General features: G+C 68.5%; 50 protein-coding genes and 1 tRNA gene (1 of these 51 running past the window's edge). 21 read left to right on the plus strand and 30 right to left on the minus strand.

Going from position 1 to position 56,957, the window contains the following annotated elements:
• Nucleotides 1–210: 210 nt before the first annotated feature.
• The 10 genes from C5708_RS17415 to C5708_RS17460 form a co-directional block, all read right to left on the minus strand.
• Nucleotides 211–639, minus strand: coding sequence for a heme-binding protein (locus C5708_RS17415; protein ID WP_242923063.1), 429 nt, complete (start codon nt 637–639; stop codon nt 211–213).
• 64 nt (nt 640–703) lie between these two features.
• Nucleotides 704–2,665 (minus strand): serine hydrolase domain-containing protein, encoded by a 1,962-nt coding sequence (locus C5708_RS17420; protein ID WP_242923065.1) that lies wholly within the window; start codon nt 2,663–2,665, stop codon nt 704–706.
• A complete protein-coding gene (locus tag C5708_RS17425; protein WP_242923067.1) occupies nt 2,658–3,731 on the minus strand; it encodes a beta-eliminating lyase-related protein in 1,074 nt (357 codons plus the stop codon). Before C5708_RS17425 ends, C5708_RS17420 begins: the two co-directional genes overlap by 8 nt.
• A gap of 50 nt (nt 3,732–3,781) precedes the next feature.
• On the minus strand, nt 3,782–4,852 hold the full coding sequence (locus C5708_RS17430; protein ID WP_242923069.1) for a membrane dipeptidase: 1,071 nt from the start codon (nt 4,850–4,852) through the stop codon (nt 3,782–3,784).
• Nucleotides 4,849–6,252, minus strand: coding sequence for a serine hydrolase domain-containing protein (locus C5708_RS17435; protein ID WP_242923070.1), 1,404 nt, complete (start codon nt 6,250–6,252; stop codon nt 4,849–4,851). Before C5708_RS17435 ends, C5708_RS17430 begins: the two co-directional genes overlap by 4 nt.
• Before the next feature lie 306 nt (nt 6,253–6,558).
• Entirely contained in the window at nt 6,559–7,155 is a 597-nt protein-coding gene (locus C5708_RS17440) for a TetR/AcrR family transcriptional regulator (protein ID WP_242923071.1), read from the minus strand.
• 308 nt (nt 7,156–7,463) lie between these two features.
• A complete protein-coding gene (locus C5708_RS17445) occupies nt 7,464–10,112 on the minus strand; it encodes a TonB-dependent receptor (protein WP_242923072.1) in 2,649 nt (882 codons plus the stop codon).
• Between the two features lie 1,278 nt (nt 10,113–11,390).
• On the minus strand, nt 11,391–11,918 hold the full coding sequence (locus C5708_RS17450) for a hypothetical protein (protein WP_242923073.1): 528 nt from the start codon (nt 11,916–11,918) through the stop codon (nt 11,391–11,393).
• A gap of 301 nt (nt 11,919–12,219) precedes the next feature.
• Nucleotides 12,220–12,363, minus strand: a complete 144-nt coding sequence (locus C5708_RS17455) for a hypothetical protein (protein ID WP_242923074.1) — start codon at nt 12,361–12,363, stop codon at nt 12,220–12,222.
• A 109-nt stretch (nt 12,364–12,472) separates the two neighbouring features.
• Nucleotides 12,473–12,889, minus strand: a complete 417-nt coding sequence (locus tag C5708_RS17460) for a DUF805 domain-containing protein (RefSeq protein ID WP_242923075.1) — start codon at nt 12,887–12,889, stop codon at nt 12,473–12,475.
• Between the two features lie 265 nt (nt 12,890–13,154).
• Here C5708_RS17460 and C5708_RS17465 point away from each other — a divergent pair, with 265 nt between their 5' ends.
• Nucleotides 13,155–13,841: a 50S ribosomal protein L11 methyltransferase gene (locus tag C5708_RS17465; RefSeq protein ID WP_242923077.1), complete on the plus strand. Its 687-nt coding sequence runs from the start codon at nt 13,155–13,157 to the stop codon at nt 13,839–13,841.
• Here the strand turns inward: C5708_RS17465 and C5708_RS17470 are convergent.
• Nucleotides 13,816–15,150 carry a DsbA family protein gene (locus C5708_RS17470; protein WP_242923079.1) on the minus strand — a complete coding sequence of 445 codons (1,335 nt, stop codon included), beginning with the start codon at nt 15,148–15,150 and terminating at the stop codon, nt 13,816–13,818. The genes C5708_RS17465 and C5708_RS17470 overlap by 26 nt on opposite strands.
• A 94-nt stretch (nt 15,151–15,244) precedes the next feature.
• Between C5708_RS17470 and C5708_RS17475 the strand changes: the two genes are divergently transcribed.
• Nucleotides 15,245–16,339 carry an MBL fold metallo-hydrolase gene (locus tag C5708_RS17475; RefSeq protein WP_242923081.1) on the plus strand — a complete coding sequence of 365 codons (1,095 nt, stop codon included), beginning with the start codon at nt 15,245–15,247 and terminating at the stop codon, nt 16,337–16,339.
• 80 nt (nt 16,340–16,419) lie between these two features.
• Nucleotides 16,420–17,043, plus strand: coding sequence for a TetR/AcrR family transcriptional regulator (locus C5708_RS17480; RefSeq protein ID WP_242923083.1), 624 nt, complete (start codon nt 16,420–16,422; stop codon nt 17,041–17,043).
• 38 nt (nt 17,044–17,081) lie between these two features.
• On the opposite strand, the gene C5708_RS17485 is transcribed toward C5708_RS17480, so the two are convergent.
• The 3 genes from C5708_RS17485 to C5708_RS17495 form a co-directional block, all read right to left on the minus strand.
• The gene (locus C5708_RS17485; RefSeq protein ID WP_242923085.1) at nt 17,082–19,367 is read right to left on the minus strand and encodes a TonB-dependent receptor; all 2,286 of its coding nucleotides are present in this window, start codon (nt 19,365–19,367) and stop codon (nt 17,082–17,084) included.
• A gap of 124 nt (nt 19,368–19,491) precedes the next feature.
• Nucleotides 19,492–20,850 carry an MFS transporter gene (locus tag C5708_RS17490; protein WP_242923087.1) on the minus strand — a complete coding sequence of 453 codons (1,359 nt, stop codon included), beginning with the start codon at nt 20,848–20,850 and terminating at the stop codon, nt 19,492–19,494.
• Nucleotides 20,851–20,864: 14 nt separating this feature from the next.
• Nucleotides 20,865–21,698: a metallophosphoesterase gene (locus C5708_RS17495; RefSeq protein WP_242923089.1), complete on the minus strand. Its 834-nt coding sequence runs from the start codon at nt 21,696–21,698 to the stop codon at nt 20,865–20,867.
• 156 nt (nt 21,699–21,854) lie between these two features.
• On the opposite strand from C5708_RS17495, the gene C5708_RS17500 reads away from it, so the two are divergent.
• Nucleotides 21,855–22,814 (plus strand): LysR substrate-binding domain-containing protein, encoded by a 960-nt coding sequence (locus C5708_RS17500; RefSeq protein WP_242923091.1) that lies wholly within the window; start codon nt 21,855–21,857, stop codon nt 22,812–22,814.
• Nucleotides 22,815–22,848: 34 nt separating this feature from the next.
• Here the strand turns inward: C5708_RS17500 and C5708_RS17505 are convergent, their stop codons facing one another.
• Together C5708_RS17505 and C5708_RS17510 are read right to left on the minus strand one after the other, a co-directional pair.
• Nucleotides 22,849–23,271 (minus strand): hypothetical protein, encoded by a 423-nt coding sequence (locus C5708_RS17505; protein ID WP_242923093.1) that lies wholly within the window; start codon nt 23,269–23,271, stop codon nt 22,849–22,851.
• A gap of 193 nt (nt 23,272–23,464) precedes the next feature.
• Nucleotides 23,465–26,176, minus strand: coding sequence for a TonB-dependent receptor (locus C5708_RS17510; protein WP_242923095.1), 2,712 nt, complete (start codon nt 26,174–26,176; stop codon nt 23,465–23,467).
• A gap of 234 nt (nt 26,177–26,410) precedes the next feature.
• Here C5708_RS17510 and C5708_RS17515 point away from each other — a divergent pair, with 234 nt between their 5' ends.
• Nucleotides 26,411–27,079 carry a TetR/AcrR family transcriptional regulator gene (locus C5708_RS17515; RefSeq protein ID WP_242923097.1) on the plus strand — a complete coding sequence of 223 codons (669 nt, stop codon included), beginning with the start codon at nt 26,411–26,413 and terminating at the stop codon, nt 27,077–27,079.
• A gap of 348 nt (nt 27,080–27,427) precedes the next feature.
• Here the strand turns inward: C5708_RS17515 and C5708_RS17520 are convergent.
• Nucleotides 27,428–27,503, minus strand: a tRNA-Asn gene (locus tag C5708_RS17520).
• Between the two features lie 109 nt (nt 27,504–27,612).
• The gene (locus C5708_RS17525; protein WP_242923099.1) at nt 27,613–28,254 is read right to left on the minus strand and encodes a dihydrofolate reductase family protein; all 642 of its coding nucleotides are present in this window, start codon (nt 28,252–28,254) and stop codon (nt 27,613–27,615) included.
• A gap of 72 nt (nt 28,255–28,326) precedes the next feature.
• Between C5708_RS17525 and C5708_RS17530 the strand changes: the two genes are divergently transcribed.
• The gene (locus C5708_RS17530; protein WP_242923101.1) at nt 28,327–29,190 is read left to right on the plus strand and encodes an AraC family transcriptional regulator; all 864 of its coding nucleotides are present in this window, start codon (nt 28,327–28,329) and stop codon (nt 29,188–29,190) included.
• Between the two features lie 81 nt (nt 29,191–29,271).
• Nucleotides 29,272–30,522 (plus strand): alpha/beta hydrolase, encoded by a 1,251-nt coding sequence (locus C5708_RS17535; RefSeq protein ID WP_242923103.1) that lies wholly within the window; start codon nt 29,272–29,274, stop codon nt 30,520–30,522.
• 25 nt (nt 30,523–30,547) lie between these two features.
• On the opposite strand, the gene C5708_RS17540 is transcribed toward C5708_RS17535, so the two are convergent.
• The 3 genes from C5708_RS17540 to C5708_RS17550 form a co-directional block, all read right to left on the minus strand.
• Nucleotides 30,548–30,688 carry a hypothetical protein gene (locus tag C5708_RS17540; RefSeq protein ID WP_242923105.1) on the minus strand — a complete coding sequence of 47 codons (141 nt, stop codon included), beginning with the start codon at nt 30,686–30,688 and terminating at the stop codon, nt 30,548–30,550.
• A gap of 108 nt (nt 30,689–30,796) precedes the next feature.
• On the minus strand, nt 30,797–31,417 hold the full coding sequence (locus C5708_RS17545) for a ParB-like protein (RefSeq protein ID WP_242923107.1): 621 nt from the start codon (nt 31,415–31,417) through the stop codon (nt 30,797–30,799).
• 47 nt (nt 31,418–31,464) lie between these two features.
• Nucleotides 31,465–31,902, minus strand: coding sequence for a VOC family protein (locus C5708_RS17550; protein WP_242923108.1), 438 nt, complete (start codon nt 31,900–31,902; stop codon nt 31,465–31,467).
• Nucleotides 31,903–32,095: 193 nt separating this feature from the next.
• On the opposite strand from C5708_RS17550, the gene C5708_RS17555 reads away from it, so the two are divergent.
• Nucleotides 32,096–33,160, plus strand: a complete 1,065-nt coding sequence (locus tag C5708_RS17555) for an efflux RND transporter periplasmic adaptor subunit (protein WP_242923109.1) — start codon at nt 32,096–32,098, stop codon at nt 33,158–33,160.
• A gap of 26 nt (nt 33,161–33,186) precedes the next feature.
• Entirely contained in the window at nt 33,187–36,408 is a 3,222-nt protein-coding gene (locus tag C5708_RS17560; RefSeq protein ID WP_242923110.1) for an efflux RND transporter permease subunit, read from the plus strand.
• A gap of 4 nt (nt 36,409–36,412) precedes the next feature.
• Here C5708_RS17560 and C5708_RS17565 read toward each other — a convergent pair whose 3' ends face one another.
• Nucleotides 36,413–38,347, minus strand: coding sequence for an ABC transporter ATP-binding protein/permease (locus tag C5708_RS17565; protein WP_242923403.1), 1,935 nt, complete (start codon nt 38,345–38,347; stop codon nt 36,413–36,415).
• On the minus strand, nt 38,263–39,111 hold the full coding sequence (locus C5708_RS17570; protein WP_242923415.1) for an Ig-like domain-containing protein: 849 nt from the start codon (nt 39,109–39,111) through the stop codon (nt 38,263–38,265). The genes C5708_RS17565 and C5708_RS17570 overlap by 85 nt, the downstream gene beginning before the upstream one ends.
• Nucleotides 39,112–39,211: 100 nt before the next feature.
• Between C5708_RS17570 and C5708_RS17575 the strand changes: the two genes are divergently transcribed.
• Both C5708_RS17575 and C5708_RS17580 read left to right on the plus strand, forming a co-directional pair.
• Nucleotides 39,212–39,820, plus strand: a complete 609-nt coding sequence (locus tag C5708_RS17575; RefSeq protein WP_242923111.1) for a TIGR00730 family Rossman fold protein — start codon at nt 39,212–39,214, stop codon at nt 39,818–39,820.
• Between the two features lie 67 nt (nt 39,821–39,887).
• Nucleotides 39,888–40,187: a hypothetical protein gene (locus tag C5708_RS17580; RefSeq protein WP_242923112.1), complete on the plus strand. Its 300-nt coding sequence runs from the start codon at nt 39,888–39,890 to the stop codon at nt 40,185–40,187.
• Nucleotides 40,188–40,245: 58 nt separating this feature from the next.
• On the opposite strand, the gene C5708_RS17585 is transcribed toward C5708_RS17580, so the two are convergent.
• On the minus strand, nt 40,246–41,910 hold the full coding sequence (locus C5708_RS17585; protein ID WP_242923113.1) for an NAD+ synthase: 1,665 nt from the start codon (nt 41,908–41,910) through the stop codon (nt 40,246–40,248).
• A 408-nt stretch (nt 41,911–42,318) separates the two neighbouring features.
• Complete coding sequence (locus tag C5708_RS17590) at nt 42,319–42,684, minus strand: nuclear transport factor 2 family protein (RefSeq protein WP_242923114.1); 366 nt, start codon at nt 42,682–42,684, stop codon at nt 42,319–42,321.
• 123 nt (nt 42,685–42,807) lie between these two features.
• On the opposite strand from C5708_RS17590, the gene C5708_RS17595 reads away from it, so the two are divergent.
• Nucleotides 42,808–43,602: a helix-turn-helix transcriptional regulator gene (locus tag C5708_RS17595; RefSeq protein WP_242923115.1), complete on the plus strand. Its 795-nt coding sequence runs from the start codon at nt 42,808–42,810 to the stop codon at nt 43,600–43,602.
• Between the two features lie 50 nt (nt 43,603–43,652).
• Complete coding sequence (locus C5708_RS17600; protein ID WP_242923116.1) at nt 43,653–44,423, plus strand: thioesterase family protein; 771 nt, start codon at nt 43,653–43,655, stop codon at nt 44,421–44,423.
• Here C5708_RS17600 and C5708_RS17605 read toward each other — a convergent pair.
• On the minus strand, nt 44,407–45,318 hold the full coding sequence (locus tag C5708_RS17605) for a LysR family transcriptional regulator (protein WP_242923117.1): 912 nt from the start codon (nt 45,316–45,318) through the stop codon (nt 44,407–44,409). The genes C5708_RS17600 and C5708_RS17605 overlap by 17 nt on opposite strands.
• A 73-nt stretch (nt 45,319–45,391) precedes the next feature.
• Nucleotides 45,392–46,420: a putative sulfate exporter family transporter gene (locus C5708_RS17610; RefSeq protein WP_242923118.1), complete on the minus strand. Its 1,029-nt coding sequence runs from the start codon at nt 46,418–46,420 to the stop codon at nt 45,392–45,394.
• A gap of 187 nt (nt 46,421–46,607) precedes the next feature.
• Here C5708_RS17610 and C5708_RS17615 point away from each other — a divergent pair, with 187 nt between their 5' ends.
• The 5 genes from C5708_RS17615 to trxB all read left to right on the plus strand — a co-directional run bounded on the left by C5708_RS17615 (nt 46,608) and on the right by trxB (nt 51,299).
• The gene (locus C5708_RS17615; protein WP_242923119.1) at nt 46,608–47,693 is read left to right on the plus strand and encodes a Zn-dependent alcohol dehydrogenase; all 1,086 of its coding nucleotides are present in this window, start codon (nt 46,608–46,610) and stop codon (nt 47,691–47,693) included.
• A 194-nt stretch (nt 47,694–47,887) separates the two neighbouring features.
• Nucleotides 47,888–48,361 (plus strand): Lrp/AsnC family transcriptional regulator, encoded by a 474-nt coding sequence (locus tag C5708_RS17620; RefSeq protein WP_242923121.1) that lies wholly within the window; start codon nt 47,888–47,890, stop codon nt 48,359–48,361.
• Between the two features lie 135 nt (nt 48,362–48,496).
• Complete coding sequence (locus tag C5708_RS17625) at nt 48,497–48,730, plus strand: DUF6356 family protein (RefSeq protein WP_242923123.1); 234 nt, start codon at nt 48,497–48,499, stop codon at nt 48,728–48,730.
• Nucleotides 48,731–48,895: 165 nt separating this feature from the next.
• Nucleotides 48,896–50,188: an outer membrane protein transport protein gene (locus tag C5708_RS17630; RefSeq protein ID WP_242923125.1), complete on the plus strand. Its 1,293-nt coding sequence runs from the start codon at nt 48,896–48,898 to the stop codon at nt 50,186–50,188.
• Between the two features lie 100 nt (nt 50,189–50,288).
• Nucleotides 50,289–51,299, plus strand: a complete 1,011-nt coding sequence (gene trxB / locus C5708_RS17635; RefSeq protein ID WP_242923127.1) for a thioredoxin-disulfide reductase — start codon at nt 50,289–50,291, stop codon at nt 51,297–51,299.
• A gap of 6 nt (nt 51,300–51,305) precedes the next feature.
• Here the strand turns inward: trxB and C5708_RS17640 are convergent, their stop codons facing one another.
• The 3 genes from C5708_RS17640 to C5708_RS17650 all read right to left on the minus strand — a co-directional run bounded on the left by C5708_RS17640 (nt 51,306) and on the right by C5708_RS17650 (nt 53,585).
• Nucleotides 51,306–52,481 (minus strand): cell wall hydrolase, encoded by a 1,176-nt coding sequence (locus tag C5708_RS17640; RefSeq protein WP_242923128.1) that lies wholly within the window; start codon nt 52,479–52,481, stop codon nt 51,306–51,308.
• An 81-nt stretch (nt 52,482–52,562) separates the two neighbouring features.
• On the minus strand, nt 52,563–53,042 hold the full coding sequence (locus tag C5708_RS17645; protein ID WP_242923130.1) for a Dps family protein: 480 nt from the start codon (nt 53,040–53,042) through the stop codon (nt 52,563–52,565).
• Nucleotides 53,043–53,168: 126 nt separating this feature from the next.
• A complete protein-coding gene (locus C5708_RS17650; protein ID WP_242923132.1) occupies nt 53,169–53,585 on the minus strand; it encodes an MAPEG family protein in 417 nt (138 codons plus the stop codon).
• 348 nt (nt 53,586–53,933) lie between these two features.
• Here C5708_RS17650 and nadA point away from each other — a divergent pair, with 348 nt between their 5' ends.
• The 3 genes in view from nadA to nadC are tightly spaced (at most 48 nt apart) and all read left to right on the plus strand, a layout consistent with a single transcriptional unit that may run on beyond the window.
• Nucleotides 53,934–55,019 carry a quinolinate synthase NadA gene (gene nadA, locus C5708_RS17655; RefSeq protein WP_242923134.1) on the plus strand — a complete coding sequence of 362 codons (1,086 nt, stop codon included), beginning with the start codon at nt 53,934–53,936 and terminating at the stop codon, nt 55,017–55,019.
• 48 nt (nt 55,020–55,067) lie between these two features.
• Entirely contained in the window at nt 55,068–56,585 is a 1,518-nt protein-coding gene (locus tag C5708_RS17660) for an L-aspartate oxidase (protein ID WP_242923136.1), read from the plus strand.
• A gap of 27 nt (nt 56,586–56,612) precedes the next feature.
• A protein-coding gene (nadC, locus tag C5708_RS17665; protein ID WP_242923137.1) for a carboxylating nicotinate-nucleotide diphosphorylase crosses the window boundary here: on the plus strand, nt 56,613–56,957 show its start. It continues 501 nt past the right edge of the window; only the first 345 of its 846 coding nucleotides appear in the window; it begins with the start codon at nt 56,613–56,615; its stop codon lies off the right edge, out of view.

Below are 56,957 nucleotides of genomic sequence, written 5' to 3' on the forward strand. Positions count from 1 at the left end.
TTTTGCAAGCCGTTTGACAGCATTGCCCCAATTGGAGCAGCGGGGCTTGGCTGGCCAACCGAGCTTGACCCACCCTTGAACATTTCCTCCACTCGGGGTTAGGCCCCTTGAGAAACGGCGAGCGAGTCTTACGGAAGAACAGATCATCTGGATCTTTCGGGAGAACTAGGCCGGGACGAGGGCAACGCGAGTTGGTCGCCAGTCTAAGCGTCAGGGCTGGGCGGTAAGTCCGGCGGCGGCGATGCCGGCCAGAGCGCAAGCTTCGTCATTGTCGGAGCTGTCGCCAGTAACGCCAACCGCGCCGATGGGGCGGCTGGACGCGCCGATCACAATCACTCCGCCGGCGGCGGGAATGATTCCGCCCGGCGCGATCGCCTCCAGCGCGGAGATGAAGCTCGGCCGCTCGGCCGCCATTTGCCCGATCTGGCGAGACGAGACGCCAATCGCCAGCGCGCCCGACGCCTTGGCCATTGCAATCTGCGGCCGCAGGGTCGAGGCGGCGTCCTGGCGCTGGAAGGCGATCAAGTGGCCGCCGGCATCCAGAACCGCGATGCTTAGCGGCTTGAGCCCCAACTCGCGCGCCTTGGCGAGGCCGCCCGAGATGATTGCATTGGCTTGATCAATGCCGATTTGGCCCATGTCTCGTTTCCGATAACTAAGTGACGGGCGCGAAGCGCTGAACCTTCCCCACGCGCCCCAGCCTTCAGTAATTTAGGCTGAGGGTCAGGACGTTCCAGTTGAGGATCAGCGCTCCGCTAGTCAGCGCGGCGACGGCGATCACAGCCGACCAAAGGCGCGCTCGGGCGCTCACGCGCGATAAGGTCCAAAGGCGCACGGCGCGATAGAGCATCATCGCAAGCAGCAAGAGGTCGGCAAGCGCGACGGCCTGAAGCAGGCGCACCACCCAATCCATCGCCGAAGACATCAGCTCCAGATGGAACAGGCCGCCGACCAGGGCCGCTGGCCATGCCGCCAAGACGATCACGTTGACGGCGCAGCCTACGACGACCAAGGCGCCCATCTTGGGCTCGCCCTGAGCGAACTCGGCTGAAGGCCTGCGCAGGCGACAGACGGCCGCAGAGATCAGATGGATTAAGCAAACAAGGACGCTGAAGCCGAACAGGGCCAAGTTTACATTGCGGTTTTCCCACCATCCGGCGCGGTCGAATTCGCTGACGCCGATATCGGCTCCGATCAGTTTGGAGATCCGTCCAGACCCATTCGTCCGAAACTCCAACATCTCGTCGCCCTGCGGGTCACGATAGACGAGCGGGCGGACGTTCACCCAATGCTTCGGCCGCCCTGCGGACGTATCAAGGCCGCTTACGGTGATCGAGCCGTCAGGATAGGATTTCACCGTCTTCTCCCGGACGATGGACAGCAACCTGAGGATGGTCGCATCTGCTCGCCGATTTGAGCGGTAAGCGCCAGCGACATGTTCATGCGCGAACCCAGGTTGCATAGCCGCTGGAATACTGGATGGGTCTTCCCGCGGGTAGTAGCGATCCATAAGCCCCTGCAGCACGCGCGGCTCGAACGTCCGGTCCTTGCCGCTGCTTTCAACGATGAAAAAGCCAAATCCCTCCCGAGGCGCCACCGCAAAATAGGCGAGAAACTGTAGCGTCGCGCCCCCATGGATCAGCACGCGCCGGCCGTTCAGGCGGACCTCGTCGAAACCTAGCGCCATACCCCCGACGCCGCCGGCGCCTGGAATCTGTATGGTCTGCATCCGCGCCATGGTCGCCGGCGTCAGTATGGCGCGCCCATCCACCTGCCCCCCCTGCAGGTTTGCCTTGAGAAAACGGCTCATATCCTGAGCCGTAGTCGAAAGCGCCCCGGCCGGTGCGATCGCCACATATTCGAACGGCGACGGCGCGGCGCTCCCCGCAGCATAGGCCCTGGCGATTGTCGTATCAGGCCTTGGCGGCGGCGGTTGAATAAACGTCGATCGGGTCATCCCCAGCGGCGTGAAGATGTTCTCGGCGACGTACTGGTCGAAGGGCTTGCCGGAAATGCGCTGGACGACATAGCCGGCAAGCGTCATTCCGTAGTTGGAATAGGCCACGACGGCGCCGGGGGGATACGCCCGATGCGGAAGATGACTGGCCAATAGGCGGCCCAAGGGCTGAACCCGCCTGGAGTCAAACGTGTAGGTGTCCTTGGATTCATCTTCGAACCCGGCCGTGTGCGTAAGCAAGTTGCGCATGGTGATTGCTCGCCCGAACTTGGGCTGCACACGAAAATCGAGATAGTCGTTGACGTCCCTGTCGAGATCCAGCCGCCCCTGCTCCACCAGTTGCATCGCCGCCGTCGTCACGAAGAGCTTCGACACCGACCCGACCCGAAAGAGCGTAGAGGCGGGATCCGTCGGAACCTTTTTCTGAAGGTCTGCGTAACCATAGCCCTTAGCCAGGACCAGTTGGCCGTCCTTGACTACGGCGACTTCGACGCCCGTGATGTGGTCCTGAGCCATCGCGGGGCGAATGACGCCGTCGAGGAAAGCTTCCACGTCGTCGTGGTCCAGCATTTTGGATGGCGAGACGCCGGCCGCGCGCGCACTGCTTGCCGTCTGCGAACCAGCGTACGGCGCGGCCGCAAGCAAAACGACTGCGCCAAAAATCGAAAAGGCTCGTGCAGCGAGCATTCCATTGATCTTTTTACGCACGAGCCTTGTCCAATATTTGCGCCAGGCTGTCGATAATTTCGGCGTTGGTGAAGTCTTCCGCGCCATCGCCAATCATGAACTCAAGAGCGGCAAAACCAGGAATCTGGGTCGCGGTCGGCTCGTTGAACAACCAGCTTGCCGTTGATTGGGCGAACGCCAGATGAGCGGCCTGAAGTCGCTGCGGATCGACCGCCACGAACAGATGGAAGGCGTTGCTACGCGGCGGGTCGGGCGTGACTTTGAAACCAACGGCCTTGAGATCGGCCGCCAGTTCAATGGCGCGCGCCACATAGTCCGCCATTTTGGGCAGATGGGTGTCCAGGCCATGCAGCGCGGCGACCGTGGACTGGACATTGCGATAGGGCGCGCCGCCATATCGCAGTCGCCAAACCTTGGCCTTGGCCATGAAGTCCGCGTCGCCGGCCAGCATGGCGCCCGACGGGGCCCCGAGCCCCTTGTACAGCGATATATAGATGGAATCGGCGAGCCCTGCGATTTCAGCGTAGGAACGTCCGAACCAAGGTCCGCTCTCCCACAGCCGGGCGCCGTCTATATGAAGCGGGATACCGCGCGCCCGACACCAGTCCGAAATCTCAACGAGTTCCGACCAGGTTGGGAGCTGAAACCCAGCCCGCCTCAGCGGCAACTCAACCGTGACAGCCCCGATGGGCTCGGCGATGGCGGCGAGGTTCGCGACCGTCATCCCCGCGGACGAGGTGATCGGAATGGCGCTGAGGCCGCTAAGCCGCTCGATCGCGTCGTTTTCGGCCAGTTGAAGATGACTCTTCGCGTCGACCGCCACCGTCGACGGGCGCGGCGACGTCGCCCAGATCCTGAGCGCGACCTGCTGGGCGATGACCCCTCGGCTGAAGAACAGCGCCGCCGGCTTGCCGAGCAGTTCGGCGATCCGCCGCCCCAACTCGTCCGCCGCCCCACCCACGCCATAAACGTCCCACGGCAGTGCTGCGTATGGGCTGTCCGCAAGCCGGCGAAGCCAAGCGCTTGGCGGCGGCGTGCGATGCAAAACCAAATCGCGCGTGCAAAGCGCTCGCACCTCGTTCGCCAACTGAGCGTCCGTTAGGTTCTGCGGCGTCTCTACGCCCCTGTCTGGCGCCCTCACCGCCACGTCTCCGCCAGAACCCGGGCGAAGTTGCCGCCGAGGATCAGGCCGATGTCGCCGAAGCCGTATCCGCGACGACGCAAGCCGGCGACGATGTCGAACGTACGCTGCGGATGATCGAGACCCTCGATATCCAACCGCTCGCGGAAGCGGTATTTTGGTCCCATGCCGTCGATGATCCGCCCCCGTGTCAGCGGGTCCAACCTGTCCCAGCCGTCCAGGTCCGTATCGCTGCCGATGCCGACGTGCTCGACGCCGACCAGCTTGATCACGTGTTCGCAGTGGTCGAGCCAATGTTCGATCGTCGTCGGCTCCTGTTCGGATACGAAGTTGCGGAGGATCGTCATCCCGATCACCCCGCCCTTGCGCGCCAGGGCCAGGATCGCCTCGTCGGTCTTGCCGCGCGGGTGGCCGGGGACCAGCGCGCGGCAATTGGCGTGCGTAATCAGGACGGGGCCCTTCGACGCTTCGATAGCGTCCATAGTCGTCCGATCGCCGCAGTGAGACAGGTCGACGGTCATGCCGACCTCATTCATTCGCTCGACCATGGCCACGCCAAGGTCGGACAAGCCGCAATCCACCCGCTCGGTGCACCCCGATCCCAACGGGGTAAGAGTGTTGTAAGTCAGCTGGCAGACGCGCTGCCCCAGCGCGTAGAATATCTCCACGTCGTCTACGGACTGCAGATGGTATGCGGATTGGGTGCCAAGAATGATCCCGATCCGTTCGGAGGCGACGATTCGATCGAAGTCGTCCGGCTCATCGATGCGAGCAAGATAGTCGCCATTGGAGGCGATAACGCCGTTCCAAGCGGCCAGGTAGCCTAACACATCTTCATAGGGCCTGACCTTGTTGCGCCCATAGGAGACGTGGAACACCTTTATCCCCGAGGCCCTTATCTTCCGATAATCGTCAACCGAGAACGACGCTGCATTCTTGAGCCACGATGTCGTGCGCCCGTTGTTGAGGCCCAGCGGGCACAACATATCGATGGTGAGAGACGCATTCACGCCCCGAGTTACGTCGGACGGATAGCGCTCCGCGCCTTCGACTTGGACGGAACTCATGCTTCCCTCGCGAAGTTGCGAACTCGGACGAGCATCAATCGGGGAATTCCCCGCTCGTCCTCGTCGTGGAATACGACGCCGTCCGGGGACGACAATCCGGGGGTCAACATGCGAAATCCCCTCGGCGACACCGGCTCCAGTTCGGTCGTCTGGTCGCCCTTGGCGGCGTCCCCAGGGCTCGCTGTGTCAAACGAGCGCAAGAACAGCCGCCCGTCCCGCTGGAACACCTCGATCGTCGTGGAAAGGCTTCGGTAGCGCCCGGCGAGCTTGGCGGCGTCCACCCGATCCATGTCGATGGCCGGCGGCGGCTTCGCCATCTCAACCCCGCCCAGGTCGCGAAAAAATTCGCTGAATACGCTGTGGAATAGCTCCTTAGGGCGTGTCAGCGCATTGGCGAACAGGATCATCGCCATGCGTCTGTGGGGCAACACCCGGAGGAACGAGGCCTGGCCAGTCGTGCCACCGTCGTGACCATAAACCGGCTGACCACTCCACGAGGACAGCACCCAGCCCAGTCCGCGAGCTTGCAACGCCCATTGAGGCGAAGGCAGCAGCCCCTCGATGCTCTGCATCGCAGCGACCGACTCAGGACTGAGCAAGATCTGCCCGGATGCGTTGCGACCACCATCAAGATGCATGCGCGCGAACAACATCAGATCCGCAAGCGCCGCTACGACCGTCGAGCCTGCCGGCGCCAGTGACACAGGCAGGTAGGTCTTTGAAACCACGCCGACCTTTCTTGTCTGCGGATCGACAACATGTCCGACTGCAACCCGTTCCTTGACGACCTCGTCCAGCCGCGTCAGAAGCCGCCGGGCTCCCAGGGGAACAACCAGTCGCTCCCGTAGGGCCGCGGCCCAACTCAGGCCCGTCATACGCTCGATTAGCCGTCCAAGAACGCTGTAGCCGAAGTTGCAGTACGACACTGCTCGGCCGGGAGCATGAATCTGAGTAAGCGACTGCCCAGCCGCGACATATCGTTGGAGCGCGCTATCGTCGTCCCCCGTATCGAGGAAGAGGTCACCCTCAACGCCGCTCATATGGCTAAGTAATTGACGGGGCGTGACCGTTGCCGTCGCCTCTGCATCAGCAACACAAAACTCAGGCAGGTAAGACACGACCGGCCGGTCAATGTCGATTAGCCCCTGATCCACCAACTGCATAACCAACGTCGCCGTGAGCATCTTGGTAATCGAGCCGATCTGGAAAACTGAATCGGCAGTGACCGGCACGCGGGTGTCTACGCTCAGCACCCCCGTTGCGGCTTCGTAAAGACGATCGTCGATCCAGATCGCGGCGGCAGCGCCGGGCACCTCGGTCAACACCGCATTGTCCGCCAGGCATTCCGACAAACGCCGTTGAATGCGAGCAGGCGTCATGCCGCCCTCGTCGGATTGCACATGCCGAACCCCTCCCTATCCGACCGCGCCACCGCCGCCCATTAGGGACGCGGCTGATGGCTTTTAAATACAGTTATGTATGGACAGAGAGCGCATATTCCCTCGCCCTGTCAACGCCTAAGGCGCATGCCGCGACGTATCGATGGTTGCGGGCGACAGATGGAGGCAGGCTGCGGTCGGCGTGCGCTCAAGCCGTCATCCGCGCCCAGTCAGTCAGTGTTTGAAATTCACGAGGAGGGTGTCGGCCCGCCGGGGCGAAACCGAACGCCGAGTCGCAGAAACATGACCTTGTCGAGGCTGGGAAGCTCAGGCTTCGCTATCGCGGCCGATCAGGACTCGTGAGTAAAGCTGATAGCCCTGCAACCTAGCCGCCTTCGACTCTTTAATCGCCAAAGCGTAGTAGCCTACTTGATGATAGTAGGTCACTCGGGCTCGGATCATCGCCTCGTCCATCTCATAGCCGAGGTTCAAGAAAATATTGGCCACCGCGCGAATACGCTGCTCGTCGATGCGCCGCACCGTCTGCGCCACTTTCGAATCCAACCGCGCCCAATCGCGTACAGCAGAATCGTACGCCGGCGAATATCGCCGCTCATCGAGCCAAGTCTTCACCAGCGCGCGGTACTGCGCAACGCCATCGGGCTGATCGTTCTCAATAGCCTTAATTAGCGGCTCGGTGTTGTTCTCCACCCAGTCGGCGAGAAGGCCATCCAGGAGATCCTTCCTGTCCTTGAAATGCCAGTAAAAACCACCCCGTGTAATGGCCAAATCGGCGGCCAAACGTTCCACTTTAACCGAGGCCACGCCGCCGCGAATAAGCGCCTTCCGAGCCGCACGGAGCCAATCCTCACGAGTGAAGCGCGGACGGGCGTCTTCACGTTGACGTCGGCGCCAAGCGGTCACTCTATCATTAGCCATTAGGCAAACTTAGGCCGGTGCGAAGATTCTGTCACCCCACTCCCACAGCGTTGCGCTCTTGCAAGAGCGCAACGCAAACGGGTTTGTAAGGTAGACCCATACTCTCCCATCAACCGTCTACAGAAGCAGCGATTTCGCACATGACTTCCCTGATCGCCACAGCTCTGAGACGATTACATTCCTTAATTTCACTATGCGCGCCGCAGCCGCATCGCAAACCGTTGGAACCGTACACTTTCGCCACTTGGCGAAATCACAAATATAGACCGAACACTCAATAAATCGCCCAATATTCAGTACTTGGCCGAGAACTTAAGATAGAAATACCGGCCCATCAGATCATACGCTGTCGCATCGTATTGCGTACCGAATATGAACGGCGGTTGAGTATCGGCAATATTTTCAATGCCGACCGTGATTTGATACCGCTCACGGCGATAACTCAGCGAAATATCATTGTAATATACATCGGGAGTCCTTGCAGCAGACATGGGTTCAGCCTCAGGCATGAAGCCGAACGCCTTGCCGCCTTCGATGTACCGAATCTTGTAATCTAGTCTCCAGTCACCGCGGCTGTAGGTGAGATTCCCGGTAGCCCGCAGGACGTTATAGCTCCCGAAACTCCCATCCTGCGCGAAATAGCCCCGCAGTTGAGTGAAGGGGCCTCCGGTCAGGGCCTGCTGCTTGTAGTTCAGCAGATATGCCCCGTCCAAACTCGCCGTGAACTGTCCGACGCCCAGGCCGAGCCGGCTCGCCTCGAAAGCGTACTGAACGGAGAAATCGACTCCGTCCGTCCTGACACCCCCGAAGTTCTCCTTCGGCAGCAGGATTTCGCTGATCTGCCCCGCCGCGTTTCTCGAAATGCCCGCACACGCCGAGTTCGAGGCTGAATAGTTCGAATAGCACTCGGACAGGATGATCCCTGTGCCCGGCTGAGAGATCGCGTTCTTCAACTTGATGGAAAAGTAGTCGATCGCGACGGCCAATCCTTGAGCAAAGCGCGGCGTGAAGACGACGCCGATATTGGCCTCGTCAGCCGTCTCCGGGACGAGGTTCGCGCTGCCGGTGCGCAAACCGAGCGTCTTTGAATTCACCTGGCGAAAATCGGAGCCCAGCCCCTGCGCCAGGCAAGCCGCATCGACGCTGGGATTGGAACGCCGCCCTTTCGTCGGGTCACAGGGGTCGGCATAGGTCGAGAAAGTGTTCAGCGCGCCACCATAAAGGTCAATGATCGAAGGGGCGCGAAAGGCCGTCCCAACACCTCCCCGGACGCGTACGTCGTCGTTCACGGCCCAGTTCAAGCCGATCTTCCAAGTTGTCGATCCCCCGAACAAGTCATAGTCAGAATACCGGACCGCGCCATCGACAGTCAGCGACTTGGCCAGCGCAACATCCTTTAACAATGGCGCATTGAGTTCAGCATACACCTCCTTGGAGGTGTATGCGCCCGACGTGTTCTTGGCGTCTATTAGAGAGGAATCTCCCGCCAAAATGATGTCGTCGTAGGAGGTCCCTCCGGACTCTCGGCGGATTTCCCCTCCGAGCGCGAAACTCAAGGGGCCCGCCGGCAGCTTGGCCAACCGGCCCGTAAGCGACAGTCCGCCGATCTGTTGCACATATCGGTTGGTCACCGTGTCATTCTGGCGGATGTAGTTGGCGAACGCGGGCGTGATAGTGGCCGGCCCAAACGGGTCGAGCGCGGCGCCCGCCGCTGCGCACGTGGGCGCCGCGGCGCAAAGGATCGGGTCGTAGGCCGTCACCAGGTGATTGACGTTCAGGTTGTTCGGGAAGCCCGAGCGGCTATTGCTGCTGCCGTACTTGTAGCTGGCGGTCCACTCATAACCATCGCCGAACTCGCCCCTTAACCCTACCGCGGCCTCCCAGGTGGTGGTCCGGGTCGGGATGTAACGATCCCCGACTGTGTCGAACGATTTGTAAAAGTTGGTGATCGGGATTCCGATCAAGTTGTAGGGATTGTCTGCCGGCACATTGCCTGCGCTCGGATATTTCGCGCTACGCCCGGCGAAAAACTCCGCGGCCGAGCCATAAGACACCGTGTCATCCCGTGCGTAGTCAGCATCAAAAAACGCCTTGATCTGCGGGCTCAGTTCATATCGCGCGTGAACCGTCCCCGCATAAGTTTCCATCGGATCGACGATGCTACTGTTATTGGTCTCGACGTATCCCGTCTCTGGCAAGAGCGCGTATTGGCTGGTGGTTGGGCCGATAAAAGTCACGCCCTGAGACAGCCACGTGCCGCCTGGGGAAAAGATGCTTCCGAAGTAAGGGGTGAAGCCGCCGGAGCCATTCGGAATATAGCCCTGGACAGGATTGGCCGAGTAGGCGCGCTGTTGGGCGGTCAACCCGTCCTTTTTCACGTAGGAGAGATTTGCGAGGATATTTCCGGCCGAAAATTCGCGGCCCACGGTGACGCTGACATGATACGTAGCGCCATCACCGCGCCCGCTGACGCCAGTGTCCGCGTCAATCTGCGCCCCATTAAAATGTTGCTTGGTGATGATGTTGATCACGCCAGCGACCGCATCCGATCCGTAGATCGGCGAGGCGCCATCGCGCAGGATCTCAATGCGATCGATCATCGAGACCGGAATCGTATCGACGTTGACCGCTATGTTCAGCAGGCTGATGCTGGGGGTGTAACGTCGGCCATCGACTAGAACAAGCGTTCGACTTGGGCCGAGGTTGCGCATGTCGACGCCCGTCGTTCCGGTCTGTTGCCCCGCTGGGGTCGCCCCGCCGTAGCCCTGATGACTGATCACGGGCAGCTTGGACAGCACGTCAGCAATGGTCTGCACGTTGGAGACCTGCAGGGCCTGCGCCCCAACGACCGTAATCGGGTTAGCGCTGACCGCATCAGTGTGGCGGATGCGCGTGCCTGTGACGACCACCTCGTCCACTTGCTGAACAGCGCCTTCGTTCACGCTGGACGACTTCCCCTCTGCTTGCGCCGGCGCATTCGCCAAACACGCTGCAAGGACCAGCGCACTCGCGCCCCACAGCCTTCCCATTCCAAAAGATTGATACCCGCCGTTGTGCGACCGACCCATTGGTTTCCTCATCCTGGCTCTCGGTTGCGCTCGCGCGCTACGATTCAGCTCTGTATTTGATTCAATACATATATGAATTTTCTCCGCGGAGAAGCGGTTTCACGCCCCCGCTAGGACAACGGAAGCCCCCAGGGCCAGCTTCGACCGTGCCGCCCCTATGAAGACCGGGTCGCGGGCAAGGCGGAGCGATGGCCGAGGAGGAATGATCGCTTAACGATGCCGCGGCGTGGTGCTGACAACTTAGCTCGCGACAGACGCAGAGCGCCCTCCCCCACCATGACCGTCAGGCGGCGACCGTCGCTTCCGCCCACGCCTGATGCGCCGCGGCCCGGAACTGGCGGAGCGTCGGTCGGCGGATCAGAGGGGGTTGAAAGTTGAAGACGTTATAGACGGCGGCGTAGGTGGAGGAAGGCGCTGGACTGAGCCCTGACTCTTGAACAGTTGCTGCTGCCGTTCGCATCGCCGGATCAGCAGTTGAGAGCTCTCCGCCCTGTTGTTCTCCCGCTAACGCCCTGGCGAATGCGGAATGCTGAGACCCAGGCGATCCAGCACCGCGATGCGCGCACCCAATCAATCTGCAACGATCCGTTCGGGCTCGATCAACTGACTACACGGTAGCGACCGGAGCAGCTTCAAGGCCGCCCCAGTTAGGGTCGCACGCCGCCGGACGATACAGTCCAGCATCTTCCTATCATGAATCGACAGCACGCCGCAGACGCCTGACCACTTCGAAACGGTAAGTTAATCAATTGAAATTGATTAATTTTTATTTTCACACGTTGCATCTAAACTGCTGTTTTTCAACAATCTGCTAGGGCCTGCAAATCCGCGTACCCGAGTTTGATTCTCGGCCAGGTCTCCAACAAAATCAATGGGTTAGCAAATCGCTGTCGACGCGGTTTGCAGCTTGGTTTGCAAACGCGGTTGCCTGCTTGTTCAGGCTTTGGGACGTGCGAGCCGGAGGGTCGTCGCATTAGCGATGATTCCGCTATCAGCATAGGTGTCGAGCGACTCCAGATCACGAAAGGAATGGCCGGTGCACATGGCCGCCTCCTGTGTGGTCCAGGCATGGGGAAGCCGACTCTATTGAAGGTGCTCTGTGGCCTTCATCCGGCTACGGCTGGCGAGGTCAGACTAGACGGGCTTCCCTTGTCAGACTGGGAGGCCGGGAGCGTGCGCCAAGCGTTGGGCGTGGTTAGGCGGTGCGGCCACCGCTTGCAGCTTGCTCGTCAGAAACTTGATCAGGAGATCCTTGTCCGAAGCGTTGAGCCACCAGCCGCCGCCGACAAGAGCCGCCGCGAACGCCAACATCCCGAACAGCACGAAGACCCCGGCCCACGCCTCATCCGAATGGTTTGGTCGCACGAGTTCACCAACCGCTCCCCCGCCCACAAGCAATACCGCAGTCACCCAAAGCACCATGAACGCGACCGTGAACGGGTGAAGCACGAACCTGCAAGTGATCGATGTCCCTCCTCCGTCCGGCTGAAACGTCGCTGACAGATGCGGTTGAAAGGAGTTACGGACAAACACCGACGTGCGCTTATGAACAAGCAGTCGAGCTCTCGTCACCGTGCCGACGACCGGTTTGCGTCCGAAGATTTTCCAGGGCGGGTCGAGCTCAGAGCGCAGTCGCGCAAAACAATCTTCGATCGACATGGGCGAGTGAAGGCGGATCATTCCGAACCGTCCAGGCAGAAGCGCTAGACGATTAGCTGATAACAGAGCCGGACTCAACTTTCGCGAGCCGTCAAGCTCATCGCAGGCGTCGGTGACGCGTCGCAGCCAATGGAATGGTCATCTTCACTAGCCCCTACTCCGCCCCGACAGTTACCTTTGGCCGTCCGCCTGAATTCGGATCCGTTTCTCGCCTATCGCCGAGATCACTGCATCGTGGGATCGTCAAAGCGCCAATAGCCGCCGTTGTTAAATGGAGAGGTGTCGGGTTTCGGACCGCACCAGAGTTGACGAGCTGACAGCCTTAGAATTCGATCCACTCGCCCATCTCCAGCGCATCATCGACCTTGACGCCAAGGTAGAGTTTGATGCCCTGGTCATATCGGGCCTGATAGATCTCGAAATCGGAACGGCCCGCCCCGCGACACTTGCGCTCCACGATCTTCATGGTCGCCACCTTGCCGGTTCCGACATCCGAGCGCCGAAGATGACGCCGGCGAGATCGGCAAAGTCGTAACCATCGGGCGGTACGGCGCGATCTCGGCCTTCGCGCTTCGCTACGAGACGGGGCCGGCGTCCTGGCCGGGCCCGGCCTGATAGAAGGTCTTGGTCGGAGGGCCGTAGCGATTGGCGCCGTGGTCGCTGTCCTGGATCAGCAGCCAGTAGAGCGCCAGCAGGTTCACCAGCGGGATCATCAGCAGCAGCCAGATCCAGCCCGACTTGTTGGTGTCATGGGCGCGTCGGAACATCATCGCCAGATTGTCGACGAAGCTCAGCAGCGCGACGGCCACCACCGCCAGCGACAGCACGACCACCAGGGGGTTCAGCTTGGTCGGGTCGGGGTGGGCGCCCGCCGTCACGCCGATGGCGATCAGCAGGACCGCGCTCGCGCCGAACCAGCACGCCCAGTTCGCCCAGGCGTGCGATCGCCGCGAACGGCCGTTGAAGTCGAAGTTCAGGAACCAAGGCGTCATCTCAAGCCCCATGGGATGTTGCGCGGAATTGGATGGGCGGCGCCGCGGCGATGCAAGGTTGCGTCGGTGACCGCCGACCTCCGCAAGCTGCAACCACGGGCGGCGAGGATTCGCAACCGCCGGATTTCCGCGCTGGGCCCCGAGCGTCGAGAACATGACCGGGAACGCGGCCTTCGACGGGCTTCATCGACACACGCGCATTGACAGGCCGGCGTCGCCGGCCGAGGCCTGGGCCGGACCCAAGCCCTCTTCCCGGAGAAGCAGCATGACGACCCGAGCGGCGCGGCCCGACGTGCAGGCGTTCATCCGCGCCAACCTGCCCGTGTCGGCGGTTCCGTCGATCCCGGAGGTCCGCCTTCACCTGGCCGGCCCGCGAAGCGGCCTGCGCCGGCTGGCGGAGCGGGACGACGACTTCGGCGCGCCTTACTGGGCCCATTGCTGGGGCGGCGGCCTGGCGCTGGCGCGCCATGTCCTCGACCACCCGGATTGCGTGGCCGGCCGCCGGGTCCTCGATCTCGGCGCCGGGGCGGGCCTTGTCGGGATCGCGGCGGCCAAGGCCGGCGCGGCCAAGGTGATCGCCGCCGATGTCGACCCCTACGCCCTGGCCGCGCTGGAGCTGAACGCCGCCCTGAACGGGGTCGCGCTGACGCCGCTGCTCGACGACCTCACCAGGGGCCCGCCGCCGGCGGTCGATCTCGTGCTGGTCGGCGACCTGTTCTACGACCGCGACGTCGCGGAGCGGGTGGTCGCCTTCCTCGATCGCGGCCTCGCCGCCGGCGTCGAGGCGCTGATCGGCGATCCCTGGCGGGCCTATCTGCCCACGGCGCGGCTGCGGGCGCTGGCCGACTATTCGATCCGGGATTTCGGCGAGGCCGACGGCGCGACGTCGGCGACGGTCTTCGCCTTCGAGCCCGCGCCAGCCGCCGTCATGGGCGGCCCGTCGCCGCCCTGAGGTCGGCTTCCAGCGCCCACAGCCGGTCCTGTCCCCAATGCGCGGCCGCGCCGCCGACGCGGAAGGTCGGCGCGCCCCAAAGCCCCGCCTCGAACAGCGCCCGCCGGTTCTCCTCGGCGGCGGCCCGCCAGCTCTGGTCGACGAGAGCCTCGTCCACCTGGGCGTCGCCCAGCCCGGCGCGACGGGCGACGCCGTAGAGTCCCCGGTCGCTCGCCAGGTCGACCCCCTCGGCGAAGGCTGCGCGCAGGGCTTCTTCGCAAAACGCCTCCGCCGACCCGAGGGCGAGGGCGCGGTGCGCCACCGCCAGCGCCCGCTCAGCCCCCGCCCCCACCGGATCGACGATCCGGCCGAACGGCAGGCCCGCCCGGTCGGCCTCGCGCTTGGCGTCGAGCAGGATGTAGCGGCGCTTGACCAGCGGCACGGGCAAACCGCGCATCACCATCGGCAGGATGTAGCGCAGGCGCAGGTCCGCGCCGTACCGGCGGGCGAGCCGGCGCACGCGGGGAAAGGCCAGCCAAGTGTAGGGGCTGCGGAACGAGAACCAAAGCTCGACGGTCGGCCCCCGGCCAAGACCGGCGTCCAGGCCGACGTGCAGATCGCCGGCCGACGGCGCCCCGGCGGCGCGATACGGGACCAGGGCCGGGGTGTTCTCGGGCGCGCCGTCGAAGCCCCGCGCGGCGAGCCGCTCCTCAAGGTGGTTGAGCCGGTCGACGCCCCAGAACCATTCGCCCTCGAAGTACGTCATCGCGCCGAGATAGTGGCCGAGGCGCCGCCGCCTCGCCTCGCCTTCGGCCAGGGCGGCGACGGCCCCCGCTTCGGCCGCCCCGTCGGCCTCGTCGGCCGCCGCCTCGCCGGCCCACAGCCGGGCGCCCACGGCGACCGCTCGTTCGGCGAAGCCATCCACGGCCAGGCCGGCGGCGAGTTCGGCGTTGGCCGCCCGCGCCCGCTCGGGCGAGGGCGAACGCGCCCCCGGCGGAAAGGCCAGGCCGTACTCGGCGGCGAGACGGCCGGCGTCCCTGAGCGCGTAGGCGGCGAGCCGCTCGCGCTCGGGCGCGGCCGCCGCGTCCGGCGGCGGAACCAGCCACGGCCGCACCGTCGCGCCGTAGCGTCGGGCCAGCAGCCCCAGCATCTGGGCGGCCAGGTGGCTGTAGGGATCGTCGACCTGATGGAAATACTCGACCACCGGCGGCCCTGGCCGGCGCCCCAAGCCTCGCCGCAGGTCGCGGGCGAGGTCACTGGTGATCAATCCGCTGGCGAGCCGGCTGACGACGGCCCGCGCCGGGAACGCACGGCGCGGCGCGATGCTCATCCTCGTCTCCCCTTTGACAGCAGGATTGACATATATTGGCACATATAATGTCAATACATCATCGACCATCCGCCATGGGGAGCAAAGCATCGGAATGCGTCAGCGGACCCTGGTCGCCCTCGTCCTGACGGCCCTGATCGCGGCGGCCCTCGCCGCCGCCTACGCCATGCGGGGGCCGCTCGCGGTCGCCGGGCTGGGGCGGCTCTACGAGCGGGCGTTCGCGCGCGATCCCTACGCCGGCCTGCCGGACGGCCTGCATGTCGGCCTGTGCGGCGCCGGAGCGCCCCTGCCCGACCCGACCCGCGCCGGCCCCTGCGTCGCCGTGCTGGCCGGGCGGCGACTGTTCGTCGTGGACGCCGGCGACGGCGGCGTGCGCAACCTGGCCCTGATGAACCTGCCGCCCCCGCAGGTGGAGGCGGCGTTCCTCACCCATTTCCATTCGGACCACATCGACGGGCTGGGCGAGTTGATGCTGCAGCGCTGGGCCGGCGGGGCCTGGACGACGCCTTTGCCGATCTACGGGCCGACCGGGGTCGAGCAGGTAGTGGCCGGCTTCCAGGCGGCCTACGCCCTCGACCGCGGCTACCGCATCGTCCACCACGGCCCCAAGGTCATGCCGCCCTCCGGGGCCGGCGGCGAGGCGCGCGCCTTCACGGCCGGCCGCGACGCGCCCGACGTGGTGCTGATCGACGATCCCGACTTGAAGGTGACCGCCTTTCCGGTGGACCACCACCCCGCCGAGCCCGCCGTCGGCTACCGTTTCGCCTACAAGGGCCGGGTGGCGGTGATCAGCGGCGACACCGCCCCCTCGCCCCGGCTGGAGGCGGCGGCGCGGGGCGCGGACCTGCTGGTGCACGAGGGCCTGGCGCCCAATCTGGTGGCGGTGCAGCGACGGGCGGCCCTGGCGGCCGGAAAGGCCAATCTGGCGGCCATCCTGCACGACATCCTGTCCTATCACACCACGCCGGAGCAGGCCGCCGCCATCGCCCAGCGGGCCGGCGTCCGTTATCTGCTGTTCGACCATGTCATACCGCCCCTGCCGGTGGCGGCGCTCGACGGCCCCTATCTCGGCCGCTCCCGGCGGATCTTCTCGGGGACCGTCCGCGTCGGCCGCGACGGCGATTTCGTCAGCCTGCCGGCCGGCGAAACGACCATCCGCCGCACCGGCCGCCTGCGGACGTTCCGGTGATCGGCGGCCGGGCTGGCGCCCGACGCGCCGACGCGGTAGGTCGTCATAAGGCTCAACCGCAGGACGTCGCCACCATCGCCATGGCTCTCGCCTCTCTGAGCCTCTCGCCCGACCCTTCACCCGACGCGGAAGCGCCGGCCGTCAGCGCCGACGGCCGCCGTCGTCGCGGCCAGGACAGCCGCGCCCGCATCGTCGCGGCCATGCTCGACATCATCCGCGACGGCGAGGTTTCGCCGAGCGCCGACCAGGTTGCGGCCCACGCCGGGGTGGGCTTGCGCACCGTCTTCCGCCACTTCGAGGACATGGACAGCCTCTATCGCGAGATGTCCGGCGTCATCGAGGGCGAACTGCGCGCCATAGCCGAGGCGCCGTTCCGCTCCGCCGACTGGCGCGAGCGCGTGGTCGAGCTGATCGAACGGCGCGGCGCGGCCTTCGAGCGCATCACCCCGTTCAAGCAGGCCTCGGAGGCGCTGCGCCATCGTTCGAAATTCCTCAACGGCGACGACTCGCGCCTGGTCGCCGCGCTTCGCCTGATCCTCGAGCGCGAACTGCCGCCCCCCGTCGCCCAGGACCGCGACCTCGTCGAGATCCTGGACGCGCTTCTGGGGTTCGAGACCTGGTCGCGCCTGCGCCGCAAGCAGGGCCTGTCGGAAGCGGCGACGCAGGCGGCGCTGGAGAAGGCCGTCCGCCGCCTGATCGCCTGAATGGCGTGCGCCGGTCGGGGCGCGACCCGCCCGCCGGATCAGAACCGCCCGGTCAGGCGCACGAAGTATTCCCGCCCGTTCGTGCCGACCGCGCCGACTTCGGGATACTGGATGCTGCCGCCCTGGCTGAGGGCGCGGTCGGCGATCTTGTCGGGATAGGCGTCGCCGAGATTGAGCACGCCGGCGCCGATGCTCAGACGGTCGGTGACGGCGTATGCGGCCTGAAGGTCCAGCGTCGTCACCGGCGCGTAGGTCTGCTCGCCGGCCACCTGGATGGCGCGGAAGGGGCCGAAGCGGGCCAGGTCGGCGTCCAGGCTCCAGCGGCCGATCACGGCCCTGGCCGACAGGGTGAACTTGTTCTGGGGTTGGGCCTTGGTCAGCAGGTCGATCGAACTGGTCGCCAGCAGCGGCAGGTTCGGCAGCACCGGATTGGCCTTGAGCCGGTCGATGTCGGTGTCGACCAGCATGTAGCCCGCCGTCACGTCCAGCCGCGCCAGGCCGATCGTGCGCCGCCAGTTGGCCGTCAGCTCGTAGCCGTCGGTGACCGTATCGGCCGCGTTGGTGAAGAAGCGCACCTGCGAGGCGTTGGTCACGCCGGCGGCCTTGAGCACGGCGGCCACCGCCGGGCCGCTGAGGGTTTCGCTGAGCGCGATGCGGTCGTCGATCTCGATGTGGAAGACGTCGGCGCTGAAGGTCAGGCCGGGCGCCGGCTTGAGCACGACCCCGGCGCTGAGGTTGCGCGAGGTCTCGGCCTTGAGCGCCGAGGCGCCCAGGGCCCGGGCCACCGGGTCGTTCACCGCGAAGGTGCCGACATTGACCAGCACGCCGCCGCTGGACTGGCTGGTCACCGTGCTGAAGAAGCTCTGCTGCAGCGACGGGGCGCGGAAGCCGGTGGAGGCGGTGGCGCGCAGGGAGACGACATCCGTGGCCTTGAAGATGGCGCTGAGCTTGCCGGAGGTGGCGTCGCCGAAGTCGTCATAGTGCTCGTAGCGCACCGCCGCGCCCAGGGTCAGCCGGCGGACCGGGCTGAGCTCGCCGTCGGCGAAGGCCGAGAACGCCGAGCGGTCGGCGTCCACCGGCTGGGGCGGGTTGAAGCCGGGGAACCCTTGCGCGCCGGCCCCGGCGAACGAGGCCGCCTCGCCCGAGCGGATGCGGTAGGTCTCGTAGCGGTGCTCGACCCCGAAGGCCAGGTTGGCCCCGGCGGCGACGGCGAACGGGCGCGAGACGGTGAAGTCGAGGACGTTCTGGAAGTAGCGCGCCCCGCCGGCGTCGAACGACGTCGGGCTGGCCGCGCCCAGGGAGCCGTTGGCGGTCGAGTTCACCCGGAACTCGGCCTTGGCGTAGCCGGGGCTGTCGCTGAGGTCCCAGGCCCAGCCCCCGGCCTTGCCGCGCAGGCCGAAGCTGCCGCCGACGTCGTCGAGGTTCAGGCGGACGTGCGGGATGAAACCGTCGGGATAGAGCACCGAGATGTTGGGCGCGCGGTACTGGGCGGGGCTGGTCGACTTGCGCCGGTCGTAGACGAGATAGCCGTAGGCCTCGACGCCCTCGGTCAGGGCGTAGGTCCCGTTGGCCGAGACCGCTAGGTCGAGCGAGTCGGGATCGCCCTGCTCGTTGGTCACCCGCCCATAGCGGCTGTCGACACCGGCGCGGTTGGTGCTGTTGCGGTAGCGGGCCTCGGCCGCCACCGTCAGGGCGCCGCGGCCGCCGAGGTCGAAGCCCTGGCTGAGGGACAGCGTGGCGTTCTGGCCGTCGCCCTGGTCGGTGACGCCGCCCTGGGCCGAGACCAGGGCGCCCGCCGCGTCGGACTTCAGCACGATGTTGATGACGCCGGCGATGGCGTCGGAGCCGTACTGCGCCGCCGCCCCGTCGCGCAGGATCTCGACGCGGGCCACCGCCGACAGCGGGATGGCGTTGAGGTCGGTCGGCGTCGAGCCGCGGCCGATGACGTTGTTGAAGTTGATCACCGACGAGGCGTGCCAGCGCTTGCCGTTGACCAGCACCAGCACCTGGTCGGGGGCCAGGCCCCGCAGGCTGACCGCGCGGGTGTTGGCGGCCGACGGCGCGGTGGCCGAGCGGGGATAGTTGAACGAGGGCGACAGGACCTGCAGCGCCCGGCTGAGGTCGGCGAAGCCCTGGGCCTGGAGCGCTTCGGCGGAGATGACGTCGACCGGCGCCGGCGAGTCGGCGACCACGCGGCCGGCGGCGCGGCTGCCGACGACGACGATCTCGTCGAGGGCGGTCGTCGCGTCCTGGGCGCAGGCGGCGCCCGCCGCCAGGATCGAAGCCAAGGTCCCCAGCGCGACCGCGCCGCATTGCCTGCTCATCTAGGACATCCCCCGGTGCAAGACCGACCGGCCGCGGTCGGCTGGCGGCGGGATAACAAGGCGGGACGGACGGCGGTAACGCGCAGGTTCGAACGGCCGTTGCGCGGCGCGCAATGGCGCGGCCTCATTGCGCCGCCGGTCCGACGCGCGCCTGGGCGCGGGCGTAGGGTCCGAACGCCGCCAGGCCGAAGCCCGCCGAGACCGCCAGCATCAAGGGCGCGCCGATGGCCAGGGCCGCGCCCAGCCGCGCCTCGTCCTTGAGGCCGAAGTCGGTGATGAGCGCGATCAGGGTCGGCCCGAGCCCCAGGCCGACAAGATTGACCGTCAGCACCGCCAGGGCGTGCTGGACGCCCCGCATGCGGTTGGGGGTGATCTCCTGCAGGATCGCCGGGCCGGAGCCGACCGCAAGGGTCAGGAACAGCACCAGCGGCGCCAGGAGCGCCAGACACAGGACGGGTGATGCGGCCAACGGCGCGGCCAGGGCGAACGGCGCGGCCAGGACGGCGGCGCAGACCAGCACCCGCAGGCGGCCGCGCGCCACGCCGCGCGCCTTGAGGCGGTCGCCGATCAGTCCAGCCGACAGCGTGCCCAGCGCGCCGCAGACCATGACGATCAGGCCGAAGGCGTGGCCGATCTCGCTGGCCCGCCAATGGAAGGCGCGGACGAACAGGCTGGGGACCCAGGCCGACAGGCCGTACATGGCCATGGCCGCGAAGGCGACGGCGAGGTTGACGCAGACCAGGGCCCGGCCGTCGGTCTTGAAATAGGCCCGCACCTCGGGCCAGGGCGGCGGCGCCCGCCCCTCCGAGCCCCGCCGGCGCGGCTCGCGCAGGAACGCCACCCAGGCTGCGACGACGAAACCCGGCAGGCCGACCGCCAGGAAGACCACCTGCCAGGCCGGGATCGCGCCGAGCAAGGGCAGATCGACCACGCCGCGGGCCGCCCCAGCCACCGCCGCCGCCCCGATCACCATGGCCAGGCCGGCGCCGACATAGGCGCCCATGCTGTAGAGGCCCATCGCCAGCCCCAGCCGCCGGGGCGGGAAATAGTCGCCGATCAGGGAATAGGCCGACGGGGTCATCGCCGCCTCGCCCGCACCGACGCCGATGCGGCAGAGCAGAAGCTGGAGATAGCCGCGCGCCAGGCCGCAGCCCACCGTCATGGCGCTCCAGACCGCGATCCCCGCCGACAGCACGGTCAGCCGGCGACGGCTGTCGATCAGCCGCCCGACCGGAAGCCCGCCGATCGACAGGAACAGGGCGAAGGACAGGCCCTGCAGCAGGCTGACCTGGGTGTCGGAGAGGCCGAGGTCGCGCTTCATCGGCTCGACCAGCAGATTGAGGACCTGCCGGTCGAGAAAGGCCAGGACATAGGCCAGGATCAGGACGGCGAGCGCATACCAGGGATAGGCAGAGGCCCGCTCTCCGGCGGCCTCGACCGCCGCACCGGCCTCGTCGCCAGGCGTCGCCACCGTCGCGCTCATCCCCGCTCTCCCATTCAGGCCAGCAGCCGGCTCAGCTGCGGATAGACGGCCGCGTGATCGGCCAGATCGAGCTGGGCCAGGCCCGACGGGACGACCAGATCGATCTGATGGCCGTCGTCGGTCAGGTCGAGCAGCATGGTTCCGACCACCTTGTCGCCGATGCGTTCCTGCAGCCGGTCGGGGATGACGAAGGCCGTCGACGGCGCCCAGACGTGCTCTACCTCGCCCACATGAAAACGGCGTGTCTGGTGGGTGTGGCCGCAGACCACGAAGCGCAGGTCGCAGCCAGCCAGCATGTCGAACAGCCGCCGGCGCGGGGCGAGCGGCGGATAGCGATGGTGGACCACCTCGTCGGCCGGGCCGTCGCGGAACAGCGGCTTGTGCAGGAACAGGCCGACCGGGCCGCGCGCGCCGGCCAGGCGCTCGGCCAGCCAGTCGAACTGTCGCGCCTCTTCCGCCTCGCCGGCGCCAAGCAGTTGGGCGTTGAGGCCGATCAGGGCCCAGCGCCCCGCCTCCAGCGACCACCAGTCGCGGCCGAAGACGCGGCGATAGGCCGCCAGCCGGCCGGCGTCCACGGTCGGCTCGTCCTTCCCCCCGCCCTCCATGGGATTGTCGCCGATGTCGTGGTTGCCGGGCAGGAAGCGGATGCGCCCTTCCAGCGGCGCGAACACCTCGGCCGCCTCGGCGAAGTGGCGCTCGTCCTTGGCGCCGTCGGCGGTGATGTCGCCGAGGTGGACGACGAGATCGGCTTCCGTCGCCGCGATCCAGGCCAGAGCGGCCTCGGCGTTGCAGCGAAAGGCCGTGGCGGCCGGCGCCAGGTGCGTGTCGGATATCAGGGCGATCTTCATCGCCCATGGGGTGCCGCAAGGCCGCGCCCCGCGCAAACGCAAGCCCTGCAACGCGCGTTGCGCGTCGAGCAACGCCCCGGCCGGGCGACCGTCCTCAAACTGTGACAATCGGACGATAGTCTGTGCGCAGACTGACTGGACGGCGTGAACCGACAGATGCTGCGCCAAGCCCCCTCGCTCGAAGCCGCGGAAGCCTTCCTCGCCGCCGCCCGCGCCCGCAGCTTCCGCGCCGCGGCGGCCGAGCTCGCGCTCAGCCCCTCGGCCTTCTCGCGCCGCATCCAGATGCTGGAGGCGTTCGTCGAGGCGCCGCTGTTCGACCGTTCCGGGCCCGCCGTGCGCCTGACCGAGGTCGGCGCCCGCTATCTGAGCCAGATCGAGCCGGCCATGGAGACCATCCGGCGGGCCACCGCCGACCTCAAGGACGCCGCCGGCCGCCTGGGCCGCCTGCGGCTGGCCACCTCGCACTCGCTGGCGGTCGGCTGGCTGATCCCCCGGCTGCCCGACCTGCTGCAAAGGCACGGTCTGGAGGTCGATCTGACCGTCGGGCGCGGCCCGCAGGTGCTGAGGTCCGGCGCCGCCGACATCGCGCTCTGGGGCGGCGACGGCGGCGAGGACGACCTGGCCTGCGACCGCATCGTCGATCTCGACGGCGTGCTGGTGTCGGCGCCGACTCTGGCCGACGGCCGCGCGCCGCCGCGCCGCCTGGAGGACCTCGCCGCCCACCGCATGCTGTCGGTGCGCAGCCCGCCCGACCTGTGGTCGCACTGGCTGTCGGGAACCGGCTGCGGCATGGCCGCCGCGTCCACCCCGTTCGACACCTCGCACCTGATGTACGAAGCCGCCGCCAGCGGACTGGGCGTCACCCTGGCGGTGCCGCTGCTGGCCGAACGCTTCCTCGCCGAGCGGCGGCTGCGGCCATGCCTTGGCGTCCGCCGGCCGGTGGGTTCGGGCTACAGCCTGTTCTACGCCAGCGCCGACCTGCGCCGCCGGCCGCAGATCAGGACCTTCCTGGCCTGGCTCCAGGAGCAGGCGGCGGGCTCGCTGCGGACCTTCGACGCCTGGTGGGACGCCTATCAGCGGGACGCGGCCGCGGAGCCGTCCGCCGCCGCGGCCTGAACCGCGCCGGCTCGCTTCGCCTCCCGGACTATCCCTAGTAGGGCGGGGTGTCGTCGGCGGCCGGTTTGGCCGGCGCCGTCTTGGCGGTCGAGCCCGCGCTCTTGGCGGCGCCCTGCGGCTGGTCAGAACCGGAAGACGCCCCGGCCGAGGCGGCGGTGTCAGGCACCTGCAGGGCCGGCTGCTGGGCCTGAAGCGCCGAAGCGGCCTTCTGGGCGGCGAGCTCGTCCTCGGACGGCTTCTTCGGCTTTTCGACCTTGGCCGGCGCCGGCGCCGTCTCGACGATCGGCTTGGCGTCGATCACCGCCGGCGTGTTCGCAGCGTGCGCGGCCGGCGCCATGGTCGGCGGCGGCGCCACCGCCCCGCTCCCGGTCAAGGTCCGGCCAAGTCCAAGCAAGAAACCGAGCAGCGCCAAGGCGCCGATGACCGCAGCGGCCGTCCACACGGCCGAACGCGGCATCCCGATATCCATCGCCTCCTGCATCAAGAAGCACTCACAAAATCCCCGCCTGCCTGGACTTTCGCGCGTCCGGCGCCGGCTGTCCACGACCCCGGAGAAAAAACCCGGCCGCGCGCGAAAAAATAGGGCGGCTCCACGAGGGAGCCGCCCTTCAAGGTCAGCACCGAGGAAAAAGAATCCAGGCGCCGAGGAACTAGAACGACTTGGTCAGGGCGAGGCCGAAGGTGCGCGGCTCGTTCAGGAACAGGCTGGTGGCCAGCCCCTGCGAGTCGTCGCTCAGCGCCGTGCCGGTGATCACGTCGTCGTTGAGCAGGTTCTTCACATAGAGCTGGGCGTCGAAGCCCCAGCTCTTGTTCGACACCGTCAGCGTCGCGTTGACGTTGTCCCAGGCCTGCAGCCGGTCGGCGACGGTGTTGAAGATCCGGGCGTAGGATTCCGACTGGTGATAGTAGTCGCCGCGCAGGGTGGCGCTCCAGTCGCTCGCGAAATCCCAGCGGTACTGGGCGCCCAGCGACACCGTCCAGTGCGGCGAGTTCGGCAGTTCCTTGCCCTTCAGGCCGACCGGGACGCCTTCGCTGGGCGTCACGCCGAGAGCCGAGTACGCCCCGGCGCAGATGCCCAGGATCGCTGACGGCGTGCCGGTGACGCCCGGCACGTTGGGCGCGCCGGGCAGGCCCTGGATGATGGCCAGGACGCCGGCCACGCCCGCCGTCGGCGCCACGCAGTTCGAGCCGTCCTTGGCCTTGACCACGGTCAGGGCTGGATTGCCCTGCGTGCGGTTCAGGGTGTCGATCGAGCTGCCGTTGCTGATCTCGGTGTCGAGATAGCCGATGTTGGCGTTGAAGCGCAGACGGCGGACCGGCTCCCAGATCGATTCGAACTCGGCCCCGTAGATCTTGGCGTCGATGTTCTCGTTGACCGCCGTCTTGTTGACGATCTTGGCGATCTGATAGCCGCTGTAGTTGTAATAGAAGCCGGTCAGGTTGAGCAGCAGGCTGCCGTTCAGCAGGGTGTTCTTGGTGCCGATCTCGTAGGCGTCGACGAACTCGGGCGCGTAGGTCGGGGGCGAGGCCACCGCCGCCGGCGGGTTGAAGCCGCCGCCCTTGTAGCCGCGCGAATAGGACGCGTAGATCAAGGTGCGGTCAGTGAACGACAGCTTCGGCGACCAGTCGATGTTCAGGCGGCCGGTGGTCTCCTTGAACTTGGCGTACTGGGTGCCGGAGGCGGTGAGCCCCTGCCCCGGCGCCAGCAGCATGATCGGATAGTTCACCGCCTTCTTGGCGTCGTCGGTGTAGCGCAGGCCGCCGGTGACCTTCAGGTCGTCGGTCAGCTTGTAGTAGACCTCGCCGAACAGGGCCTTGGACGTCAGGTCGTAAGGCGTCTGGCTGAGATAATAGTTGTGGCCGACGCCGCTGGGCGGATTGCTGGGGTCGATATAGATCTGGCCGGCAGGGTTGTTGGCGTTCTGCAGGTTGTTGACCTGGGCGTAGGCGGTCAGCGTGTTGGAGAACACGTAATACTGGCTGTCGGTGTGGTATTTCAGATAGATGCCGCCGACGCTGAAGTTCAGCGGGCCGGCGTAGTTCGACTGCAGCCGGAACTCCTGGCTGATCTGGCGGCTCTTGGCGGTCGAGATGTCGTAGGTCTGGAAGATGTTGGACGCGCCGATCTGCGGGTCGTTGATCATGCCGCCCGGCGCGAACGGCGTGGAGTTGAACGGCCCGTTCGGCAAGGCCATCACCGAATCCTGCCGCGAATTGACGAAGTCGCGGCTGCTCGAGGTCAGCGAGGTGAAGGTCAGGTCGTCGGTGACGTTCCAGACCATGTTGAGCTGCACCAGGTCGTTCTTGGCCCTGTAGGTCGGCGAACCCGAGATCTGGGCCCGGCGCAGGTCCGCGCTCTGCACGCTGCCGGCGTAGGCGTCGCCGGTGATCAGGCCGGTCAGGTTGCCGAGCAGGCCGCCCAGGGTGGCGGTGCTGTTGGGCTGGCTGTAGGCGGCGCTGGAATAGAGCGAGCCCGGCAGGCAGCCCTGGCTGAGGAAGTTGCGCAGGCCGCCGGTGGGCACCCCGCCGACCGCCGCCGGCCCGGTGTCCTTGACGCACAGCGTCCGGCCGCGGCGCAGGCGGTCGTCGTCCTCCTGGAAGTGCTCCCACATCAGCGAGGCCTTGAACGACTCCACGGGCTGCCACTGGGCGGTCAGGCGGGTGGAGTAGAGGTCGCGGCCGTCGACCTTCTGACCGTTCGCCTGGTTGGTGGTGAAGCCGTCGCGGGAAAGGTACGAACCGGCGAAGCGCACGCTGAAGGTGTCGGTGAAGGGCATGTTGACGAAGCCCTTCACCTTGGTGGTGTTGAAGTTGCCGTACTCGCCCGTGATGCTGCCTTCGCGCTGGCTGGTCGGGGTGGCGGTGATGATGTTGACCAGGCCGCCGGTGGCGTTGCGGCCGTAGAGGGTGCCTTGCGGTCCGCGCAGCACCTCGACCCGTTCGACGTCGTAGAACTCGGCCTCGAACAGGCGGTTGGAGGTCAGGGGCGCGTTGTTCTCGTGGATGCCGACGCCGGAATCCGACGAGGTGGCGACCAGCGCCGCGCCGATGCCGCGAATCTGGAAGTTGTAGCCGGTGTAGCTGGTCTTGGAGAAGCTGACGTTCGGCACCGCCAGCACCAGGTTCGCGCCGCCGTCGATCCGTTGCGACGCCAGCGACTTGGCCGAAAAGGCCGACACCGCGATCGGAACGTCCTGCAGCGCCTCCTCGCGCTTCTGCGCCGTGACCACCAGTTCTTCGATGACGGCGCCGCCCTGGGCGGGCGCGGCGGGCGGCGGGGCGTCGGCGGCATGGGCCGCCGTGGCGATGGCCAGAATACTGGACGCAGCAAAAAGCGCGCTGGCGCGCGTGAAGAGACGCATGAAATTCCTCCCGATCCCTTTGTTGGCAAGGGTTAGGCGAGACCATCCGCCAGCTTTCCAAATCAGTCAAGCGTGACTGATTTCAGATAACACCGGTTTGCTGGACGCCGCCGGCGGCCTCCGTCTAGTCTTCGCTCAGGGACGAGACTCACCGTGGACGCGGCCATGCGCCGCATTGCGGAGCCGCAACCCAGACCAGAAGAAAAACCAGCCGGTCAGGAGTGCGAATTGACGGTGTCGACACAAACACCCCAGGTGCGGGCCCATCGAACCGGGCCGCGCGGGGAATACCAGTCCAGCGCCGCCATGCGCGCGCGCCTGCTGACCGCCGGGATCGACTGCCTGGCCCGCCACGGCTACGCCGGCGCCACCACCACCCTGATCCAGCACGCCGCCGGCGTGAGCCGGGGCGCCCTGCTCCACCACTTCCCGACCCGCGCCGACCTGATGCTGGCCATCGTGCGGCACGTCCACGCCCTGGGCGACGAGAAGATTCGCGACCGCCTCGACGCCTACCCGCCCGGCCGCGAGCGGTTCCTGGCGCTGATCGGCGCGGTCTGGGAAGTGATGGACGAGCCCCTCGAGGTGGCCCTGGTCGAGATCATGGTCGGGGCGCGGAGCGATCCTTCGCTGGCGGCGCCGATGACCGCCATCCTCGACGAGATCCACCGCTCGCGCACCGACCAGGTCTGGGACCTGGCGGCCAGCGTCGGCGCCGTCGACCGCCGCCCCATCGAAACGGCGGTGCGCCTGCATCTCGCCGCCCTGCACGGCCTGTCCATCGAATACCTGGTCACGGGCGACCGGACGGCGATGCAGCCGGCCCTGGAGCTGCTCAGGGAGTACAGCGCCGCCGCGCTCGACGCGGCCACCGCCGCCCCGGGGCCAGCCGCCGCGTCCTGACCGTCCGCCGGACGGTGATTCGAAAAGGGCCGTCACAGCCGGCCTCGCGGCCGCCCGAAACCGCTCGGCGGCGTCGGCCAGAGACGCCCTGACGGCGACGGCCGCAAGATAAAGACAGGACCCCGCGCCGGCGCGGCGCGCGTTAACCTTCGCTTAAGCATCAAGGCGCAGGTTAACGATGTCTTCCTTGAAGACACCCCACCATCACCGACTTTTCAGCCCGGCTTTCAGCCGGGCTTTTTTCTGGGCGCTGCAAAAGCCGGCGCGCAGCCCTGCGTCTTGCTGGGTTGCGAAGAGCGCCCCCCGTTGAACGCGGTTGAGGCGGCGCCATGATTTAAGGAAGGAGGGTGGCTCCCCGGGCAGGACTCGAACCTGCGACCCGGCGATTAACAGTCGCCTGCTCTACCAACTGAGCTACCGAGGATCATCTCTCGATGAAGAGGTGGCGCGTATACGCCGAGGTTTTGCGTCGCGCAAGCACCTTGATCAGCCTCCCCGAAAGCGGCTGTGGACATCTTGCGCCGTCGCCGCGCCTATCGGCGCAGGACCACGTGGGTGGCGAGTTCGGTGGCGACGTGCTCCGACACGGAAAAGCCCAGGCCCGGCAGATCGATCCCCGCGAACAAGGCCTCGCCCTGGCCGAGCACCGTCGGCGACAGGGCCAGGTGCATCTCGTCGATCAGCCCCGCTTGAAGATAGCGCCGCACCGTCGAGACGCCGCCGCCGATCTTGACGTCCGCGCCGCCAGCCGCCGCCCTCGCCCGCTCCAGCGCGGCCTCGATCCCGTCGGTGACGAAGTGGAAGGTGGTCCCGCCGGCCATCTCCAGCGGCGCCCGCGCATGATGGGTCAGCACATAAACCGGCGCGTGAAAGGGAGGATCGTCCCCCCACCAGCCCTTCCAGGCCCCGTCCAACCAAGGACCGCGCCCCGGCCCGAACATGTTGCGGCCCATGATGAAGGCGCCGAACCCGGTCATGGCGCGGGCGGCGTAGCGTTCATCGACCCCGTCGGAGCCGCCGCCTTGGCCGATCATCGTCCGGAAACTCCGGGTGCCAAAGAACCACTCGTGCAGTTCCTTGCCCCGCTTGCCCAGCGGATCTTCCAGGCTCTGTTCCGGCCCGGCGCCGAAGCCGTCGAGGGAAATGGAGAAGCCTGCGACGCGCACCCTGGTCATGACGGCCTCCAGACCAATTGCGACCAGCAATCGGTTGTGAGCTATCAAAACCGCATGCATATTGCAACCAGTATGGCGACCACCGTTCCGGCTTCCTCCGACCAACCGCGCGCCTCGGACGCGACCTCGAAGGATCATGCCGACCAGGTCCGGTTCAGCCGCCCCGCGAGCCTTCCCGGCGTCGAGCTGGTGTCGGCCGCCTATCGCGACCGCCGGTTCCCCGTGCACGCGCACGCCGAATACGTCGTCGGCGCGGTGACGCGCGGCGCCGAGAGCCTGAACGTCGAGGGACGTCCGCATCACGCCCCGGCCGGAAGCGTGCTGCTGCTCAATCCCGATCAGCCCCATGAGAACGCCAGCATCGGCGACGAGACGCTCGAGTATCACGTCCTCTACATCGCCCCGGCGCTGGTCGAAGCGGCCGGCCTCGTCGAGCCGGGCGACGCGCCCCTGCGGTTCGAGACCCCGGTCAGCGCCGATCCCCGCCTGTTCCAGACGGTCTGCGAGGCGCACCTCTCGCTGCGCGGCCGCGACGATCCGGCCGAGCAGGGCGAGGCGCTGGCGCGCCTGCTCGCCGCGATCGGCCGCCAGACCGGGCGGCTCCGCGACGAAGGCCGCCCGGCGCGCGACGAGCGCATCGCCCGGACCAAGCGGTTCATCGACGCGCACTACGCCGAGGAGTTCGGGCTCGCCGACCTGACCACCGTCGCCGGGATGAGCGCCTTCCACCTGCTCAGGCGTTTTCGCGGCGAGGTCGGCCTGCCGCCCCTCGCCTATCGCAACCAGCGGCGGGTCGCCGCCGCGCGCGGACTGCTGCTCTCAGGCCGGTCGATCGCCGAGACGGCGCTGGACGTCGGCTTCGCCGATCAGAGCCACCTGACACGGCATTTCCAGCGCGTCGTCGGCGCCTCGCCCGGGCGCTACCGGCAGCAATAATGTTCAAGCCCCGCTGGCGCGGGTGCGCCTAAGTCGGCGGACGGCCCCGCGGGCCGTTCCCGTCGCGTCACGAAGGTCGCCATGAAGCTGCTTCCCCTCCTGCTCGCCGCTCTCGCCGTCGCCAGCGTCGCCAGGGCCGCCGAGCCCCCCCGCACGCCCGGCGCCGACTGTCCGCCAGGCGCCTATCGCGCCGCGGACGGCGACATCGCCAACCTCGTCCGCACGGCGCAGGGCCAGCGCGTCACCCGGCTGAACGGGCTGCGCGGCGACCCGGCCGCCGCCGACGCTCCCCTGCGCTGCGACGGCGGGACGCTGAAGGGCCGCGACGGCCGTCCCTGGACCAAGCTGTCGTTCAAGGCGACCGAGGTCGATTTCGACAGCGCCGGAACGCAGCTGCACGGGGTCCTGCTGCTGCCCCCCGCCGGCGCGGCCAAGCCGCCGCTGATCGTGCTGGTCCACGGCTCGGAGCACGCCAGTCCGAGGGGGACCACCTACCAACAGATGTTCACCGCCCAGGGCGTCGCCACCTTCGCCTACGACAAGCGCGGCACCGGGCGCTCGCGCGGCGTCTACACCCAGGACTTCGTCCAGCTCGCCGATGACGCCGCCGCCGCGGTCGAAGCCGCCCGCCGCGCGTGCCCGGACTGCTTCAGCCGGGTCGGCCTGCATGGCGGCAGCCAGGGCGGCTGGGTGGCCCCGCTGGCGGCGGTGAAGGCCAAGGCCGACTTCCTGGAGGTGAGCTTCGGCGTGGTCGGCACGCCGTTGGAGCAGGACCAGTGGCAGGTCGACTACCAGCTCAAGGACCTTGGCTTCACGCCCGACGCCGGCGTCCACGCGGTGACCGAGGCCACGGCGCGGGCGGCCGCCTCCGATTTCACCGAGGGCCTGGACGCGTTGGAGGCGGCGGTCCGCGCCTATCGCGACCAGCCGTGGTTCGCCAAGCTCGACGGCCAGTACACCGGCCAGCTGGTCCGCGGCGAGATCGAACGCGCGCGTTCCGAAAGCCCGGCCGTCCCCTGGCGTTATGATTCGGAAGCCGTGCTGCGGCGGCTCAAGATCCCGACGCTGTGGGTCTTCGCGCAGGAGGACTCGGTCGCCCCCAGCGCGCCCAGCATCGCGCGGCTGGAAAGACTGCGCCGCGAGGGCCTGGACGCGACCATCGCCGTCTATCCGCACACCGACCACGGCATCTCGACCTTCGTCGCGACCGGGCCCGGACAGCGCAAGACCACCGGCATCGCCGATGGCTATCTGAGGCTGATCGCCGACTGGGCGAAGGGAACCGTCCAGGGCCGCTACGGCGAAGCGGTCTGGCCGGACGGCGGGCGTTAGGCCGGCGCCCCGCCAAGCCCGCCCGTCAGAGCGGTCCCATGAACAGTTCGACCAGCACCGCGCCGGCGCCGGTCAGGCCGAGGACGAACAACGCCCAGGCCAGCCATTGCGGCCCGTTCGACTTGTCATCGTCGTCGGGATCGGACTCGCCGCCGAAAATCGGCATCACCCCCTCCTGCCACCTATCGCAGGTTGGGTTAATCGAAGCATATTTCAGTATCGCAACATAGCGCCCGCAAAAAAGAAAGAAACCGCGCTCGCGGCGCGGCCGCCCCTACGACACGGGCACCGGGCCGCACCATCCGGGCAGGAACGCCGCGTCCTGCTGCTTGGCCAGGGCGAGCGCCTTGTCGAGGGCGGCGGCGAAGTTCTTGTGGACGCTGGCCGGCTTGATCCGCCGCCGCAGGAAGTCGGCCCAGATGAATTCGCTGAACGGGGTGGTGTCCTTGGCGAAGCCGCCGGCCCGCCGCAAGGCGCCGGCCAGGCTGCGATAAGGATCGTCGGCCAGGGCGTCGATGGACTTGGGGATGTCGTCAAAGCCGCCTCGCCGCCCCTCGGCGTCGTAGGGATGGCACCAGCCCCGATTGTCCATATAGATCCAGAACGCGTCCTTGCTCAGCGCCCGCAGGTCGGCGACCGGATTGGTCAGGATCTCCTTGACCCCTTCCTCGTGCAGGGCCCGCGCCAGGTGGTGATGGTCGATGACATAGGGGCGCGCCTTTGGCCCCAGCACCACCGGGATCATGTGGCGGCCGAGAAAATCGCCGGCCTTGCTCTCGGCCAGCTCGCGCCAGTGCAGGCGCTTTTCGGCGACCTCGTGCATGCCCACCGTGATCTGCGTGGGACGCAGATCCTCGATGGCCACCGGATGCAGGATGGGTTCACGCACGCTCATGACGTCGTCTCCGTCTCAAGGCGCGCGTCCGATCGCCCCGCGCTAAGTCACCAGACCCCGGTGTTCGGCATCGAAGCCCAAGGTTCGGCCGGGGGCAAGACGCCGTTTTGCAGCAGCTCGATCGAGATGTTGTCGGGCGAGCGCACGAACGCCATGTGGCCGTCGCGCGGCGGCCGGTTGATGACCACGCCGCCGTCCATCAGTCGCTGGCAGACCGCGTAGATGTCGTCGACGCGATAGGCCAGGTGGCCGAAGTTGCGGCCCCCGTCATAGTCCTCGGGATCCCAGTTGTAGGTCAGCTCGACGGTCGGCGCCTTCTTGTCCTTCGCCCGCTCCAGGTCGCCGGGCGCGCACAGGAAGACCAGGGTGAACCGGCCCTTCTCATTCTCCATGCGGCTGACCTCGACGAGGCCGAGCTTGCGGCAATAGAAGTCGAGCGAGGCGTCGAGGTCGCGAACGCGGACCATGGTGTGCAGGTATTCCAAGGGAACGCTCCGTGGGACGGGGTCGGGATCGGGATCTGGGGCGCGAGCATAGCCTCCCCGCCCCGACGGCGAAACGCCGCGTTACCGCGAATTCATTTGCCCTCAAAGAACGCCGATATCAAAACCTTGAACAAGTTCAATGGGGTGCGACGCGCAATGGTTTTCGACCTAGCGCGCCGCAGTGGGGAAATTTATGCGCGCGAAAGCGTCACATCTGTTTGCGGCCGGCATCGTCATCGCGGTGGCGCTCTTCTTCGCCATCGGCGCGCTGTTCGGCGGCGGCAAGGGCAAGGCGGCCGGCGCCGACAAGCCCCGCGCCAAGGACGCGCCCCTGGTGCAGGCCCCGGTGTTCGAACAGGCCCTCCGTCCCTACGCCGTGGTGGTGCGCGGCCGCACCCAGGCCAACCGCACGGTGCAGGTCAAGTCGCAGACCTCGGGCGTGGTCGCCGAGACGCCGATCCTGCAAGGCGGCGCGGTGGGCGCGGGCGCGGTGCTGTGCCGCCTGGCGGTCGACGCCCGGCAGGCCTCGCTGGACCAGGCGCGGGCCACGCTGCGCTCGGTGCAGCTCCAGCACCAGGCCTCGGCCAACCTCGCCGCCAAGGGATTCCGCTCGCCGACCCAGGTGGCCCAGGACCAGGCCAATCTCGACGCCGCCGCCGCCGCGGTGCGCCAGGCCGAGGTCGCCCTCGGCCAGATCAACCTGCGCGCGCCGTTCGCCGGGGTGTTCGACCACCGCGACGCCGAGGTCGGCGCCTATCTTTCTCCCGGCCAGCCGTGCGGCGTGGTCATCGAGCTCGACCCCATGCTGATCGTCGGCGACCTGTCCGAAACCGAGGCGGCCAAGGTGCGCGTCGGCGCGATCGCCCAGGCCCGGCTCAGCACCGGCGAAGCCCTGCAGGGCCGCGTCCGCTACGTCGCCCACGACGCCGACGCCCAGACCCGCACCTACCGCGTCGAGATCACCGTGGCCAATCCCCGCTCGGCCGCCCGCTCCGGCGTCTCGGCCGACGTGCGGGTCGAGGCCGGCTCCGGCCCCGCCCACTTGGTGCCGGCCCCGGCCCTGGTGCTGGATTCGGCCGGCCGCCAGGGCGTGCGCTTCGTCGGCGCCGGCGAGGTGGTCGGCTTCACGCCGGTGACGGTCCTCGACGAGACGCCGGACGGGGTCTGGGTGTCCGGCCTCAACGGACCGACCCGCGTCATCACCGTCGGACAGTCGTACGTGTCCGAAGGCCAGAAGGTTCGCGTCGCGGCGCGCTGAGCGCCGCGACGGAGACGGAGCGCGTCATGATCGCAGCCCTGATCGACGGCGCCATCAAGCGCCGAAAGGTCGTCCTGGCCGTCACGCTGATCGGCGTGGTGTTCGGGGTGATGGCCTACCTGTCGCTGCCGCGGGAATCGAACCCCGACATCCCGGTGCCGTACATCGCCGTGACCATCCCCTATCCCGGCGTCAGCCCCGAGGACGCCGAGCGCCTGCTGGTGCGGCCGCTGGAGAACCAGCTCCAGACCCTGGAGGGCCTGAAGGAGATCAACGCGGTGGCCATGCCCAACGCCGCCGTGGCGGTGCTGGAGTTCGAGGTCAACTTCAAGAAGGACAAGGTCCTGCAGGACGTCCGCGCCAAGGTCGACCTGGCGCGGGGCAAGATGCCGCCCGAGGCCTTGCCGCCGATCATCGAAGAGAACAACGTCAACGACAATCCGGTCATCACCGTGGTGCTGTCCGGAGCCGCGCCCGAGCGGGCGCTGTACCAGACCGCCCAGAATCTGCGCCGCAAGCTGGAAGGGACGCCCGGCGTCCTGCGCGCCGACCTCTACGGCGGCCGCGAGGAGTTGATGGAGGTGACCATCGACCCGGTGCGGATGCAGACCTACAACATCACCACCAACGACCTTTCCCAGGTCATCGGCCGCAACAACCAGCTGATCCCGGCCGGCGACCTGAACACGCGCCAGGGACGGTTCGCCGTCAAGGTGCCCGGCGTCATCGAGGGCACGCACGACGTCCTCAGCCTGCCGATCAAGAAGAACGGCGACCGGCTGGTCACGCTGGGCGACATCGGCGAGGTGCGCCGCACCTTCAAGGAGCCGAACCGGATCACCCACTTCAACGGCCAGCCGGCCTTCGCCATCGACGTGGTCAAGCGCTCGGGGGTCAACATCCTCGACACCGTCAAGGCGGTGCGCAAGTCGGTCGGCGAGGAGCAGGCGCGCTGGCCCGCGACGATCAAGGTCGACTACACCTACGACGAGAGCGACCAGATCGGCCAGACCCTGACCCTGCTGGAGTCCGGGCTGATCATCGCCACCATCCTGGTGATGGTCATCATCGTCGCCAGCCTGGGCATCCGCTCGGGCCTGATGGTCGGCGCGGCGATCCCCGCCTGCTTCATGCTGGCGTTCCTGCTGCTGCAGGCCAACCACATCACCCTGAACCAGATGGTGATGTTCGGCCTGGTGCTGGCGGTCGGCATCCTGGTCGACGGCGGCATCGTCGTGGTCGAATACGCCGACCGCAAGATGGCCGAGGGCCTCGACAAGGAGGCCGCCTTCGCCGCGGCCGGCAAGCGCATGTTCTGGCCGGTCGTCAACGGCACCCTGACGACGCTCTGCGCCTTCCTGCCCTTCCTGTTCTGGAACTCGATCGCCGGCAAGTTCATGAGCTTCCTGCCGATCACCCTGTTCTTCGTGCTGGGCGCCTCGATCTTCGTGGCCCTGATCTTCACGCCTGCCCTGGGCTCGATCTTCGGGCGCAGCCAGGGCGTCGACGAGCACCACCTGGCCGAAATCGAGAAGTCCGAGCACGGCGATCCGCGCGAGATGGACGGCTTCATGGGCTGGTACGCCCGGTTCCTCGGCGGAGCCAGCCACCGCCCCGGGGTGATGGTCGGCGTCACCCTGGCCATCATCGTCGCCGTCGGCGCCTGGTTCGCGATGACCAAGCACCGCACCGAGTTCTTCCTCGACCAGGACCCCGACCACGCCACGGTCTACGTCCAGGCGCGCGGCAACCTGTCGGTCGAGGCCCAGGACCAGCTGGTGCATTCGGTCGAAGCCCGCCTCCAGAACATCAAGGGCGTGGAATCGATCTACGTCCGCTCCGGCCGCACCAGCAACGCCGGCCCCGGCGGCCCGCCCAACGACTCCATCGGCCGCATCGCGCTGAACTTCGAGCATTTCAAGCAGCTCAAGGCCGACAAGCTGACCGGGAACGACATCGTCGCCGCAATCCGCAAGCGCGTGGCCGACGTCCCCGGCCTGGGCGTCGAGGTCCGCCTGCCCAAGGGCGGCCCGACCCCGGGCAAGGACGTCCAGATCCAGCTGTTGGGCTATGACGTGGTCGCTCTCAACAAGGCCGCCGACCTGATCAAGGCCAAGATGGGCTCGGACCACGACCTGATCGAGTTCGAAGACAGCCGCGCCTCGCCCGGGATCGAGTGGGACCTGACGGTCGACCGCGTCGCCGCCGGCCGCTACGGCGTCGACGTCAGCTCGGTGGGCCAGGCGATCCAGTTCGTCACCGACGGCATACTGGTCGGCAAGTTCCGCCCCGACGACGCCCAGGACGAACTCGACATCCGCGTCCGCTTCCCGCAGGACAGCCGCTCCCTGGCCGCCTTCGACCAGCTGATGGTCTCGACCCCGTCGGGCCCGGTGCCGGCCAGCTATTTCGTCAAGCGGCTGGCCGCCCAGCAGGTCACCGCCATCCAGCGCCGCGACGGCCAGCGGCTGGTGGTCCTGCAGGCCAACGCCCGGCCCGGCGCGGCGGCCAACCAGGTGATCGACAAGCTCAAGCCCTGGCTCGCCAAGGCCCCGATCGACGGCTCGGTGCGCTGGAAGTTCCGCGGCGGCGACGAGGAGAGCCAGAAGGCCGGCGCCTTCTTCATCGGCGCCATGGCCACCTCGCTGTTCCTGATGGGCATCATCCTGTTGTGGCAGTTCAACAGCTTCTACGGCGTGGTGGTGACGCTGTCGGCGGTGATCCTGTCGACGGTCGGGGTGCTGCTGGGGGTCCAGGTCAACCTATTCCACACCTTCGACTACATCTCGGTGATCATGCTCGGCACCGGCGTGGTGGCCCTGGCCGGGGTCGTGGTCGGCCACAACATCGTGCTGGTCGACACCTTCTATCAGCTGAAACGGACGGGCATGGCCGCCGACGACGCGGCGGTGCGGGCGGCGACCCAGCGGTTCCGGCCGGTGATGCTGACCACCGTCGTCACCGTCATCGGCCTGCTGCCGCTGATGTTCCAGATCGACCCCAGCTTCCGCACGGCGCACATCGAGTACCACGCGCCCGGCTCGGAATGGTGGGTGCAGCTGGCCGGCGCCGTGGTCTGGGGCCTGACGTTCTCGACCCTGCTGACCCTGCTGCTGACGCCGGTGCTGCTGGCCGCGCCGCTGACCCTCGGCCGCCGTTTCGCCAAGCTGTGGTGCTGGCTCCGCCGCCGGCCCTACGTTCCGGGGCCGCCGCATCTGGTCGAGCCTGTGCGCGAGGCCGCCGAATAGGCGGTCAGGCCTCGCGGGTCTGCCGCCGCCACAGGGCCGCGTACTCGCCCTCGCGCGACAGCAGCTCGTCATGGGTTCCGCGTTCGACTACGCGCCCGCGCCGGACCACGACGATCTGGTCGGCGTCGGCCACGGTCGACAGGCGGTGGGCCACCACCAGGGTGGTCCGGCCCTTGCGCGCCTTGCGCAGCGCCGCCTGGATCGCCGCCTCGGTGCGGCTGTCCAGGGCGCTGGTCGCCTCGTCGAGGATCAGCACCCGGGGATCGGCCAGCAGGGCCCGCGCCAGGCCGACGCGCTGGCGCTCGCCGCCCGAGAGCTTCAGGCCCCGTTCGCCGACCAGCGCCTCCATGCCCTCAGGCAGGCCGCGGACGAAATCGCCCAGCTCGGCCGCCTCGGCCGCGGCCCAGACCTCCGCCTCCGACGCCTCGGGGCGGGCGAAGGCGATATTGGCGCGCAAGGTGTCGTTGAACAGCGCCACATCCTGCGGCACCAGGGCGATGGCCCGCCGCAGGTCGGCCTGACGGACCTCGCGCAGGTCGACGCCGTCCAGCGTCACCCGCCCCGACTGCGGGTCGATGAGACGCAGCGCCAGCCGCACCAGGGTGGTCTTGCCCGCCCCCGACGGGCCGACCAGGGCGATGGTCGAGCCGGGCTCGGCGACGAGGTCGACGTCCTCCAGCCCCTGCGAGCGGGCGCCATGCCGGAACGACACGCGCTCGAACACCACCCGCCCGCCGCGCTGGTCGGCCGGCGGCGGCAGGTCGCGCGGCGCGGCCGGATCGGCGACGTCCGGCCGTTCGCGCGACAGCTCCAGCATCGCCTCCATGTCGATGAAGGCCTGGCGGATTTCGCGATAGGCGAAGCCCAGGATGTTCAGCGGGCCGTAGAGGTTGATCAGCAGCAGCACGGCGGCGGTCACGTCGCCGGGGCCCATGCGTCCCTCGGCCGCCTCCAGCCCGGCCAGGACGGCCATCACCCCGAGCCCGACGCTCATGATCGCCGTCTGCACGGCATTGAGCAGGGCCAGCGAGGTGTTGGCCTTGATCGACGCCTGCGCGTAGTCGTCCAGCGCGGCGTCGTAGGCGCCGACCGCCCGGCGCTCGGCCCCGAAGGTCTTGACCGTCTCGTAGTTGAGCAGGGCGTCGACCGCCAGGCCGGCGGCCCGGTTGTCGGCGGCGTTCATCGCCCGGCGGTGGCCGATCCGCCAGTCGGAGATCAGGAAGGTGACGACGACATAGACCGCCACCGTGGCCACGGCGGTCAGGGCCAGCCGCCAGTCGTAGCGCTTGGAGAGCACCACGGCGGCCATGACCACCTCGAGGCCCGTGGGCCCGAGGTTGAACACCAGGCTGCGCAGCAGGAAGTCGATCGAGCGGGCGCCGCGGTCGACGGTGCGGGCCAGGGCGCCGGTGTGTTTGCCCTGGTGATAGTCGAGCGACAGCGACAGGGCGTGTTCGAAGGTCTCGGCGGCGGCGCGCCGCTGGGCCGCCTGGGCCACCGGCGCGAAGACGGCGTCCCGCGCCTGCGGCGCCGCCGCCGACAGGAAGCGCACAAACGCCCAGCCGACGGCCAGCCCGGCGAAGGCCAGCCCCACGGCCGCCGCCGCCCCGCGCCCCTCGGCCAGGCGATTGACCGCCGCGCCGAGCAGCAGGGGAGCCAGCACGCCCAGCGCCTTGCCCGCCAGGATCAGCGTCAGCGCCGCCGTCAGCCGCCAGCGCAGACCCGGCGCGCGGGAGCGCAGGACCAGCCGTCCCAGGTCGCCCAGGGCGACGCTCGCCCGCGGCTTGGCCGCCGGCGCCTGGCTCGCCTCCGCCGCCGCCGCTCGCCGCGAGGAGGGCGCGCCGCGACGAAGGCTCATTCGATCCCTTCCCGCGTCGGGGCGTCGGCGGCATAGGTGGTCTGCACGCCGCCGCCGGGGGTCATCCAGTCGATGCGCCAGCCTCCGTCGCGGCGCTGGCCGGCGTAGGGGCCGGCGGTCAGGGGCTGCGGCGGCGAGACGGCGATCTCGGCGCGGGCCTCCGCCCCCTGCCCGCCCGTCTGCACCGTGACCACGTGCCCGCCGGGAGCCACCGAGGCCGACAGCGTGATCGAGAAACGCCCCTTGGCGTCGGCGGTCCCTTCCCCGGCCTTGGCGCCGTCGAGCACCACATGCAGCGGCGCGCTGGCGCCCGCCAGACCCGAGACCACCGCGCCGCCGCCGGAATCGACGTCGACCGCGACGATGCGCGGCGCGGCCTGGGCCTCGCCGAACGGCTGGGCCCCGGCGCCCGAGCGCAGCAGCAGGGCCGTGCCCATGCCGCCCACCACCGGCGGCGGCAGCACCGCCAAGTAGCCCTCGCCCTGGGTGACGCTGTCGCCGACGGTCTGGGACAGGCCGAACAGCCGCACCGAGCCCGCGCCGGGCGCATCGAGGTTCCAGACTCCATCGGCGTTGGCGTGCGCCTCCAGGATCGTCCCATCGGGGGAACGCAACCGCACCACGGCGTCGGGCGCGGCCGCCCCGGTCAGGCCGACGCCGCCCGACGGCAGGGCGAGAATCGAGACTACCCGCGGCGGCGGCGCATAGCCCTCGGCGGCGGCCTGCGCTCCTGGGGCCGTCGCCTGCGCCTGCCGCCAGTCGGCGGCTTCGCGGCGACCGCACCCGGCGAGCGCGGCCAGCGCGCCCGCGGCGATCAGCCAATGCGCCGCGTTCCTGTCACCCATATGCCGACCCTTGAAAAGCGCCCATGAAATCTGTCTTCTAAATCGGACAACGGCGGCGCGGTCGCAAGCGCCGCCGTTTTTTTGCTCGGAGTTGAAGTTCATGGCCGTCGAATCCGCCGCCGTCGATTCGGTCTGCGTCTATTGCGGATCGTCGACCGCCGCCGATCCCGCCTATATCGAGGCCGCCCGGGCGTTCGGCGCGGCGTTGGCCGGGGCCGGCCAGCGCCTGATCTACGGCGGCGGCGGCATCGGCCTGATGGGGGCCGTCGCCCGCGGCGCGCACGAGGCCGGCGGCCGGGTGCTGGGCGTCATGCCCGAATTCCTGCTCAGCCGCGAGCGGCTGTTCAACGACGTCGAGACCGTGGTCGTGCAGTCCATGCACGAGCGCAAGATGATCATGTTCGAGAAGGCCGACGCCTTCGTGGTGCTGCCCGGCGGCATCGGCACCCTGGAGGAGATCGTCGAGCTGTTGTCCTGGCAGCGCCTGGACCTGCACCGCAAGCCGATCGTCTTCTACAGCCCCGGCGGCTTCTGGGAGCCGCTGTTCGCCCTGTTCCAGCACACCATCGACCACAAGCTGACCCCGTCGAACTTCATGCTCGGCTGGCGCTCGGTGGAGCGGGTCGAGGATATTCTGCCGACAATCGCGGCGATGGCGGCCGAAAGTCCCAACCCGGACGCCCATCCGCGCACGCCGCAGTTGACATAGTTTCAATTCCGCACGCAGTAGAGAACCATCAGCCGGATCAACCGGTGCGGGGATGGAGCGTCTTTTCATGCGTAAGTTTATCCTGGGCGTGACCTTCGCCCTGGCCGCCTCGTCGGCGGCGCTCGCCGACGAGTCCGTCGGCAGCCTCACCCTCAAGACCGCCTCCGACGCCAAGGTCATCGTCGACGGCGCGGTCTGGAAGTGCCTGGGCGAGATGTGCGCCGCGACCAACGTCAAGTCGCAGCCGCCGCTGCGGGTTTGCCAGCGCGTCGTCGCCCAGCTCGGCCAGGCCACGGCCTTCACCTTCCGCGGCAAGTCGCTGTCCGAGGCCGAGCTGGCCGAGTGCAACGCCTCGGCCAAGAAGTAGCCGAGGCTCCGGCGCCAGAGCCGGCGCGCCCGCCCGCAAGCGGCGCGCCGGCCTTCGCCTATTCCACCGACAGGCTCACCCGGTCGCGGAAGCCGTTGACGATCGGATAGCGCCGGTCGCGGCCGAAGGCCTTGCCGCCGATCTTGACGCCTGGGGCGGCCTGGCGACGCTTGTATTCGCTGGCGTAGAGCAGGCGCTGGACCTTCTCGACGATCTCGGGGGCGTAGCCGCGCGCGACGATCTCGTCGAGCGTCGCCTCCTCCTCGACCAGCCCGTGCAGGATGCCGTCCAGCTCCTCGTAGGGCGGCAGGCTGTCCTGGTCGGTCTGATCTGGGCGCAGCTCGGCCGACGGGGCCTTGACCAGGATGCGCTCGGGGATGGGCTGGTAGACGCCGCCGAACGGGGTGTTGGCGTTGCGCCATTCGGCCACGGCGTAGACGTCGGTCTTGTAGACGTCCTTGAGCACGTTGTAGCCGCCGCACATGTCGCCATAGAGGGTGGCGTAGCCGACCGCCATCTCGGACTTGTTGCCTGTGGTCATCAGCATCAGGCCGAACTTGTTCGACAGCGCCATCAAAGTGACGCCGCGGATGCGGGCCTGGATGTTCTCCTCGGTCAGGTCCGGCCGGCGGCCGGCGAACGGCCCGGCCAGCATGGCCTCGAAGGCCGCCACCGCCGGCTCGATCAGGATCTCCTCATAGGGACAGCCCAGGGTCCTGGCGCAGGCCGAGGCGTCCTCGAAACTCTCGGAGCTGGTGTAGCGCGAGGGCAGCATCACGCAGCGCACCCGCCCCGCCCCGAGCGCGTCCGCCGCCACGGCGGCGGTCAGGGCCGAGTCGATGCCGCCGGACATGCCGAGCAGCACGCCCGGGAAACCGGACTTTTCGACATAGTCGCGCAGCCCGACCACCATCGCCCGATAGATGGCCTCGGTCAGGCTGGGCCATGAGGTCTTGGGCGCCTGGACGCAGGTCCAGCCCGACGGCTTCTTCTCCCAGGTCGAGAGCGCCAGCACCTCCTCGCAGAACCCCAGGCTCATGCACACCGAACCATCGGCCTGCAAGGCGAAGCTGGCCCCCTCGAACACCAGCTCGTCCTGACCGCCGACCTGGTTGACGTAGACCAGCGGCAGGCCCGTCTCCTCGACGCGGGCCCGGGCCACGGCGATGCGCTCGTCGTCGGCGGTGCGGCGGAACGGCGAGCCGTTGGGGACCAGCAGGATCTCGGCCCCCTGGGCCTTGAGTTCGGCGCAGACGTCCGGCCGCCAGATGTCCTCGCAGACCGGTACGCCGATGGCCACGCCCTTGTAACGGAACAGCACCGTCTCGCCCGGCTCGAACACGCGCTTCTCGTCGAAGACGCCGTAGTTGGGCAGGTCGGCCTTGAAGGTCACCGCCTTGATCTCGCCGTCGGCCAGCAGCGCCGACGCGTTGCGCGGGCGACCGCCCTCTCCCGGCCAAAGAAGGCCGATGATGCAGGCGCACCCCTTCGCGGTCTCCTTGGCCAGGCGGTCCAGCGACGCCCGGCAAGCCGCCACCGCCGCCGGCTTCAGCGCCAGGTCCTCCGGGGGATAGCCGATCAGGAACAACTCCGAGAACAGGGCGATGTCGGCGCCCTGCTCGCGCGCTTCAGCCAGCAGCTTGCGGGCGAGCGCTTCGTTCTTGGTGACGGCCCCCACGGTGGGATTGGCCTGGACGGACGCGATGACGAGGCGGGTGGTCATGCTGGGAGCTTCTACGATCCTCTTTGATGCGAACGGGCGGCGGCCCTGTCAGGCCCGAACCGACTCCGCACGCCAGCCTATGGGCGGCGTCGTGCGATAGATAGGCGCCAGAACGCCAGCTTGCCCGTTCCACGCGAAAGAGATTGCAAGCGCCGCCGTCTCCCCCATATTCGCAGTTCCTGTCCAACAGCTGAAAGGAGGTGACCCAGTGTCTCATTTGTCGATCCGAGGTGCGCTGGAAATCTCCGCCGAGATCAACGATCGCGGCTGAACCCCGGCGTCCCTTGCGGGCAAATGCCGGGATGCGTGGGCGGGTCAGGCCTGACCGCTCTCGAATCTCCCGAACAGACGGAAGCCCCGGCCGCGAGGCCGGGGCTTCTTTGCATCCGGAGCCGGCCTGCGGCCGTCTCACGCCGCGGCGGGGACCTTGTCGAGGAAGCCGGTGACGGCGCTCAGGCGCCGGTCGTCCGACACCCTGGCGAAGTCGGTGCCCTCGACCACCGGGTCGACGCCGGCCGGACCCAGGGCCCAGCTGAAGCGGACCCGGTCGCCATAGCCGTCGACCGCGGTCAGGCTGAAGCGAAAGTCCGGGAACCGCGCCTGGACGCCCTGGATCATGGCGTTGATGCCGTCGTGGCCCGCCGCGCTCATCAGCGGGTCGACGTAGGTCGCGGTCTCCGTCCAGGTTCCGGCGATCAGGTCGCGGCGGCGTTCGGCGTCGGCTTCGTTCCAGGCGGCGATGTAGCGGTCGATCAGCGGGGCATGTTCGCTCATGGCGGTCTCCTGTTCGGGTTGGCGTTCGGGAGGAACGAGGCCGATCATCGGGACGCCGCCGATCCGCGTCGATTACGCGCGAGGTAATTGGATCGGACGCGCCGGCCGTCTAGCCTTGGCGGCATGATCAGCCCGCAACGCCCCGTCGGCGACCTGCTGCGCGAATGGCGCCAGCGCCGCCGCCTCAGCCAGCTCGACCTCGCCCTCGACGCCGAAATCTCGACGCGCCACCTCAGCTTCCTGGAGACCGGCCGCGCCCAACCCAGCCGCGAGATGGTGCTGCGCCTGGCCGACCAGCTGGAGGTTCCCTTGCGCGAACGCAACGCCCTGCTGACGGCCGCCGGTTTCGCCGCCATCTATCCCGAGCGCTCGCTCGACGACCCCGCCCTGTCGGCGGCCCGGCGCGCGGTCGACCTCATCCTCGCCGGCCATGCGCCCTATCCCGCCCTGGCGGTCGACCGGCGCTGGACCCTGGTCGCCGCCAACGACGCGGTCGCCCCGCTGCTCGCCGGGGCCGCGCCCGCCCTGCTCGCCGGTCCGGTCAACGTGCTGAGGCTCACCCTGCACCCCGACGGACTGGCGCCGCGCATCGCCAACTATCACGAATGGCGCGAGCACCTGCTGGAACGGCTGCGCGGCCAGATCGAGGCCTCGGCCGACGCCGAGCTGACGGCGCTGCGCGACGAACTGGCCGCCTATCCGGCGCCGGTGTCCGCCGGCGCGGCGCGCGGGCGCGAGATCGACTATGGCGGCGTGGCCACGCCCTTCCAGCTGGTCACCGAGGCCGGCCTCCTGTCGTTCATCGGAACGACGACCATCTTCGGCACCCCGGTCGACGTGACGCTGTCGGAGCTGGCGCTGGAGACTTTCTTTCCCGCCGACGCGGCCACGGCGGAGACGTTGAGGCGGCTTGCCTGACGGCGGGGAAGCCGGGCCAAATCGCCGCCCGTTCCGCACAAGGCCGCAGCATGGACGCCGTCTATCGCATCGAGGGCTCGACCGCCCGCACCAGCCATCTCGCCGCCGGCCCGTGGGACCGAACGATGCAGCACGGCGCGGCCCCCGCCTCGCTGATCGCCTGGGCCGCCGAGCGGATCGAGACGCCGGCGCCGATGCGCATCGCCCGTCTGACCGCCGACCTGCTGCGCCCCGTCCCCATAGCGCCGCTCGACATCAAGTCCGAGGTGGTCCGCCAGGGACGCAAGATCCAGCTCTGCGCGATCAGCCTTTCGGCCGGCGGCGTCGAGGTCGCGCGCGGCTCGGTGCTGAAGATCCGCGAACAGACGGCGGACCTGCCGCCGGACGCCGCCGGCCCGCCGCTCGACCTGCCTGAACCCGAAGCCGGGCTGGCGACCGGCTCGTCCAGCGGCGACGACTTCTATGCGGGCATGTCGGCGCGGGTGGTCAGGGGCGGCTTCGGCGCGCCGGGACCGGCGGCGATCTGGTTCCGCGTCGACCGGCCGATCGTCGAGGGCCAGCCGATCTCCGCCGCGATGCGCGCGGTCGTCGCCGCCGACTTCTGCAACGGCGCCTCGGCCGTGCTGCCCTTCGCGGAATGGACCTTCATGAACGCCGACCTGACGGTCAGCCTGGCCAGGCCGCCGGTCGGGGACTGGGTGCTGCTGGACGCCGAGACCTGGGCGGGCCCGGCCGGATCGGGCCTGGCCTTCGCGCGGCTGGCCGACCGCCGCGGCTATTTCGGCCGCGCCATCCAGAGCCTGGTCATAGAGCCGCGCTGATCCAGGCGCCCGCCTCGTCCTCGGCCAGAAGCGCCAGCAGGGCCTCGCCGGCCCGGCTGGGATAGCGTTCGCGATGACGCAGCAGGTGGAACGGCCGCGCCGGGGGCTCCACGGGCAGGCGACGCAGCATGCCCGACCGCAGGGCCGGCTCGACCGCCAGCTCGGACAGCCCTGTCACCCCGCCGCCGGCCATCACCGCCGAGCGCACCGCCTCGTTGGACGGCAGCTCCAGCACCACGTTCAGGCGGGCCGGATCGACGCCGAGGCGGCGCAGGGCGTCCTCAAGCTCCGACCGCGTGCCCGAGCCGGGCTCGCGCAGCACCCAGTCGGCCTCGGCCAGGTCCTTGGCCGACACCTGCGCCTGCGACGCCAGGGGCCGGCCCGGGGCGACTAGCAGGGCCAGCCGGTCCGAGCCGATGCGCCGGTGTGACAGGGCCGGCTCGTCGACCGCCCCCTCGGCGAAGCCCAGCTCGGCGGAACCCTCCAGCACCGCCCGGGCCACTTGGGCGGTGTTGCCGACGCTCATGCGCAGCTCGATCTGGGGATAGGCCTGGCGGAAGCGGACCAGGCGCGGCGGCAGCCAGTAGCTGGCCACCGTCTGGCTGGCGGCCAGCGTCACCACGCCCCGTCTGAGGCCGGACAGGTCCTCCAGCGCCTGGGCGGCGGCGTCGGCCCGGGCCAGCACCGACCTGGCCTCAGGCAGGAAGGCGGCGCCGGCAGCCGACAGCGCAAGGCCCCGGCCGACCCGGTCGAACAGGCGCGCGCCGTAGCGGGCCTCCAGCGCCGCCACCGCCGCGCTGGCCGCCGACTGGGTGAGGTTCAGGGCCTCCGCGGCCCGGGTCATGTGCTGGCGTTCGGCCACGGCCACGAAAACGCGGAGCTGTTCGAGTGTCATCAACGGGCGCCTTTCGCCGCCAGACTGGAGCAATCCGGTCCGCGCCAAAAGGCCCCTCGCCCGCCGCGCCGGTTCAGCCGGCCAGCTTCACCAGCGCCAGGCTGAAGCCCGAGATGAACAGCCACGCCGCCGCGCCCAGCAGCAGGGGCCGCAAGCCCTTGGCCCTCAGCTTGCGCACATCGGTCTCCAGTCCCATCGCCGCCAGCGCCGCCGACAGCAGGAAGGTGGTCGCGGCCACGGCCACGGCCTTCGCACCCGGGGGGATGGGGACGACGCTGTTGATCCCGACCATGGCGATGAAGCCGATGACGAACCACGGCGTCGGCGGCGCCTTGCGCGCGCCGCCCGCCGCCGGCCCGCCCCGGCGGCGGGCGGCCAGGAAGCCGAGGCCGATGACCATCGGCGCCAGCATCATCACCCGCGTCAGCTTGGCCATGGTCCCGAAGTCGCCCGCCGCCTTGCCTGGCTGGTAGGCGGCCGCGACGACCTGGGCGATCTCGTGGATGGAGGCCCCCGTCCACAGCCCGTAGGCGCGCGGATCGAGGTGCAGGAGGCCGGGCAGCAGCGGATAGAGCGCCATGGACAGCGACCCGAACACCGTGACGCAGGCCACGGCGTAGGCGACGTCCTCGTCCGGAGCCTCGGCGACGGTGTTGACGGCGATCACCGCCGAGGCGCCGCAGATCGAGGTGCCGGCGGCGATCAGCTGGGCCAGCTTGCGGTCGACGCCCATCAGCCGGCCGGCCGCGACGGTGAACGCGAAGGTCGCGATCAGGACCGCGGCGATGATCGCCACGCCGACCGCGCCGACCTGGACCACCTGCGCGGCGGTGAGCTGCAGGCCCAGAAGGATGATCGCCAGCCGCAGCAGGCGACGCATCGAGAACGCGATCCCCGGACCGGCCCAGGCCGGCGCGCCGACGGTGTTGCGCAAGCCGATCCCGATCAGGATGGCCAGGATCATCGGGCTGAGCGCCCCGAGGAACGGCGCCTGATGCAGGCCGTAGGCGGCGGCGGCGATGGCGGCGGCGAGCGCAACGCCGGGCGCCGCGTCGCCGAGCATGGACGGCCGCGCGGCGGCGGCCCTGGAGGTGTCAGTCATTGGTGTTCGGCCCTTCTGACGTCATTGTCAGGACCGAGGACCGGCAAATCCAATTCATTATACGATCGAAACCAATCGATCAGATCGATTGATTATCAACGATCATCTAGCGATTGACGAGCCCGTTCCGGCTGGCGCTAATGCCGTCGGCCGCGCCAGACGGCCTTGGTCATTCCGGGAGAACGCCATGAAAGCCGCCGTGTTGCGCCAGGTGGGAACGCCGCTGCAGATCGAAGACGTCCAGATCGGCAAGCCGGGCCCGCACGAGGTCCTGATCCGCACGGCCGCCGCCGGCGTCTGCCATTCCGACCTGCACTTCGTCGAAGGCTCCTATCCCTACCCCCTGCCGGCGGTGCTCGGCCACGAGAGCGCCGGCGTCGTCGAGCAGGTCGGCTCGGAAGTCAGGACCGTTAAGCCCGGCGACCATGTCATCACCTGCCTGTCGGCGTTCTGCGGCCACTGCGAGCACTGCCTCACCGGCCACATGTCGCTGTGCGAGAGCCCCGACACCAAGCGCCAGAAGGGCCAGGAGCCGCGCTTGACCGAGGCCGCCGGCAACATGAACCAGTTCCTGAACCTGTCCTCGTTCGCCGAGCAGATGCTGATCCACGAGCACGCCTGCACGGCGATCCGCAAGGACATGCCGCTGGACGTCGCCGCGCTGATCGGCTGCTCGGTGACCACCGGGGTCGGGGCAGTGATCCACACCTCGCACGTGCGGCCGGGCGAGACGGTGGCGGTCATCGGCTGCGGCGGCGTCGGCCTATCGGCGATCAACGGGGCGGCGATCGCCGGCGCCGGCCGGATCATCGCCATCGACCGCATCGGCTCCAAGCTGAACCTGGCCAAGCACTTCGGCGCCACCGACGTGGTCGACGCCAGCGCCGGCGACCCGGTCGAGCAGGTGAAGGAACTGACCAAGGGCGGCGTGCACCACAGCTTCGAGGCCATCGGCCTGAAGGTCACCGCCGAACAGGCCTTCCGCATGCTGCGCCGGGGCGGCACGGCCAACATCATCGGCATGATCCCCGTGGGCACCAAGATCGAACTGCACGGCCCCGATTTCCTGGGCGAGAAGCGCATCCAGGGCTCGATGATGGGCTCCAACCGCTTCCCGATCGACATGCCCCGCTTCGTCGACTTCTACATGTCGGGCAAGCTCAAGCTGGACGAGATGATCTCGCGGCGGATCAAGCTGGAACAGGTCAACGAGGCCTTCGACGAACTGAAGCGCGGCGAACTGGCCCGCTCGGTGATCGTCTTCGACCACTAGGCTCCCGGCCGACGCCCGGCCAGGCCGGGCGACAAGCGACATGCGGATCGACTCGATCCAAGGCCGGCGGCTTCTCACCGCCGGCCTTAAATTTAGGTAATATTGCCAAATAATTGAAGGTGAGGACTGGTTATGGCCCGCAACCTTTGATTTATTGCCGCCGCGCCAGTTCGGCGGAGTTGTAGGGTAAGATTATGGCGTTAAAGAGTCTGGACGAACGCGACGTTAAGCTGCTGGCCTTGCTTCAACGTGACGCCACCACGTCCCTGGCCGAGATGGCCGAAGAGGTGTCCCTCTCGCAAACCCCCGCCTGGCGACGCCTGCAGAGATTGCTGGAGGACGGCTTTGTCCGCACCCGGGTCGCCCTGCTCGACCGACGCAAGCTGAACGTGGCCGTGACGGTGTTCGTCCGCGTCCGCGCCGGCCGCCATTCCGCCAACTGGCTGGAGGCCTTCAAGGAGGCCATCGCTGAAATCCCTGAAGTTCTAGAGGCTTACCGGATGAGCGGCGACGTCGACTATCTGCTCAAGATCGCGGTCCCCAGCATCGACGCCTATGACGACGTCTATCGCCGCCTGATCGAACTGGCCGAGTTCGTGGACGTCAATTCCGGCTTCGTCATGGAAGAACTGAAAGCGACCACCGAAATCCCCCTGAGCTACGTATAACCAGAATTCACTTTTGCAGATTTGGCAAATTTTAGAATTTACTTCTCAATCAAAGAGTGAACGCGCCAAACATCGCGAGCCGTTTTCAAGCGAAACGCGGCATGCTCATCGGACTTCCGATCATGCGAGAAGCCGATGAGCGACCGCCTCAACCCCGCCCGCCTGTTCGTCGAACATCCGCGTTCGGTCGGCGAGACCTATGCGCAGCACATGCGGTCGGCCTTCGGCTTCGGCGCCGCGATGATCGGGGCCGGCCTGGCCTGCCTCGTTCACGGCCTGCTGCCGTTCCTTTTCGTCAGGACGGGCAGTCGTCAGATTACGGTGTTGCACGAAAGAATGGTTGCGGGGCGGGCTAAACGCTTGCGCTGACAAGCCGACGACGATAGAGCGCCACACCTCCTGTGGCGGCCGCGCCACAGCTCGCCTCCCTTCGTCGGTCCCGGACTAGGCGCCGCCGCCAGCGCGGCCTATCTGCCTTTCCGCACGGACTTGGGGGGAGTTCGAGTCCCATCGCGTTTGAAAGGTTCAGCGCCCATGAAGACCCTCTCCCTCCTGCTCGGCGCCAGCGCCGGGGCCGCCGCTCTCGTGCTGGCCGCCGCTCCCGCCCAGGCCGGCGGCTTCTATCTGCAAGAACAGTCCGTCAAGGGCACCGGCCGCGCCTATTCGGGCGAAGTCGCCGACACCGGCGCCGAGTCGCTGTGGTGGAACCCGGCCTCGATCGCCCGCATCCCGACCCAGGGCGAAGTCTATGTCGGCGTCAATCTGGTCAAGGTGAACGCCGACGTGAACAACGCCGGCTCGACCGCCACCTACGGCCCGGGCGTCACCGTCCCGGTCGGCGGCGCCGACCGCGCCATCAACCCGGTCAACACCGGCGTCCTGCCCAACTTCGCCGTGGCCTACCGCCTCAACGACCGCTTCACGGTCGGCGTCGCCGCCACCTCGCCGTTCAACTTCACCACCAACTACAAGGGCTCCGACTGGACCCGCTACGAGGGCCTGAAGTCGCGCCTGAACAATGTCGACCTCGGCCTGTCGGGCGCCATGAAGGTCACCGACTGGCTCGACCTCGGCCTGGGCGTCGACGCCTCGTACATGGACTCGACCCTGACCTCGGCGGTCACCGTCTCGCCGCTGCTGCCCGACGGTCGCGAATCCCTGACCGGCGACGGCTGGGACTTCGGCTGGAACGTCGGCGCCCAGGTGCACACCGCCGACAACCGCCTCAGCGTCGGCGCGTCCTACCGCTCGGCCATCGAACATGAGCTGGACGGCCAGGTGGCCATTTCCGGCCTCGTCGGCCCGGCGGCCGGCGCCAACTTCAGCACCGGCGGCAAGGCCAAGTTCACCACGCCGTGGATCGCCACCCTGGGCGCGCGCTACGCCGCCACCGACAAGCTGACCCTGAACGCCCAGGTCCAGCGCATCGGCTGGAGCGAGTTCGACGCCATCGTCGTGACCATCCCCGGCAAGACCCTGCCGACGGTCGAGAACTACAAGGACACCACCACCGTCGCCGTCGGCTTCGACTACAAGGCCGCGCCGCAATGGACGGTGCGCGCCGGCGTCCAGTACGACCCGACCCCGACCAACGACAACTTCCGCGACCCGCGCGTTCCGGACGGCGACCGCTGGGACTATGCGGCCGGCGCCAGCTGGGAGTTCCAGCCGGGCCGCACCGCCGACTTCGGCATCCAGTACATCAACTTCGAAGACAGCAAGATCCACAACGACACCGTCACCCCGACCGGCGTGCCGGTGTCGCTGCGCGGCGATGTCTCCGGCCACGCCCTGGTGCTGTCCGGCGGCCTGCGCTGGCAGTTCTGAGGCTGAGCTTCGACCTCTGACGGCGGCCCCCTGCGCAAGCGGGGGGCCGTTCGCTTTTGGGCCGGGTCGCAATCGGCGGAATCTTCGCTAAATAGGGGATATGACCGCCCCGACCTCTCCCCGCCCCGTCCGCTGCGCCATCATCGGTTCGGGCCCCGCCGGCTATACGGCCGCCATCTACGCCGCCCGCGCCCTGCTCAAGCCGGTGCTGATCAGCGGCATCCAGCCTGGCGGCCAACTGACCATCACCACCGACGTCGAGAACTATCCAGGCTTCGCCGACGTGATCCAGGGCCCCTGGCTGATGGACCAGATGCGCGCCCAGGCCGAGCATGTCGGCGCCGAGTTCGTCAACGACGTGGTGGTCTCGGCCGACCTGTCCAGGCGGCCGTTCCTCATCACCTGCGATTCCGGAGCGACCTTCGAGGCCGAGACCGTGATCATCGCCACCGGCGCCCAGGCCAAGTGGCTGGGCCTGGAGACCGAGCAGAAGTTCCAGGGCTTCGGCGTCTCGGCCTGCGCCACCTGCGACGGCTTCTTCTATCGCGGCAAGGAGGTCGTGGTGGTCGGCGGCGGCAACACCGCCGTCGAGGAAGCCCTCTTCCTCACCAACTTCGCCAGCAAGGTCACCGTCGTCCATCGCCGGAACGAGTTCCGCGCCGAGAAGATCCTGCAGGAGCGCCTGTTCGCCCACGACAAGATCGAGGTGGTCTGGGACAACGCCATCGACGAGGTGATCGGCGACAGCGATCCGCTGGGCGTCACCGGCGTGCGGCTCAAGAACGTCAAGACCGGCGAGACGCGCCAGATCGCCTGCGACGGCGTGTTCATCGCCATCGGCCACGCCCCGGCCTCGGAGCTGTTCAAGGGCCAGCTGGAGATGGATTCCAGCGGCTATCTCAAGGTCAAGGCCGGGTCGGCCTCCACCGCCATCGCAGGCGTCTACGCCGCCGGCGACGTCACCGACGACGTCTACCGCCAGGCGGTCACCGCCGCCGGCATGGGCTGCATGGCGGCGCTGGAGGCCGCGCGCTTCCTGGCCGAGGAAGACCATCGCAAGACCCACCATCCGATCAGCCACGCCGAGGCCGCCAAGATCGGAGCCTGGTGACCCGCCTCAGGGGTTCGGCGGCGTCGAAGGCGGCGGCTGAGCCGGGCCCGGCGCCGGGGCGGCCCGCTGCGCCTCCAGCCTGCCTAGCGATTCATTGATCGCCTTGACCTCGTCCGGCGTCGGGGCGCGCCGCGTCGGCTGGATGGTCCCGGCGACCCGGGCCTTGACGGCGCCGGTGGTCGGATCGGCGACGGTGTAGGTCTTCACCTCGCCGCCGACGGCCAGGGTGAAGGTGCGCGGCTTGCCCACCTGCGGCACCACCACCGAGGCGTTGGGCGTGCGGGCGTCGCCGCCGGTGAGGACGGAATCGGGAATCTTCATCTCGTCGCCGCCATAGCGGCCGGTGAAGGCGGCCAGCGTCCCGTCGGGGCCGGTCATGCGGAAGAAGATGTGTGCGCCGATCTGGCGCAGCTTGACCAGGGTCGGGCTCCAGTACGGGAAGACGTAGGCGGCGTAATAGTGGGTCGAGACGCCGACCGGGGCGAAGACCCGCCCGGCCAGCGCACGCTTGGCCGCGCCCTCCGCGCGGCGCCAGGCCTCCGCCGCCACGCCCCGCGCCAGCGAGCCGTCGCAGGTGAACGAGAACTGGCAGCCGGTCTGGGCCTTGGCGCCCTGGTAGACCACGCCGCAGATGGTCTTCGGAAAGCCCGGATGGCGGACCCGGTTCAGCACCACCTGGGCGACCGCCGCCTGCCCGTCGTCGCTTTCCTGGGCCGCCTCGAAATATACCGCCTGGGTGAGACAGTGCTGCGCCCTCGCCCGGTTGGCCGCGTCGCCGCTGAGCACGAAGGGCCGGGCCGGCTCGATGGCCAGGGGCGATGGCGGGATCAGGGCGTTGATGCGCCGCGCCGCGTCCCAGGACAGGTCGTGGAAGCCGAGGCTGGGCAGGCGGGCGAGATCGTAGCGCGGCCACCCCCTCGGCCCGGGGGGCGTCCAGCGTTCGCGGGCGGCGGCGCGCCTGGAGATGGCCGCGCCGCCCGTCGACTGTCCCTCGGCCAGCCTGTCCAACACCCCGTCCGACCAATCGCCGCGCGCGATCAGGGCCACCCGGCGAGGGGTCTGGTCCACAGGCGCGCGGCCGGCCTTGACCCAGGCGTCGACGGCCAGTCCGCCCGCCCCCACGCAAGCGGCGAGCGCCCCCAGCACAAGCGGCCAATGACGGCGCAGGCGCGCGCGCAGCACGCCGAGGCCGAGCGCGAGCCCGGCCGCGGCGCCGGCCGCCTGCGCGGTGGCGTCGTGACGCGAAGCCTCCAGGTCGTCCGCCTATTTGCCGCCCAGCGTCGCGCGCAGCATCCAGGCATGCTTCTCGTGGGCGGTGAACCGCTCGGTCAGCAGGTCCATGGTCGCCTGGTCGCCAGCCGCCTCGGCCGCCGGGAACGCCGCCCGCGCCGTGGCGCACACCGCCTCGTGGTCGCGCATCAGCTCGGACACCATGTCCTCCCAACCCTTTTCCGGGTCGCCGTCCTTGATGCCGGTCAGGTTGGCGAAGGCCGAATAGCTCTGCGGGGCGAGTTCGCCCAGCGCCCGGATGCGCTCGGCCAGCTCGTCCAGCGCCGCCCATTGCTCCTGGTACTGCCCCTCGAACAGCACATGCAGGGACTGGAAGTTGGGTCCGCGGACATTCCAGTGGTAGCCGTGGGTCTTCAGATAGAGGGCGTAGGTGTCGGCCAGGAGCTTGGACAGGCCCGCCGCGATCGCCGCGCGGTCCTTCGCCGAAAATCCGGTGTCGATCTTAACGGCCATTCGGGAATCTCCTGTGTGGGTCCATTTAATTAGGCTCGTTCATGCAGGTGACAAGCCAGCGACAGAAAGCGCGACGGCCGCCACCAGGTTCCCGCAAGGCGATCGCCCATCGACCGGTTCGCGCCTTCAGAGGACTCCGACCGCGAACACCCCCCAAAGCGCTATCAACACGACATTGCTGAGCGCGAAGGCGACGAGGCGATGGGTGACCCCGTTATAGGTGATATGTATGACGCTATGGACGGCGCGCAGGGCGACATAGGCCCAGGCCAGGACAAGGGCGGCCAGGCTCACCCCGCCGGTCACGTAGAACATCAGGCAGACCGGGAAAAACAGGGTCGGCAGTTCCAGCAGGTTCATGTAGTTGCGATTGGGAAGGGCGACTTCGGCCGGTACGCGCGCCGACTCGCCGAGGCGGAAATCGTCAGGCGTGATCTTCCCGCCGAACACGGCGCGAAAGCGGCGGATGGGGATGATCCCCAGCACCGCGAAGGTCAGCAGCGCCATCGCCACCATGGGCGCGAAAATCAGATTCTGGTTCATCGTCCCCTCCAGGCGAAGACGCGCCCCCGCCATTTCCCCGATACGCCGACGATACCGCCTCTGAAGCGTCCGGCGAATGGAAGACGATCGCCCCCTGCTTGGCACAGCCTCGGGGAGCGGCTCGCGGCCTCGCACCGCCGACGTCCCCGGAACCCGCGCCCGGAAAACCTCGCACAATTCGTGATCGGAATATCGAATCTGGCCCCTTCCCACGGCCCGGCGGCGGGTCTATATGAGATACACCCTTTTGCTCATATTTAGCATAAGGGAGGCGCCGGCGGCCTCGACAAGCGGTCGGCGTTTTTCAGGGACCCTTAAATGCTCAGTTTGAGCATAAAGAGGTTTGAGATGGCCGACGGTTTCTCTCCTTTCGACTTCACCCCTGAGGTCGAGGCCGCGACCCACCCGCTGTGGGAAAAGGTCAAGGACAAGGTCACCCCGCTGGAATGGCGCGTCCACGCGCCGTTGATCGCGGCGATCAACGATCTGAAAAAGCAGAAGAACGCGGTCATCCTCGCCCACAACTACATGACGCCGGAAATCTTCCACGGCGTCGGCGACTATGTCGGCGACAGCCTGGGCCTGGCCCGCGAGGCGGCCCGGTCTGACGCGGCGATCATCGTCCAGGCGGGCGTGCACTTCATGGCCGAGACCTCCAAGGTGCTGGCCCCGGACAAGAAGGTGCTGATCCCCGACCTGCAGGCCGGCTGCAGCCTGGCCTCCTCGATCACCGGCGACGACGTGCGCCTGATCAAGCAACGCTATCCCGGCCTGCCGGTGGTCACCTACGTCAACACCACCGCCGACGTGAAGGCCGAGACCGACGTCTGCTGCACCAGCGCCAACGCCGTGCAGGTGGTCGAGCATGTAGCCAAGGAATGGGGCGTAGACCGGGTGATCCTGATCCCCGACGAATTCCTGGCCCGCAACGTCGCCCGCCAGACCGACGTCAAGATCATCGCCTGGAAGGGTCGTTGCGAGGTGCACGAGCGCTTCACCGCCCAGGACATCCTCGACCTCAAGGAAGCCTATCCCAACGCCGAGGTGCTGGCCCACCCCGAGTGCCCGGCCGAGGTGCTGGAGGTGTCGGACTTCGCCGGCTCGACGGCGGCGATGAACGACTATGTGATCAAGCGCAAGCCCAGGCAGGTGGTGCTGATCACCGAATGCTCGATGGCCGACAACGTCGCATGCGACGCACCCGACACCGAGTTCGTCCGCCCCTGCAACCTGTGCCCGCACATGAAGCGGATCACCCTGCAGAACATCTACGACGCCCTGCTCAACGAGCAGTTCGAGGTGACCGTCGACGAGGCGGTGGCCGAACGCGCCCGTCTGGCGGTGCAGCGGATGATCGACATGCCGCCGGCCGACAAGCCGGCGCGCTACGACCTGGTCAAGGCCCGCCACCACGTGGACGTCGAGTTGATCTGAGGCTTGGAGCCGGGGCTCGCGCCCCGCCTTCCGGCGCTGGAGCGTTTCATGCCAGACCGCATTCTCCATGACGGCGTGCTGATCGTCGGCGCCGGCCTCGCCGGCCTCAGCGCCGCCCTGGCCGCCGCGCCGCGCAAGGCCCTGGTCCTGTCGGCCGCCCCCCTGCTGAAAGGCTGCTCCAGCGCCTGGGCCCAGGGCGGCATGGCCGCCGCGCTGGGAGCCGACGACGATCCGGCCCTGCACGCCGCCGACACCATCGCGGCCGGCGCCGGCCTGTGCGATCCCGAGGCGACGGCGCTGCTGACCCTGGAAGGCCCCGAGGCCGTGCGCCGGCTGGCCGATCTCGGCGCCCCGTTCGACCGGCGCGGCGACGGCGCCTTCGCCCAGAGCCTGGAAGCGGCCCACAGCCGCGCCCGCGTGGCGCGGGTGAAAGGCGACCAGGCCGGCCGCGCCATCATGGAGGCCGTGGTCGCCCGCGCCATGGCCTCGTCCCTGATCTCGATCCGCCCCGACGCCCGCGTCCGCGCCCTGATCCAGGACGAGACCGGCCGCGTTCGCGGCGCGCTGGTCGAAACCGCCGGCCGGCTGACCGAAATCCTCGCCCCCGCCGTCGTCCTGGCCAGCGGCGGCCTGGGCGGGCTCTACGCGGTGACCACCAATCCGCCGGAGATCCGCGGCGAGGGCATGGCCCTGGCCGCCCTCGCCGGCGCCAGCATCGCCGATCCCGAGTTCGTGCAGTTCCACCCCACCGCCATCGACGTCGGCCGCGACCCCGCGCCCTTGGCCACGGAGGCCCTGCGCGGCGAGGGCGCCGTGCTGATCGACGCGGCCGGCGATCCGTTCATGGCCCGCTACGACGCCCGGGCCGAACTCGCCCCCCGCGACATCGTCGCCCGCGCCATCCACGACCAGCGCCTGCACGGCCTGGGCGCCTTCCTCGACGCCCGCGCGGCGGTCGGCCAGCACTTCCCCGAAGAGTTCCCGGCCGTGTTCGCCGCCTGCATGAGCGCCGGCGTCGACCCGCGCGTCCAGCCGATCCCGGTGGCGCCGGCGGCGCACTACCACATGGGCGGCGTGGTCACCGACATCGACGGCCGCACCAGCCTGCCCGGCCTGTGGGCGGCGGGCGAATGCGCCTCGACCGGCGTCCACGGCGCCAACCGGCTGGCCTCGAACTCGCTGCTGGAGGCGACGGTGTTCGGCGGGCGCGCCGGGCGGGCCGCCGCCGCCGCGACCGCCGCCGAGGCGCGCCTCGTCCCCGCCGTCGCCGCCCCCGCCCTGCCGGACCCCGCCCTGCAAAGGCTGCGCGGCGCGATGAGCCGCGACGCCGGCGTGGCCCGCGACGCCGCCGGGCTGGAGCGCTTGCTGGGCGAAATCGCCGTGCTGGAGGCCCAGCACGGCCGAGCCCTGCCCCTGGTCGCCGCCGCCCTGGTCGCCGAGGCCGCCCTGGCCCGCCAGGAAAGCCGGGGCGGCCACTTCCGCCTCGACTTCCCCCAGACCAGCGACACGCCGCGGCGCACGATCCTGCCGCGCGGCGCGGCCCGCCCCGCCGAACGCGCCGCCTGATCCCATTTCCCGCCCCGAGAGTCCAAGATGATCGCGCCCCTCCCCGACGCCCTGATCGACCCCGTCGTCCGCGCCGCCCTGGCCGAGGACCTGGGCCGGGCCGGAGACGTCACCGCGGCGGCCTGCGTGCCGGCCGAGGCGCGGCTGTCCGTCGCCTTCGCCGTGCGGCGGGCTGGGGTGGTCTCGGGCCTCGACTGCGCGCGCCTCGCCCTGGCCGCCCTCGACCCGGCCATCCGCTTTACCCAGGTCCTGTCGGACGGCGACGCGGCGACGGCGGGCGCGGTCCTGGCCCATGCCGAAGGCGGCGCCCGGGCCATCCTGTCGGCCGAGCGCACCGCGCTCAACCTGCTGGGGCGGCTGTCGGGCGTCGCC

The organism is Caulobacter sp. CCUG 60055, assembly GCF_022750545.1.
Lineage (GTDB): Bacteria > Pseudomonadota > Alphaproteobacteria > Caulobacterales > Caulobacteraceae > PUIC01.

Excerpts from the sequence above, each read along its gene's own strand:
- C5708_RS17500 (WP_242923091.1), top strand. The coding sequence starts at position 21,855 with ATGCTGCGCCAAGCCCCCTCGCTCGAAGCCGCGGAAGCCTTCCTCGCC.
- C5708_RS17615 (WP_242923119.1), top strand. The coding sequence starts at position 46,608 with ATGAAAGCCGCCGTGTTGCGCCAGGTGGGAACGCCGCTGCAGATCGAA.
- C5708_RS17510 (WP_242923095.1), bottom strand. The coding sequence starts at position 26,176 with ATGCGTCTCTTCACGCGCGCCAGCGCGCTTTTTGCTGCGTCCAGTATT.
- C5708_RS17525 (WP_242923099.1), bottom strand. The coding sequence starts at position 28,254 with ATGACCAGGGTGCGCGTCGCAGGCTTCTCCATTTCCCTCGACGGCTTC.
- C5708_RS17455 (WP_242923074.1), bottom strand. The coding sequence starts at position 12,363 with ATGAAGATCGTGGAGCGCAAGTGTCGCGGGGCGGGCCGTTCCGATTTC.
- C5708_RS17625 (WP_242923123.1), top strand. The coding sequence starts at position 48,497 with ATGAGCGACCGCCTCAACCCCGCCCGCCTGTTCGTCGAACATCCGCGT.
- C5708_RS17630 (WP_242923125.1), top strand. The coding sequence starts at position 48,896 with ATGAAGACCCTCTCCCTCCTGCTCGGCGCCAGCGCCGGGGCCGCCGCT.
- C5708_RS17495 (WP_242923089.1), bottom strand. The coding sequence starts at position 21,698 with ATGAAGATCGCCCTGATATCCGACACGCACCTGGCGCCGGCCGCCACG.
- C5708_RS17650 (WP_242923132.1), bottom strand. The coding sequence starts at position 53,585 with ATGAACCAGAATCTGATTTTCGCGCCCATGGTGGCGATGGCGCTGCTG.
- C5708_RS17605 (WP_242923117.1), bottom strand. The coding sequence starts at position 45,318 with ATGACACTCGAACAGCTCCGCGTTTTCGTGGCCGTGGCCGAACGCCAG.
- C5708_RS17485 (WP_242923085.1), bottom strand. The coding sequence starts at position 19,367 with ATGAGCAGGCAATGCGGCGCGGTCGCGCTGGGGACCTTGGCTTCGATC.
- C5708_RS17540 (WP_242923105.1), bottom strand. The coding sequence starts at position 30,688 with ATGCCGATTTTCGGCGGCGAGTCCGATCCCGACGACGATGACAAGTCG.
- C5708_RS17610 (WP_242923118.1), bottom strand. The coding sequence starts at position 46,420 with ATGACTGACACCTCCAGGGCCGCCGCCGCGCGGCCGTCCATGCTCGGC.
- C5708_RS17645 (WP_242923130.1), bottom strand. The coding sequence starts at position 53,042 with ATGGCCGTTAAGATCGACACCGGATTTTCGGCGAAGGACCGCGCGGCG.
- C5708_RS17570 (WP_242923415.1), bottom strand. The coding sequence starts at position 39,111 with ATGGGTGACAGGAACGCGGCGCATTGGCTGATCGCCGCGGGCGCGCTG.
- C5708_RS17575 (WP_242923111.1), top strand. The coding sequence starts at position 39,212 with ATGGCCGTCGAATCCGCCGCCGTCGATTCGGTCTGCGTCTATTGCGGA.
- C5708_RS17620 (WP_242923121.1), top strand. The coding sequence starts at position 47,888 with ATGGCGTTAAAGAGTCTGGACGAACGCGACGTTAAGCTGCTGGCCTTG.
- C5708_RS17470 (WP_242923079.1), bottom strand. The coding sequence starts at position 15,150 with ATGAGCATCGCGCCGCGCCGTGCGTTCCCGGCGCGGGCCGTCGTCAGC.
- C5708_RS17585 (WP_242923113.1), bottom strand. The coding sequence starts at position 41,910 with ATGACCACCCGCCTCGTCATCGCGTCCGTCCAGGCCAATCCCACCGTG.
- C5708_RS17450 (WP_242923073.1), bottom strand. The coding sequence starts at position 11,918 with ATGATCCGCCTTCACTCGCCCATGTCGATCGAAGATTGTTTTGCGCGA.
- C5708_RS17595 (WP_242923115.1), top strand. The coding sequence starts at position 42,808 with ATGATCAGCCCGCAACGCCCCGTCGGCGACCTGCTGCGCGAATGGCGC.
- C5708_RS17415 (WP_242923063.1), bottom strand. The coding sequence starts at position 639 with ATGGGCCAAATCGGCATTGATCAAGCCAATGCAATCATCTCGGGCGGC.
- C5708_RS17490 (WP_242923087.1), bottom strand. The coding sequence starts at position 20,850 with ATGAGCGCGACGGTGGCGACGCCTGGCGACGAGGCCGGTGCGGCGGTC.
- C5708_RS17590 (WP_242923114.1), bottom strand. The coding sequence starts at position 42,684 with ATGAGCGAACATGCCCCGCTGATCGACCGCTACATCGCCGCCTGGAAC.
- C5708_RS17555 (WP_242923109.1), top strand. The coding sequence starts at position 32,096 with ATGCGCGCGAAAGCGTCACATCTGTTTGCGGCCGGCATCGTCATCGCG.
- C5708_RS17530 (WP_242923101.1), top strand. The coding sequence starts at position 28,327 with ATGGCGACCACCGTTCCGGCTTCCTCCGACCAACCGCGCGCCTCGGAC.
- C5708_RS17460 (WP_242923075.1), bottom strand. The coding sequence starts at position 12,889 with ATGACGCCTTGGTTCCTGAACTTCGACTTCAACGGCCGTTCGCGGCGA.
- C5708_RS17600 (WP_242923116.1), top strand. The coding sequence starts at position 43,653 with ATGGACGCCGTCTATCGCATCGAGGGCTCGACCGCCCGCACCAGCCAT.
- C5708_RS17560 (WP_242923110.1), top strand. The coding sequence starts at position 33,187 with ATGATCGCAGCCCTGATCGACGGCGCCATCAAGCGCCGAAAGGTCGTC.
- C5708_RS17545 (WP_242923107.1), bottom strand. The coding sequence starts at position 31,417 with ATGAGCGTGCGTGAACCCATCCTGCATCCGGTGGCCATCGAGGATCTG.
- C5708_RS17480 (WP_242923083.1), top strand. The coding sequence starts at position 16,420 with ATGGCTCTCGCCTCTCTGAGCCTCTCGCCCGACCCTTCACCCGACGCG.
- C5708_RS17505 (WP_242923093.1), bottom strand. The coding sequence starts at position 23,271 with ATGCCGCGTTCGGCCGTGTGGACGGCCGCTGCGGTCATCGGCGCCTTG.
- C5708_RS17465 (WP_242923077.1), top strand. The coding sequence starts at position 13,155 with ATGACGACCCGAGCGGCGCGGCCCGACGTGCAGGCGTTCATCCGCGCC.
- nadA (WP_242923134.1), top strand. The coding sequence starts at position 53,934 with ATGGCCGACGGTTTCTCTCCTTTCGACTTCACCCCTGAGGTCGAGGCC.
- C5708_RS17660 (WP_242923136.1), top strand. The coding sequence starts at position 55,068 with ATGCCAGACCGCATTCTCCATGACGGCGTGCTGATCGTCGGCGCCGGC.
- C5708_RS17535 (WP_242923103.1), top strand. The coding sequence starts at position 29,272 with ATGAAGCTGCTTCCCCTCCTGCTCGCCGCTCTCGCCGTCGCCAGCGTC.
- trxB (WP_242923127.1), top strand. The coding sequence starts at position 50,289 with ATGACCGCCCCGACCTCTCCCCGCCCCGTCCGCTGCGCCATCATCGGT.
- C5708_RS17580 (WP_242923112.1), top strand. The coding sequence starts at position 39,888 with ATGCGTAAGTTTATCCTGGGCGTGACCTTCGCCCTGGCCGCCTCGTCG.
- C5708_RS17430 (WP_242923069.1), bottom strand. The coding sequence starts at position 4,852 with ATGAGTTCCGTCCAAGTCGAAGGCGCGGAGCGCTATCCGTCCGACGTA.
- C5708_RS17475 (WP_242923081.1), top strand. The coding sequence starts at position 15,245 with ATGCGTCAGCGGACCCTGGTCGCCCTCGTCCTGACGGCCCTGATCGCG.